Origin of the sequence: Moraxella cuniculi DSM 21768 (genome assembly GCF_900156515.1) — a bacterium.
GTDB lineage: Bacteria > Pseudomonadota > Gammaproteobacteria > Pseudomonadales > Moraxellaceae > Moraxella > Moraxella cuniculi.
On sequence record NZ_FTNU01000016.1, the window covers coordinates 1 to 57023 of the forward strand.

Annotated in this window: 56 protein-coding genes, 2 tRNA genes and 2 pseudogenes; 31 read left to right on the forward strand and 29 right to left on the reverse strand. The window is 43.1% G+C overall.

Annotated features, from left to right (window positions below):
• From BW928_RS11960 to rpsO, 11 genes are all read left to right on the forward strand, one after another.
• Window positions 1-189, forward strand: a 189-nt coding sequence (locus BW928_RS11960; protein WP_227516580.1) for a hypothetical protein, incomplete at its 5' end; no start/stop codon positions are given.
• A 401-nt stretch (window positions 190-590) separates the two neighbouring features.
• Entirely contained in the window at window positions 591-1433 is an 843-nt protein-coding gene (locus BW928_RS08665; protein WP_158078416.1) for a D-alanyl-D-alanine carboxypeptidase family protein, read from the forward strand.
• A 177-nt stretch (window positions 1434-1610) separates the two neighbouring features.
• Window positions 1611-1687: transfer RNA gene (locus BW928_RS08670), tRNA-Met, on the forward strand.
• A gap of 160 nt (window positions 1688-1847) precedes the next feature.
• On the forward strand, window positions 1848-2345 hold the full coding sequence (gene rimP, locus BW928_RS08675; RefSeq protein WP_076555836.1) for a ribosome maturation factor RimP: 498 nt from the start codon (window positions 1848-1850) through the stop codon (window positions 2343-2345).
• A 128-nt stretch (window positions 2346-2473) separates the two neighbouring features.
• A complete protein-coding gene (nusA, locus tag BW928_RS08680; protein ID WP_076555837.1) occupies window positions 2474-3955 on the forward strand; it encodes a transcription termination factor NusA in 1482 nt (493 codons plus the stop codon).
• A gap of 159 nt (window positions 3956-4114) precedes the next feature.
• Window positions 4115-6844 carry a translation initiation factor IF-2 gene (infB, locus tag BW928_RS08685; protein ID WP_076555838.1) on the forward strand — a complete coding sequence of 910 codons (2730 nt, stop codon included), beginning with the start codon at window positions 4115-4117 and terminating at the stop codon, window positions 6842-6844.
• Window positions 6845-6987: 143 nt separating this feature from the next.
• Window positions 6988-7383, forward strand: coding sequence for a ribosome-binding factor A (locus BW928_RS08690; RefSeq protein ID WP_076555839.1), 396 nt, complete (start codon window positions 6988-6990; stop codon window positions 7381-7383).
• Window positions 7383-8309: a tRNA pseudouridine(55) synthase TruB gene (truB, locus tag BW928_RS08695; protein WP_076555840.1), complete on the forward strand. Its 927-nt coding sequence runs from the start codon at window positions 7383-7385 to the stop codon at window positions 8307-8309. Before BW928_RS08690 ends, truB begins: the two co-directional genes overlap by 1 nt.
• Before the next feature lie 130 nt (window positions 8310-8439).
• Window positions 8440-9039 carry an opacity family porin gene (locus BW928_RS08700; protein ID WP_076555841.1) on the forward strand — a complete coding sequence of 200 codons (600 nt, stop codon included), beginning with the start codon at window positions 8440-8442 and terminating at the stop codon, window positions 9037-9039.
• A 190-nt stretch (window positions 9040-9229) separates the two neighbouring features.
• On the forward strand, window positions 9230-9916 hold the full coding sequence (locus BW928_RS08705) for an opacity family porin (protein WP_076555842.1): 687 nt from the start codon (window positions 9230-9232) through the stop codon (window positions 9914-9916).
• Window positions 9917-10167: 251 nt separating this feature from the next.
• Window positions 10168-10434 (forward strand): 30S ribosomal protein S15, encoded by a 267-nt coding sequence (gene rpsO / locus BW928_RS08710; protein WP_076555843.1) that lies wholly within the window; start codon window positions 10168-10170, stop codon window positions 10432-10434.
• A gap of 21 nt (window positions 10435-10455) precedes the next feature.
• Here rpsO and BW928_RS11680 read toward each other — a convergent pair whose 3' ends face one another.
• A complete protein-coding gene (locus BW928_RS11680; RefSeq protein ID WP_158078415.1) occupies window positions 10456-10632 on the reverse strand; it encodes a hypothetical protein in 177 nt (58 codons plus the stop codon).
• Here BW928_RS11680 and pnp point away from each other — a divergent pair.
• Window positions 10628-12724, forward strand: a complete 2097-nt coding sequence (gene pnp, locus BW928_RS08715; RefSeq protein WP_197719009.1) for a polyribonucleotide nucleotidyltransferase — start codon at window positions 10628-10630, stop codon at window positions 12722-12724. The genes BW928_RS11680 and pnp overlap by 5 nt on opposite strands.
• A 138-nt stretch (window positions 12725-12862) precedes the next feature.
• Here the strand turns inward: pnp and rlmH are convergent, their stop codons facing one another.
• Window positions 12863-13345, reverse strand: coding sequence for a 23S rRNA (pseudouridine(1915)-N(3))-methyltransferase RlmH (rlmH, locus tag BW928_RS08720; RefSeq protein WP_076555845.1), 483 nt, complete (start codon window positions 13343-13345; stop codon window positions 12863-12865).
• A 126-nt stretch (window positions 13346-13471) separates the two neighbouring features.
• Between rlmH and BW928_RS08725 the strand changes: the two genes are divergently transcribed.
• From BW928_RS08725 to BW928_RS08755, 6 genes are all read left to right on the forward strand, one after another.
• Complete coding sequence (locus BW928_RS08725; RefSeq protein WP_076555846.1) at window positions 13472-13933, forward strand: RDD family protein; 462 nt, start codon at window positions 13472-13474, stop codon at window positions 13931-13933.
• A 5-nt stretch (window positions 13934-13938) separates the two neighbouring features.
• Window positions 13939-14310: a YraN family protein gene (locus tag BW928_RS08730; protein WP_076555847.1), complete on the forward strand. Its 372-nt coding sequence runs from the start codon at window positions 13939-13941 to the stop codon at window positions 14308-14310.
• Window positions 14311-14397: 87 nt separating this feature from the next.
• Window positions 14398-15093 carry a BON domain-containing protein gene (locus BW928_RS08735; RefSeq protein ID WP_227516581.1) on the forward strand — a complete coding sequence of 232 codons (696 nt, stop codon included), beginning with the start codon at window positions 14398-14400 and terminating at the stop codon, window positions 15091-15093.
• Window positions 15094-15175: 82 nt separating this feature from the next.
• A complete protein-coding gene (locus tag BW928_RS08740) occupies window positions 15176-15418 on the forward strand; it encodes a BolA family protein (protein ID WP_076555848.1) in 243 nt (80 codons plus the stop codon).
• Between the two features lie 15 nt (window positions 15419-15433).
• Entirely contained in the window at window positions 15434-16696 is a 1263-nt protein-coding gene (murA, locus tag BW928_RS08745; RefSeq protein ID WP_076555849.1) for a UDP-N-acetylglucosamine 1-carboxyvinyltransferase, read from the forward strand.
• A gap of 402 nt (window positions 16697-17098) precedes the next feature.
• On the forward strand, window positions 17099-18628 hold the full coding sequence (locus BW928_RS08755; RefSeq protein ID WP_446030799.1) for a fumarate hydratase: 1530 nt from the start codon (window positions 17099-17101) through the stop codon (window positions 18626-18628).
• Between the two features lie 302 nt (window positions 18629-18930).
• On the opposite strand, the gene BW928_RS08760 is transcribed toward BW928_RS08755, so the two are convergent.
• The 3 genes from BW928_RS08760 to trxA all read right to left on the reverse strand — a co-directional run bounded on the left by BW928_RS08760 (window position 18931) and on the right by trxA (window position 21478).
• Window positions 18931-19302 carry a hypothetical protein gene (locus BW928_RS08760; protein WP_076555852.1) on the reverse strand — a complete coding sequence of 124 codons (372 nt, stop codon included), beginning with the start codon at window positions 19300-19302 and terminating at the stop codon, window positions 18931-18933.
• A 382-nt stretch (window positions 19303-19684) separates the two neighbouring features.
• Window positions 19685-20953 carry a transcription termination factor Rho gene (gene rho, locus BW928_RS08765; protein WP_076555853.1) on the reverse strand — a complete coding sequence of 423 codons (1269 nt, stop codon included), beginning with the start codon at window positions 20951-20953 and terminating at the stop codon, window positions 19685-19687.
• 204 nt (window positions 20954-21157) lie between these two features.
• The gene (gene trxA / locus BW928_RS08770) at window positions 21158-21478 is read right to left on the reverse strand and encodes a thioredoxin (protein ID WP_076555854.1); all 321 of its coding nucleotides are present in this window, start codon (window positions 21476-21478) and stop codon (window positions 21158-21160) included.
• A 212-nt stretch (window positions 21479-21690) separates the two neighbouring features.
• On the opposite strand from trxA, the gene BW928_RS08775 reads away from it, so the two are divergent.
• Window positions 21691-22419: an RluA family pseudouridine synthase gene (locus tag BW928_RS08775; protein WP_076555855.1), complete on the forward strand. Its 729-nt coding sequence runs from the start codon at window positions 21691-21693 to the stop codon at window positions 22417-22419.
• A 45-nt stretch (window positions 22420-22464) separates the two neighbouring features.
• Here the strand turns inward: BW928_RS08775 and BW928_RS08780 are convergent, their stop codons facing one another.
• The 5 genes from BW928_RS08780 to BW928_RS08800 all read right to left on the reverse strand — a co-directional run bounded on the left by BW928_RS08780 (window position 22465) and on the right by BW928_RS08800 (window position 26278).
• Window positions 22465-22791 carry a protein tyrosine phosphatase family protein gene (locus tag BW928_RS08780; protein ID WP_076555889.1) on the reverse strand — a complete coding sequence of 109 codons (327 nt, stop codon included), beginning with the start codon at window positions 22789-22791 and terminating at the stop codon, window positions 22465-22467.
• Window positions 22792-22914: 123 nt separating this feature from the next.
• Entirely contained in the window at window positions 22915-24615 is a 1701-nt protein-coding gene (locus BW928_RS08785; protein ID WP_076555856.1) for a SulP family inorganic anion transporter, read from the reverse strand.
• 3 nt (window positions 24616-24618) lie between these two features.
• Window positions 24619-25020, reverse strand: a complete 402-nt coding sequence (locus BW928_RS08790) for a hypothetical protein (protein WP_076555857.1) — start codon at window positions 25018-25020, stop codon at window positions 24619-24621.
• A 101-nt stretch (window positions 25021-25121) separates the two neighbouring features.
• A complete protein-coding gene (locus BW928_RS08795) occupies window positions 25122-25454 on the reverse strand; it encodes a BolA family protein (RefSeq protein WP_076555858.1) in 333 nt (110 codons plus the stop codon).
• Window positions 25455-25462: 8 nt separating this feature from the next.
• Window positions 25463-26278, reverse strand: a complete 816-nt coding sequence (locus BW928_RS08800) for a M48 family metallopeptidase (RefSeq protein WP_076555859.1) — start codon at window positions 26276-26278, stop codon at window positions 25463-25465.
• A 327-nt stretch (window positions 26279-26605) separates the two neighbouring features.
• Here BW928_RS08800 and pstS point away from each other — a divergent pair, with 327 nt between their 5' ends.
• The 8 genes from pstS to BW928_RS08840 all read left to right on the forward strand — a co-directional run bounded on the left by pstS (window position 26606) and on the right by BW928_RS08840 (window position 34070).
• The gene (pstS, locus tag BW928_RS08805; RefSeq protein ID WP_076555890.1) at window positions 26606-27748 is read left to right on the forward strand and encodes a phosphate ABC transporter substrate-binding protein PstS; all 1143 of its coding nucleotides are present in this window, start codon (window positions 26606-26608) and stop codon (window positions 27746-27748) included.
• A 67-nt stretch (window positions 27749-27815) separates the two neighbouring features.
• Window positions 27816-28778 (forward strand): phosphate ABC transporter permease subunit PstC, encoded by a 963-nt coding sequence (gene pstC, locus BW928_RS08810; protein ID WP_076555860.1) that lies wholly within the window; start codon window positions 27816-27818, stop codon window positions 28776-28778.
• 21 nt (window positions 28779-28799) lie between these two features.
• On the forward strand, window positions 28800-29672 hold the full coding sequence (gene pstA / locus BW928_RS08815; RefSeq protein WP_076555861.1) for a phosphate ABC transporter permease PstA: 873 nt from the start codon (window positions 28800-28802) through the stop codon (window positions 29670-29672).
• Between the two features lie 60 nt (window positions 29673-29732).
• Window positions 29733-30527 carry a phosphate ABC transporter ATP-binding protein PstB gene (gene pstB, locus BW928_RS08820; protein WP_078309850.1) on the forward strand — a complete coding sequence of 265 codons (795 nt, stop codon included), beginning with the start codon at window positions 29733-29735 and terminating at the stop codon, window positions 30525-30527.
• Between the two features lie 112 nt (window positions 30528-30639).
• Complete coding sequence (gene phoB / locus BW928_RS08825; protein ID WP_076555863.1) at window positions 30640-31332, forward strand: phosphate regulon transcriptional regulator PhoB; 693 nt, start codon at window positions 30640-30642, stop codon at window positions 31330-31332.
• Window positions 31332-32387, forward strand: a complete 1056-nt coding sequence (gene phoR, locus BW928_RS08830) for a phosphate regulon sensor histidine kinase PhoR (protein WP_227516582.1) — start codon at window positions 31332-31334, stop codon at window positions 32385-32387. Before phoB ends, phoR begins: the two co-directional genes overlap by 1 nt.
• Before the next feature lie 8 nt (window positions 32388-32395).
• The gene (locus BW928_RS08835) at window positions 32396-33895 is read left to right on the forward strand and encodes a Ppx/GppA phosphatase family protein (protein WP_076555865.1); all 1500 of its coding nucleotides are present in this window, start codon (window positions 32396-32398) and stop codon (window positions 33893-33895) included.
• 99 nt (window positions 33896-33994) lie between these two features.
• Window positions 33995-34070: transfer RNA gene (locus BW928_RS08840), tRNA-Gly, on the forward strand.
• Between the two features lie 411 nt (window positions 34071-34481).
• Here the strand turns inward: BW928_RS08840 and BW928_RS08845 are convergent.
• Window positions 34482-34703, reverse strand: coding sequence for a helix-turn-helix domain-containing protein (locus BW928_RS08845; protein ID WP_076555866.1), 222 nt, complete (start codon window positions 34701-34703; stop codon window positions 34482-34484).
• A gap of 141 nt (window positions 34704-34844) precedes the next feature.
• On the opposite strand from BW928_RS08845, the gene BW928_RS08850 reads away from it, so the two are divergent.
• The 4 genes from BW928_RS08850 to BW928_RS08865 all read left to right on the forward strand — a co-directional run bounded on the left by BW928_RS08850 (window position 34845) and on the right by BW928_RS08865 (window position 36934).
• On the forward strand, window positions 34845-35057 hold the full coding sequence (locus BW928_RS08850) for a hypothetical protein (protein ID WP_076555867.1): 213 nt from the start codon (window positions 34845-34847) through the stop codon (window positions 35055-35057).
• Window positions 35058-35070: 13 nt separating this feature from the next.
• Entirely contained in the window at window positions 35071-36309 is a 1239-nt protein-coding gene (locus BW928_RS08855) for a site-specific integrase (RefSeq protein ID WP_076555868.1), read from the forward strand.
• On the forward strand, window positions 36303-36629 hold the full coding sequence (locus BW928_RS08860; RefSeq protein ID WP_076555869.1) for a hypothetical protein: 327 nt from the start codon (window positions 36303-36305) through the stop codon (window positions 36627-36629). The genes BW928_RS08855 and BW928_RS08860 overlap by 7 nt, the downstream gene beginning before the upstream one ends.
• A 68-nt stretch (window positions 36630-36697) precedes the next feature.
• Window positions 36698-36934, forward strand: coding sequence for a hypothetical protein (locus BW928_RS08865; RefSeq protein ID WP_076555870.1), 237 nt, complete (start codon window positions 36698-36700; stop codon window positions 36932-36934).
• Window positions 36935-37129: 195 nt separating this feature from the next.
• Here the strand turns inward: BW928_RS08865 and BW928_RS08870 are convergent, their stop codons facing one another.
• The 18 genes and pseudogenes from BW928_RS08870 to BW928_RS08950 all read right to left on the reverse strand — a co-directional run.
• Window positions 37130-38782 carry a UvrD-helicase domain-containing protein gene (locus BW928_RS08870; RefSeq protein ID WP_076555871.1) on the reverse strand — a complete coding sequence of 551 codons (1653 nt, stop codon included), beginning with the start codon at window positions 38780-38782 and terminating at the stop codon, window positions 37130-37132.
• Window positions 38779-40707, reverse strand: a complete 1929-nt coding sequence (locus BW928_RS08875; RefSeq protein ID WP_076555872.1) for an ATP-dependent nuclease — start codon at window positions 40705-40707, stop codon at window positions 38779-38781. Before BW928_RS08875 ends, BW928_RS08870 begins: the two co-directional genes overlap by 4 nt.
• Window positions 40708-40970: 263 nt before the next feature.
• Window positions 40971-43613, reverse strand: coding sequence for a type VI secretion system ATPase TssH (gene tssH / locus BW928_RS08880; RefSeq protein ID WP_076555873.1), 2643 nt, complete (start codon window positions 43611-43613; stop codon window positions 40971-40973).
• Window positions 43614-43641: 28 nt separating this feature from the next.
• On the reverse strand, window positions 43642-44679 hold the full coding sequence (tssG, locus tag BW928_RS08885; RefSeq protein WP_076555874.1) for a type VI secretion system baseplate subunit TssG: 1038 nt from the start codon (window positions 44677-44679) through the stop codon (window positions 43642-43644).
• Window positions 44676-46631, reverse strand: coding sequence for a type VI secretion system baseplate subunit TssF (locus tag BW928_RS08890; RefSeq protein ID WP_076555875.1), 1956 nt, complete (start codon window positions 46629-46631; stop codon window positions 44676-44678). The genes tssG and BW928_RS08890 overlap by 4 nt, the downstream gene beginning before the upstream one ends.
• The gene (gene tssE / locus BW928_RS08895; protein WP_076555876.1) at window positions 46628-47125 is read right to left on the reverse strand and encodes a type VI secretion system baseplate subunit TssE; all 498 of its coding nucleotides are present in this window, start codon (window positions 47123-47125) and stop codon (window positions 46628-46630) included. Before tssE ends, BW928_RS08890 begins: the two co-directional genes overlap by 4 nt.
• A 79-nt stretch (window positions 47126-47204) precedes the next feature.
• Window positions 47205-47687: an Hcp family type VI secretion system effector gene (locus tag BW928_RS08900; protein ID WP_076555877.1), complete on the reverse strand. Its 483-nt coding sequence runs from the start codon at window positions 47685-47687 to the stop codon at window positions 47205-47207.
• A 26-nt stretch (window positions 47688-47713) separates the two neighbouring features.
• Window positions 47714-49210 carry a type VI secretion system contractile sheath large subunit gene (tssC, locus tag BW928_RS08905; protein WP_076555878.1) on the reverse strand — a complete coding sequence of 499 codons (1497 nt, stop codon included), beginning with the start codon at window positions 49208-49210 and terminating at the stop codon, window positions 47714-47716.
• A gap of 33 nt (window positions 49211-49243) precedes the next feature.
• Window positions 49244-49789, reverse strand: a complete 546-nt coding sequence (tssB, locus tag BW928_RS08910) for a type VI secretion system contractile sheath small subunit (protein WP_076555879.1) — start codon at window positions 49787-49789, stop codon at window positions 49244-49246.
• 203 nt (window positions 49790-49992) lie between these two features.
• Window positions 49993-50316: a hypothetical protein gene (locus tag BW928_RS08915; RefSeq protein WP_076555880.1), complete on the reverse strand. Its 324-nt coding sequence runs from the start codon at window positions 50314-50316 to the stop codon at window positions 49993-49995.
• A 326-nt stretch (window positions 50317-50642) separates the two neighbouring features.
• A pseudogene (locus BW928_RS12280) lies at window positions 50643-50819 on the reverse strand (RHS repeat-associated core domain-containing protein); the annotation flags it as partial.
• Between the two features lie 84 nt (window positions 50820-50903).
• Window positions 50904-51917, reverse strand: a pseudogene (locus BW928_RS12285) (RHS domain-containing protein); the annotation flags it as partial.
• A 400-nt stretch (window positions 51918-52317) separates the two neighbouring features.
• Window positions 52318-53289, reverse strand: a complete 972-nt coding sequence (locus BW928_RS08925) for a hypothetical protein (RefSeq protein WP_076555882.1) — start codon at window positions 53287-53289, stop codon at window positions 52318-52320.
• A gap of 158 nt (window positions 53290-53447) precedes the next feature.
• Window positions 53448-53945 carry a hypothetical protein gene (locus tag BW928_RS08930; RefSeq protein WP_076555883.1) on the reverse strand — a complete coding sequence of 166 codons (498 nt, stop codon included), beginning with the start codon at window positions 53943-53945 and terminating at the stop codon, window positions 53448-53450.
• A 6-nt stretch (window positions 53946-53951) separates the two neighbouring features.
• Entirely contained in the window at window positions 53952-54908 is a 957-nt protein-coding gene (locus tag BW928_RS08935) for a hypothetical protein (protein ID WP_076555884.1), read from the reverse strand.
• Between the two features lie 5 nt (window positions 54909-54913).
• The gene (locus BW928_RS08940) at window positions 54914-55267 is read right to left on the reverse strand and encodes a DUF4150 domain-containing protein (RefSeq protein WP_076555885.1); all 354 of its coding nucleotides are present in this window, start codon (window positions 55265-55267) and stop codon (window positions 54914-54916) included.
• Entirely contained in the window at window positions 55257-56516 is a 1260-nt protein-coding gene (locus BW928_RS08945; RefSeq protein ID WP_076555886.1) for a DUF2169 family type VI secretion system accessory protein, read from the reverse strand. The genes BW928_RS08940 and BW928_RS08945 overlap by 11 nt, the downstream gene beginning before the upstream one ends.
• A 1-nt stretch (window position 56517) precedes the next feature.
• A partial coding sequence (locus BW928_RS08950; protein ID WP_076555887.1) for a bacteriophage T4 gp5 trimerization domain-containing protein occupies window positions 56518-57023 on the reverse strand: 506 nt, incomplete at its 5' end.

Below are 57023 nucleotides of genomic sequence, written 5' to 3' on the forward strand. Positions count from 1 at the left end.
CAACCAGTCCAAACAGCTGGATTCATCTGGGCTACAAGCACCCAAGCGGCACTCAAAGAGGACAGGTTTTTAGGATTGGCTGATGATACCCCCCCCAGTCTTGACGGCTGGGGGATTTGTGGGTATTATACATTTGTCCGAAGTATGGAGGATAAAGGCGTATTCTGGTGCGGAATTTTAACAGTATAAATAACAGTATTTTATTATTTATTTTGCTAATTAATAAAAATAAGACCATAAGAAACAATGGTTTAAAAAATAATGTCAAGTCCCTCCGATCGCACCAAATCTTATCTTTATTTATACTGCCCAAACCTTGATTATCATCAAGGTTTTTTGTTTGATGGGCTGCATTGGTCAAATTTGCCCAATCAATCATCTGTCTTTAACTGCTTTTTACATCAAGCATCCAAACAGATTGCCATTTTAAATGATTCAAATCCTGCCAAGATGACACGGCAAATCTGGGAATTGCCACTGACACATCTTGCCAAAAACCAATCCGTTTTGCATACATTTTTATGGCATTTGGTTATAATAGTCGCCAAGTTTGATGGTTTTACGACAAAAACGATAGCATGAGTGGGCATATGGACAATATTGATAGTTTTTTAAGGGCGGTTAGGCGAGCTGATGGGTCTGATGGGTTGTTGTCTGGCTTGGCGGCTGATTATTTTGGGGTATTGCCCATCAGCCCTGCAGGTGTGGCTGATTTTGACAATCTGCTGCATTGCCGTCAGATAACCGAACAAATATTTCCTGCATCTCTTACCAAAATCATGACGGCATTGGTTGCGTTGGAATATCTTAAGTTGGATCATCAGGTGATGATTATTGATGATGATTTGGTGATTGGTTCTGGCTATAATTTAAAAACAGGCGATATTATCAGTGTAGAAAATCTAATCATTAACATGATGTTGCCCTCAAGCAATATCGCTGCCAAGGCAGTTGCTCGGGCAGTTACTGAAGTGTCGGGTTTGGGTTTTGTTTCGCTGATGAATGATAAGGCGAGGCAGCTTGGCATGACGGCAACCGTCTTTAAAAATCCCACAGGGCTGTCGGATAGGCAACAGCTATCCACGGTGTTGGATTTGATGCGTTTGGGTGTCGCTGCCGTAAAGCATCGGGATTTGGCACGGCTTTGGGGTTTGTCGGTTGCAACGCTGACGATTACAGGTGCAAATGCACGCAGCATTCGTGTGGCGTCCTCTTTTGCAGCAATCAAAGATATGCCGTGGTGCTTGGGTGGCAAATCGGGCAGTTTTTCACACTGGGGCTATCATTTGCTGTGCCATGTCCGCCTAAAGTCTGGCTATACAGGCATTGCAGTTGTGCTAAAATCTCCAAGCAGCGAGCAAAGAGATTTGGATATGATTGGCATTGTGAATAACCTAAGCCAGCAGTATCATTATCCATGTGTTGATGGCTGATGGCTGATGGATTATGGATTATCAAAAAAGCCAACCAAGGCTGTGATGAGTGGTGTTGTTTTGTTATTTTGATAAATATAGTTTTTATTTTAAATATATTTTTGCAATAAAATAATTAAAATAAAATTTTTGCTTGACATGGGGTGATTTTGCTGTATAATAGGCATTCTAAATTGATGCGGGGTGGAGCAGTCTGGTAGCTCGTCGGGCTCATAACCCGAAGGTCGTTGGTTCAAATCCAGCCCCCGCTACCACTTTTTAAAATCCTAAGTTCAGATTGTTATCATTGGATTTGGGTAGCTTGCTTAGCCAAGCTGTCGGCTGGTATTATTATTGCCCACCAACGATTGTTTTGTGGGTTTTTTTGTATTTATTATCCGTGTTCGGCTAAATTTTAGGAAATATCATTCAACCATGAAACCATCAAGCAAAATTGCTGAATTGACCGAATTGATAGCACCTGCTGTGGCTGCGTGTGGTGTGGACTTGTGGGGCATTGAGTTTATGCCACAAGGACGCAAATCGTTATTGCGTATCTATATTGAGACCCTGCCAGAGCAGCGAGCGGCTGGTGAGCATGTCACCATCGAGGATTGCTCGGCGGTGAATCATCAGGTGTCAGGCGTGCTCGATGTACACGACCCCATCGCAGGCGAGTATGTGCTGGAGGTGTCAAGCCCTGGTTTTGATAGACCGTTGTTCACGCGTGAGCAGGTGGCAGAATATGTCGGCGAGGTGGTGAATTTACGCTTGATTCATGCGATTGGCACAGCAGAGAACAAACGCCGCAAGGTTGTTGGGCGACTGATGTCGGTTACTGATAGCAGTATGCAAATCCTCACCGAGGATAAGTTGGAATTTGATATCGCCTTTGATAGTGTGGATAAGGCACATTTGGTTTATCAAGACTAACTTTTATTTATTTTAAGCAGATTTTCAAAATTAGTAATCTTCCCAAACTGGGATTTTTATTAACTATTTGATTAAATTAACTATTTTATCATTATATTAACCATTAACCCAACCCAAGGAATCCACAGATGAGTCGTGAAATTTTGACCGTGGTTGAGACCGTCAGTAATGAAAAAGGGCTAAACCCTGAAGATATTTTTCAAGCAATCGAACAGGCGTTGGTTGTATCTACCAAGAAAAAAGTCTACACCGAGCAGCCAGAGGTTGCCATTCGTGTGCATATTGACCGCAAAACTGGCGACTATGACACTTTCCGCTACTGGACGGTGGTGGCTGATGAAGACCATGAAATGCCAGCTTGCCAGCTTGCCATCAGCGACTTGGACGAAAACGAGTGGAAAATCGGCGACATTAAAGAAGAACAAATTGAGTCAATTGAGTTTGGGCGAATTGCAGCAACCCAAGCTAAGCAAGTAATTATCCAAAAAATCCGTGAGGCGGAACGAGCGTTAATTGCCGATGCTTTTGAGTCTCGCTTGGGTGAGCTTGTTACTGGCGAGGTCAAAAAACAAAGCCGTGATGCTTATATCATTGACTTGGGCGAAGGTGGCGAAGGGTATTTGGCAAAAGACAATACTTTGCCAAGAGAGACTTTGCGTCCAAAAAGCCGCGTTTCGGCGATTTTGCAACAAGTCAATCGTGATGGCAGAAGCCCACAATTGGTATTGTCTCGCACCAGCAACGAAATGCTTGTTGCTTTGATGAACAAAGAAGTGCCAGAGATTAGCGAACAGATTATCGAGATTCGTGATGTGGCTCGCCTGCCGGGGCTTCGTGCCAAAATTTCGGTCAAAACCAACGACCACCGCATTGACCCTGTGGGGGCGTGTATCGGTATGCGTGGTACGCGTATCCAAGCGGTGCAGCAAGAGCTTGACGGTGAGCGTATCGATGTAATCGTCTGGAATGAAGACCCAGCCCAGTATATCATCAGTGCCTTGGAGCCTGCTGATGTCAGTGGTTTGGTGCTTGACGAAGACACCAAAACTGCCGAGGTGATTTTTGTAACCAACGAACAGCTGGCACGAGCGATTGGCTCGCAAGGTCAAAATGTTCGCTTGGCATCAGAGCTGACAGGCTACAAGCTCAACATGATTTTGGAATCGGAATACAATGAGCGTCAGGCTTCTGAAAATCAAGCAGTGATTGAGATGTTCTATGAGCGTCTAGAGGTTGATCGTGATTTGGCAGAAGTATTGGCAGAGGTTGGCTTTAGCGATATTGAAACCGTTGCCTATGCACCTATTGAAGAGTTTTATGAAATCGAAGGTCTTGATGATGAGACCATCACCGCTATCCAAGAGCGTGCCAAAGAGGTAATTATCAGCGATGAGATTGCCAAGCAACAAAACATCAAAGAGCCAAGTGCTGAGCTTTTGGCACTTGATGAAATGACCCCAGCGATCGCCTATAAATTGGCAGAGCGAGACATTATTAGCCTTGATGATTTGGCAGAGCAGGCGGTATTTGATATTGATGATATCGAAGGCTTGGACAGCGAATTGGCTGGTAGGCTGATCATGGCAGCACGCCAATCGTGGTTTGATTAATCATGATGGCGGTAATAATGGACGCACAGCAATGAGCGTGCAGTCAAGAGCATAACCTGCCAGACCTAGTGTTTGGCAGACAAGATACGATGGGCGTTGTCAAAAGACAAATTAAGATGATGCCAATGCCCATCACTAAGCAAAAACTAGGTGATATGAATGGCAAAAACAGTTAAAGAGCTTGCTCAAATTTCAAACACAACAACCGAAACCATCTTAAAGCAGCTTGCCGATGCTGGGTTGCCAGCACGCAGCGAAAATGACCATGTTAGTGATGCCGAGCAACAAAAACTGGTGGCATTTTTAAAACAAAGTCATGGCGAAAAGCCAAAATCTCGCATTAGCCTGAAGTCAAAAACCACTTCAACAGCACAGGTAACAGGTGCTTCTGGCAAGGCAAAAACCATCAATGTGGTACGCACCAAAAAAGTCGTTTATGAAAAACCAGACCCTGCTAAGATTGAGGCAGAGATTGCCGCTCAAGCCAAAGCAGCTGAAGAAGCGCGCCTAAAAGCAGCGGCAGAAAAACAAGCTGCTGAACGCAGCAAAAAAGAAGCCGCCGAGCGACAAGCGGCAACTTTGGCAGCAATGCGTGCCAGTGCCGAACCAAGCAAAGCTAGCGATACCAGCAGTGCTGTTGTTGTCAAAAAAACCAAAAAAGACGATGAGCAAAAAGCTGCACCAAAAGCCGATAAGAAAAAAGCAGCAAAACCAGCCAAACAAGAATCTGCCGAAGACAAAAAAGCCCGTGAAGCTCGTGAGGCTGAAGAAGAACGCCTGCGTCAGATGGAGGCTGAAACACGCCGCAAAGCTGCCATCGATGCCCAAAACCGCACGCTTGAACAAATGAAAGAGATGGCATCACGCTACAGCGATAGCGATGATGGTACACAGGCAACCATCGTACGCACCAAAGATGACGCACCGCTGGCTGATGGCTTGGTGGGAGCGGCTTTGGAGGAGTCGTTCGAAAAAGAACGCCGTGAAATCAAGCGAGGCAGTGCAGGCACAACAGGCAAAGGCGGCAAAAAAGGCCGCAAAGGTCAGCAAGAAGAGCGAGAAATCAAAACCCGCTCAAAAGGACTAAAATCATCACAGGCAAATAAGCATAAGTTTGAAATGCCTGTTGAAAAAATCGTGCATAATGTCGAAGTTGGTGAGAGCATTGTGCTGTCTGACTTGGCTCAAAAAATGGCGGTCAAAGTCCGTGAAGTCATCAAGGCATTGATGAAAATGGGCGAGCTGGTGCGAGAGTCTGATACCATTGACCAGATGACTGCTGCTTTGGTGATTGAGGAATTTGGTCATAATTTCATCGCTGTTAGTGATACGCAGCTAGAAGATGATTTGCAGGTGGCAGTAGACGAAAAATCAGGCAATATTCAGACCCGTCCGCCAGTTGTTACCATCATGGGTCATGTTGATCATGGCAAGACTTCTCTGCTTGACAAGATTCGTGCCACCAAAGTCGCCTCAGGTGAGGCAGGCGGCATTACCCAGCATATCGGTGCTTATCATGTAACCACAGATCGTGGCGTGATTACTTTCCTTGACACACCGGGGCATGCTGCATTTACAGCAATGCGTTCTCGTGGTGCACAAGCGACCGATATTGTTGTACTGGTTGTCGCTGCGGACGATGGCATGATGCCACAGACCGAAGAGGCGATTGACCACGCTCGTGCAGCTGGCACACCGCTGATTGTTGCCATCAATAAGATGGATAAAGACACCGCCGATCCTGATCGTGTGATTAATGAATTATCGGTCAAAGAAGTGATTCCAGAAGAATGGGGTGGCGATACGCCGATGGTCAAGGTTTCTGCCAAATCAGGCATGGGCATTGATGAATTGCTTGAGGTAATTAGCATTCAGGCGGAGCTGATGGAGCTAGAAGCACCTGTTGATGGTGCAGCACAGGGCGTGGTGATTGAGTCTCGCTTGGACAAAGGTCGTGGAGCGGTTGCCAGCTTACTTGTCAAAAAAGGCACACTAAACCAAGGCGATTTGGTCTTGGCGGGCGAATATTATGGTAAGGTGCGTGCCATGACCGATGAGAATGGTCAGCGTATCAAAACCGCAGGCCCTTCGATTCCTGTAGAGATTTTGGGCTTGCCAGAAGCACCAGCGGCAGGCAGCGAATTTTTGGTGGTATCAGATGAGAAAAAAGCACGAGAAGTGGCGGATTTCCGTGCTGCTCGTGAGCGTGATCGCATCTTGGAACGCCAAAATAAAATGCGACTGGATACCTTGTTTGACAGCATGAACAGTACCGAAGTTGCCACCTTAAACATTATCCTAAAAACCGATGTGCGTGGTTCGCTGGAGGCATTATTGGGGGCACTTGATGAGCTGTCTACCGATGAGGTGAAAGTGCGTGTCATCAGCTCTGGCGTTGGTGCCATCACTGAGTCTGATGTTATCTTGGCAGAATCAAGCGAGGCGGTATTGCTTGGTTTTAATGTGCGTGCCGACAATGCAGGCAAGAAAAAAGCTGACGCAGCAGGATTGGATATTCGCTACTACAGCGTGATTTATGGACTGATTGATGATGTCAAGGCGGCAATGAGTGGTATGCTGGCACCTGAGCATCGTGAGCAGATTCTGGGCATTGCCGAAGTGCGAGAGGTCTTCCGCTCAAGCAAATTCGGTGCGGCGGCAGGCTGCATGGTGCAAGAGGGTACCATTCATCGCAACAAGCCAATCCGTGTATTGCGTGATGACAAGGTTATCTTCACAGGTCAGCTACAATCGTTACGCCGTTATAAAGATGATGTCAATGAAGTCAAGGCAGGCATCGAGTGCGGCTTGGCGGTGAAGGGCTATGAAGTTGCTGTTGGTGATAAGATTGAAGTGTTTGAAATTCACGAAATCAAGCGAGAGCTATAACCAACAAAAACCCTGTCAAGCTGGCGGGGTTTTGCTTTGTGGCGATGATACATCAACGCTCATGTGTCATTGCCACTTGGTAGTGCTGGCATTAGGCACAGTGGTCAATTTTTAAAATATTAATAAAGCATGAAAGGATATTTATGAATCAACGATTACAACGCTTGGCTGATCAGATCCAACGCAGTTTGGCAATTTTAATCCGTGATGAGATTAATGACCCCAGATTGACTGGATTTGTTACCATTTCGGCGGTGAAAGTCAGCCCAGATTTGGGCTATGCTGATATTTATGTAACCATTCTTGAGCCGAGCCAAGACGGTGGCATGAACATTGAGGCACATCGTGAGAGCCTAAAAGTGCTAAACAACGCCGCAGGGTTTTTGCGTACCGAGCTTAGTCGCACGATGAAAACTCGTACAACGCCACGCTTGCGTTTTCATTATGACGAAGTAACCGCACAGGGCAACCACATGATGAATTTGGTCAATCAAGCCATGCAAAAAACCCAAGCAACGGCAGACGATGGCGACAACTGATGCAAAAAACGGTTATTTCAGGTGTTTTGTTATTGGACAAACCTGCCGATATCAGCTCGCACACGGCTCTTTTTCGAGCAAAGCATTTGTTCAAATCAGACAGCCAAGATTCAAAAAAAGCAGGGCATACAGGCACGCTAGACCCGATGGCAACGGGGCTTTTGCCCTTATGCTTCGGTGAGGCGACCAAATTTGCCCAATATGGGCTTGATGCCAACAAGGGTTATACAGCCACGATTCGGTTGGGCGAGCAGACAGACACTGGCGATATGCAGGGTGTTGTGATTGCAACCGCCGCCGTGCCAGCGATAGATCAGACGATGCTTGATGAGCTTAGCTTGGCGATGATAGGCGAGCAGTGGCAGATACCGCCGATGTATTCGGCACTAAAAAAAGACGGCAAAAAACTCTACGAATATGCACGCGAGGGCATACAGCTACAGCGAGAACCACGCCGTATCGTTATTCATCAGTTGCAATTGCGGCGTATTGATGAGCGGACGCTGGCATTGTCTGTATTGTGCTCAAAAGGCAGTTATGTGCGTGTTTTGGCAGAGGATATCGCTGGTCGCTTGGGGACGCTTGGGCATCTGATTGGTCTGCGGCGGACGCAGACGGGCGGTTTTATGCTGGCAGAGGCGGTGGATTTTGCAGCATTGGAGGCGATGGATATGCCCAAGCGGTTACTTCAGCTGCTGCCTGTTGATGTGCTTGTGGCACATTTGCCGATATTGACGGTTGATGCTGATGAATCGCAGCGACTTAAGATTGGACAGCGGCTCAATGTTGCCAAGCGTGCTGCTGCCTTGTTCACCGAGCAAGCAGAGCCATCGTGTATGGTGCGACTGTATGCTGACGGTGCTTTTGTCGGCTTGGGGGAGCTTGCCATCACAGGCAGACTACAGCCCAAAAAAATGCTGGCATAGCTTTTTATGTTTGTAAAATTTTGTAACATATTGAGCAAATTTTATAAATATACTTGACAGTACAAGGTACTGGCGATAAAATTAGCTCGCCTATTATGGCAATGTTTTCTCCTAGGTTTAAGGATTTATTATGAAAAAGATCGCTCTAGCTGCTGTATTGGCAGGTGTTTCAAGCATGGCTTCAGCCAACCTACTAAACACTGACAACCTATATGTACAAGGTAATGTTGGTTATTCTAAACTACAAGCTAAAGAAGCTGGTGCAAAGTTCAAAGACAGCAACCCATCTTTCACCATCGCTGTAGGTAAAGATACTGGCAATGTGCGTTATGTTGGTGATTATACCTATTTTGGTAAACTTGAAAATAACGAACAGCTTAACGCAGGCTTCTTTAAGGCAGAGCTATCAGCACAATCGGTTGGTTTTTCAGCCATTTATGACTTCCAGCCAGTATCTGGCTTTACTCCGTATGTTGGCGGTCGTCTAGGTTTGAACTACCTAAGATTGAAAAATGAAGCTCGTGCGAACAATGGTACAGTAGCGGCTTCTCTTGACAGCAAAAAAGCTCAAGCTGGTGCAGGTGTACTAGCTGGCGTACAATACAGCATCAACCCACAATTGGCTGTAGATGCTGGCGTTGAGTACAACTACCTTGGTAAAGTTGGTTCAAACGATCAGGTAAAATTAGACCAATACGGTGCTAAGCTAGGTCTTCGCTATAACTTCTAATGCCTGACTGCTACAGTCGCATTATCAAATCCATCGGTGTTTTATCGGTGGATTTTTTTTGATGGCAGATTTTCTTGTAAAATTTTGTAACATTTATGCCAAATCCCATAAAATTCCTTGACAGTTTAAGTGGGGGGGGTAGAATTTCAGTGTTGGTTTATTTTGGCTTATTTTATTTTGGAGTATTGCGATGAAAAAGATGATTTTAGCTACCGTATTGGCAGGTGTATCAAGCGTAGCTTTTGCAAATGTGTTAGGCGATGGTCTGTATGTACAAGGTAATGTTGGCTATGCCAAATTACAGACCAAAGAGGGCAATCAGAAGCTAAAAGATAACAGCACAAGTTTTGGCGTGGCTTTTGGTAAAGACACTGGCAATGTGCGTTATGCAGTAGATTATACCAATTTTGGTACGCTTGAGCAAAAACAAACGGTGGTGTTTGACGCTGATATGCGAAATTTAGTTGCTGACATTACAAGGCAGGTTACAGGGCGGTCTGTCTTCATTTCATCAGCCAAAGCTAATGTCGTTACCAAGGTTAAAGCCCAGTCGCTTGGTATGTCAGCGATTTATGACTTTGCTAATAATTCGGCATTTACGCCGTATGCAGGTCTGAGAGTGGGTGTGAATCAGTTAAAAGCAGATGTGGCTGTTACGACTGATATGGTGATCAATGGCGTTGCCTCCAGCAACACACAAAAAGCAAACAAAGCCAAAAGCACCAAAGTTGGTGCAGGCGTGGTAGCTGGTGTACAGTATGCCATCAATCCACAGCTGGCAGTAGATGCTGGCGTTGAGTATAACTATTTGGGTAAATTTGATAAAATTAAAGCAGATCAATACGGTGCAAAAGTTGGCTTGCGTTATAATTTTTAATCACGCCAATTAAAAGCGATGTATCTAGCCCATGGGTGTTTTGCCGATGGGCTTTTTTGTTGTAATCTTAACAAATGCCCCAATGCCTGCCGATTGTCAATCCCAATTGGCATGGCAGTATCTTTATAAAAAAAGCTGACAAATTGACAAAAATTTGTTATAATCATCAATCAGTGCCAATTGGCTTAGGCAGGCTTTCGCAATGCAATGCTTGCCCGAATGATATCGCATTGCCCAAATAGGAAACTGTTATGCTAACGAACAAAGATCGTGAAGAAATCATCGCCAAATACAAGCGTGGCGAGAATGACACTGGTAGCCCAGAGGTGCAAGTTGCTCTTTTGACTGCTCGCATCAATGACTTACAAGACCACTTCAAAGCACACAAAGCTGACCATCACAGCCGCCGTGGTCTAATCCGCATGGTAAACCAACGCCGCAAATTGCTTGACTACCTAAAAGGTAAAGATCTAAATCGCTATACCGATTTGATCGCTTCATTGGGTCTTCGCCGTTAATTGGCAGTGTGGTGGCGTGTGTTACCACAGACGAAAACGGCGTGCTTTGGCGTGCCGTTTTTCTTTGAAATTTTTCTTAACAATCACATTCATCACCAAGCTGTGGCAAAAATTTAGAACTCTAAGGCATGAGATGTGCTGACAGATGTGATGCCTTAGGGCTTTAGATTTGGTCTGGCTTGCATAGATAGGAATCATTATGTTTAATACCATTCGTCAAGAATTTCAATATGGCAATCAACAAGTTGTGCTAGAAACTGGTCGCATCGCTCGCCAAGCCAATAGCGTGCTGGTGCATATGGGTGGCGTGTCGGTACTGGTTGCTGTGGTGGTACGCCCAGAGGCAGTTGCTGGACAGAATTTCTTCCCACTGACGGTTAATTATCAAGAAAAAATGTACGCTTCGGGCAAAATCCCCGGTGGTTATGGCAAGCGTGAAGGGCGTGCCAGTGAGTTTGAGACGCTGACCAGCCGCTTAATTGACCGTCCAATTCGTCCACTATTCCCAGAAGGCTATTATAACGAAATTCAAGTAACCGCAACGGTTATCTCATCGGACAAGACCCAAGACGCTGATATTGCTGCCATGATTGGTGCGTCAGCTGCTCTTGCCATCTCACCAGCACCATTTAATGGACCAATCGGTGCCGCTCGTGTGGGCTTTATCAATGGCGAATATGTGCTAAACCCAAATCTTGCCGAGATGAAGCAGAGTGATTTGGATTTGGTGGTGGCTGGTACAAAGGCAGCTGTGCTGATGGTGGAATCAGAAGCCAAAGAACTGTCAGAGGATCAGATGCTTGGTGCGGTATTGTACGGACACGCCCAGCAACAAGTGGTGATTGATAATATCAATGCCTTTGCCGCAGCGGTTGGCAACGCCAAACAAGAGTTTGTCGCTCCTGTGATTAATGAGGCGTTAAACACGGCACTAAAAACCGCATTCACCGAAAAAGTGAGCGAGGCGTATACCATTACTGTCAAGCAAGATCGCTATGCTCGTTTAGATGAGCTACAAAATGAAGCGATTGAGACCTTGGCTGGTGATGCTGACAGTGAGGATTATGCAGACAAGGTTGCAGAAATCAAGAGTTTGTTTGAGGAGCTAAAATACCGCACCGTGCGTGATAATATCCTATCAGGCAAACCACGCATTGATGGCCGTGATCTTGAGACAGTGCGTGCGTTGGATATTCAGGTTGGTGTATTGCCTTATACGCATGGTTCGGCATTGTTCACTCGTGGCGAGACCCAAGCCTTGGTAGTAACAACACTTGGCACCACTCGCGATGTGAATTTGGTCGATACGCTGGCTGGCACCAAGCAAGATCATTTCATGCTGCATTATAATTTCCCACATTATTCAGTGGGTGAGACAGGTCGTGAAGGGGCTCCAAAACGCCGTGAAATCGGTCATGGACGCTTGGCTCGCCGTGGCGTACAAGCAATGTTGCCATCTGTCGATCGCTTCCCATATACCATTCGTGTGGTGTCCGAAATCACCGAATCAAACGGCTCATCATCAATGGCATCGGTCTGCGGTGCGTCATTGTCATTGATGGACGCAGGCGTACCACTAAAAGCCCCTGTAGCAGGTATCGCAATGGGCTTGGTCAAAGAAGGCGACCGCTTTGCTGTTTTGTCAGATATTTTGGGCGATGAAGATCATTTGGGCGATATGGACTTTAAGGTGGCAGGTACTACCGAAGGTATTACCGCTTTGCAAATGGACATTAAAATCGAAGGCATCACTGCCGACATTATGGAACAGGCACTAAAACAAGCTTATGCAGGTCGTATCCATATCCTATCGGCGATGAATGAGGTTATCTCATCAAGCCGCACCGAGATTAATGCTCATGCACCAAACTATGCCACAATGAGCATTAATCCTGAAAAAATCCGTGATGTCATCGGCAAGGGTGGGGCAACCATTCGCCAGCTGACCGAAGACACAGGGGCGACCATTGATATTGAGGACAATGGCACAATCCGTATCTTTGGTATGGACAAAGCATCAACGCGTGCTGCCATGGCACAGATTGAGGCGATTACTGCCGAAGTGGAAGTTGGTGCGGTATACGAAGGTGTGGTTGCTCGCATCGTGGAGTTTGGGGCGTTTGTTACCATTTTACCAGGTACGGACGGTTTGGTGCATATCAGCCAAATCTCTGATGAGCGCGTCGAAAATGTCAGCGATTACCTAAAAGAAGGTCAAACGGTCAAGGTGCAAGTGCAAGACATTGACAATCGTGGTCGCATTAAGCTAACCATGAAAGGTATTGAATAACCAAAAATTGAGCTGATAGCAAGCCAAAACCCTGTCTGACGATGGGGTTTTGTTAATTATATCAACACAAACTGTGGCACGCATGGCTGATGGATTGGTGCCAAAAGATTTTTGCTTGGTGTGAGGTTTGGTTGTATTTTAACCACCTCGATGATAAGGGTGGTTATTAATAATACTCATCGCACGGTACAGCTGCTCAATGAGTATGACACGAACCAATGGATGCGGCAGCGTCAAGTCCGACAGCGACCACTGAAAATCCGCCGCCTGCAACAGCGAGTTTGCCACGCCATCAGCTCCGCCGATAACCAGTGCGATATCACTGCCGTCTTGCATGGCGATGGACAGCTTGTCTGACAAGGTTTCGGTTGAGAGCATTTTGCCCTTGACTTCAAGCAGCCACAGTTGCTCTTTTGGGTGTTTGGCGGCAAGTATGGTTGCAGCTTCGGTTTGTTTGTATTTTTCGATATCGGCAGTCGATGGATTTTTGCTGCGTTTGGCAGGGGGCAGTTCCACCATCTCAACGCTCATCATGGGCAAAATGCGTTTTAGGTACTCTTGAAATCCTGTCTGTACCCAGCTTGGCATCTTATGACCGATGCTTAAAATTCTTAATTTCATAAAAAATTCCACAAAATAACGATATTTTACCGAAAATTCACAAAAAATCCCAGCAAAATCGCCCGAGATGATGGCGAAAATGCCAAAACTTTGCTATGCTACAGCGTACAAGATTTGGAGGTGATTATGGTACAACAACACGACCCTCGCTATGACGACAGCGAATATCAATACGCAGGATTTTGGGTGCGGCTTGTTGCCCAATTGGTGGATAGCTTGATATTTGTTTTGCTGACTTTGCCGCTTATGTATTATCAGTGGCAGCAGATAGCAAATATGCCGATTGAGGAGATACCTGTTTATAGCCCTATGGATATTGTGATAAACCTTGTGTTTGCGGTGGCGGTGATTATCTTTTGGGTGAAAAAAGGGGCGACACCGGGCAAAATGCTGTTTGGTTTACAAATTCGTGATGCCAAAACAGGGGCGTTTATCAGTGTGCCAAGGGCGTTACTTCGCTATTTTATTGGCTATACGGTGTCGGCACTGGTGCTGGGTTTGGGCTTTATTTGGGCAGGATTTGATGCCAAAAAGCAAGGCTGGCATGATAAAATTGCTGGCACTGTGGTTGTTAAACGCATTCGCTAAACAAAATGGCGAAAACTGCCAAAATGCGACAGGGGGCGTTTTATGAAATGCAGGCACAACTCATTTTATGTCAGGCAGGGCTACAGATTGTTGCTACAAATTTTATCGCTACAGGCATTGGTGAGATTGACATCATTGCCACACCCAGCCAACAATCGCTGCTGATATTTGTTGAGGTCAGAAGTCGCAAAAAATCACAGTTTGGTACAGCGGCTGATAGTATTAGCCCGACAAAACAGGGGCGAATTTATCGCACTGCCGAGTATTTTTTGCAGCAGCACCCTGAATATGCTGAGTATGAGTGCCGTTTTGATGTGCTGTTGTTTGATGTGATGGCAGATGGCGTGGTGCATGAATGGCTGGTGGCGGCATTTTAGCTTGGACAGGCTTGGGCATGGCATGATAATGTGGCAACACAGTCAAATAACGACAAAATAGCAAATTTATTAAAGAGAGTTTGTATTATGAATAAAGTATTGATTGCAATGATGGCATCAATGATGGCATTGACCGCTTGCACCACAAATGGGGGTAGTGTTGGGGCGGATGCGATGGGGCGTAGTATCCCAGAGCGTCTAAGCGACACCAGCATTGAGCTGACGGCACGCCGCAATTTGGCAACCATTGACGGCATTAATCAAAATAATGCACGCATTGCCATCGATGGCTATTTGCGAGAGGTGCTTTTGACAGGTGAAGTGCCAAGCGAGCAAATCAAAGCAGAAATCGGACGCACCATTGAATCAATGCGTGGCGTGGCAAAAGTGTTCAATTACCTTACCGTTACTGATATTCCCAAAAGCCAAAGCCACACAGTGCATGAGAACTATCTGCGTTCTAAGATTAATGCACGGCTGCTTGCCAATCGCGATGTCAAATCCTCACAATACAAAATCATCGTCCGTGATAGCACCGCCTATATCATGGGCTATCTTACCTCAGCTCAGCAAGATGAGATTTTGGCAGCTGTGCAGGCCACCTCTGGCATGGCAAAGGCGGTAACTTTGACCACTTTGGTTGAGATGGCTCCTGCGGTTGAGGATTTGCCAGCGGTTGATGGTGCAACTGGCAGTTACACGCTCCAAGAGATTTATACGCCCGATGCGACAAATACCGCACCGAGCAATACACCGCCTGTGTTTGGCACGCCAAGTGAATAATTTTGTTATCAATTGACAAAAATTACGCAAGCTGGGCAGTAGTTTGTTATAATAGTTGATTTGCAAACAGATGAGAAGTTTTATGAATGCACAAGAGTTGATTGACCTGTTGCGTCCACATTTTCCAAAGGCTCATATTGATGCAGTCAATCAGGGCAATAAGTTTGAGCTGCTGATTGTTGATGAAGCATTTGATAATAAGCGACTGGTAGCACGCCAGCAGATGATTTTTGCATTGGTCAATGAGCATATCCAAAGCGGTGCCATGCACGCCTTGACAATCCATGCTCTGACTCCTGATGAATATGCCAGCAAACAGGCTTGATAATACGAGAATTTTATGGACAAATTTAAAATCATAGGCAGCAGTCGCATCGCAGGCGAGGTGAGTATCTCTGGCTCAAAAAATGCCGCATTGCCCTTGCTTGCTGCCATGCTGTTACCCAATGATGAAACTGTACTGCACAATGTGCCAACACTAAAAGACACACAAACGCTCATCGAGCTAATCGCAGGCACAGGCGTTAAGATTGATAAGCAGGGCAATACAGTAACCGCCAATGCACGCACGGTGAATAATTATTACGCACCTTATGAATTGGTGCGAACCATGAGAGCGTCAATTTTGGTACTGGGGCCACTTTTGGCACGATTTGGCGAGGCAGAAGTGTCATTGCCGGGTGGATGTTCTATCGGTTCACGACCTGTTGATCAGCACCTAAAGGCATTCGAGGCGATGGGTGCTACCATCACTGTCGAAAATGGCTATGTCAAAGCCAAAGCACCAGCAGGCGGTCGGTTGATAGGGTGTGATTTTAGCTTTGATATGGTAACTGTTGGCGGTACAGAGAATGTCATCATGGCGGCGGCTCTGGCAAAAGGCACAACACGCCTAGAAAACTGTGCCACTGAGCCTGAAGTGGTTGATTTGGCAAATATGCTGGTGGCGATGGGAGCAAAAATCAGCGGTATTGGCAGCACCACGATGGTGATCGAGGGCGTGGATAGTTTGCATGGTTGTGAATACAGTGTCATTGCTGATCGTATTGAGACAGGGTCTTATTTGGCTGGGGCTTTGATGAGCTGTGGCGATGTGCTGACCAAGAATACTTCGGCAGAATTTTTGCACCCTGTACTAAAAAAATTCGAGGCGATGGGTGCGACCATCACCACGGGCGAGGACTGGATTCGTGCTGTTATGCACACCAGACCGAAGGCGGTGGATATTCGCACACAGGTGCATCCTGGTTTTCCGACCGATATGCAGGCACAGCTGATGGCGGTGTGTTGCTTGGCGGACGGCACCAGCACAATCATTGAGAATATTTTTGAAAATCGTTTTATGCATGTGCCAGAGTTGCAACGCATGGGGGCAAAGGTGCGTGTTGATGGGCATACTGCCATCGTTGAAGGGGTGGAGAAGTTCATGCCAGCACCTGTGATGGCGACCGATTTGCGTGCTTCGATGTCTTTGGTGATGGCGGCTGCCTGTGCCGAAGGCGAGAGTATCATTGACCGCATTTATCACATTGATCGTGGTTATGATGATGTTGAAAATAAATTGCGAGCCTTGGGTGTCAATATCGAACGCATCAGTGGCTAGAGTGCTATTTGATGCCAAGCAAGCATTGTATCGGTGCTTGCTTTTTTATTTGCCAATCCCTCTTTTTTAAGGCAGCGTGGGTGAAATCTTTTATCAGTCGGCTTTTGCCACAATCAGGAGAAATGTCAAAGTTTGTTTTGATGGGTGTTAATGCCTTTACAAAGTGTGGCTCATTAACTTGATTGTTGGCAGAATTGGCTGATTGTGATGATGATTTGCCAATCATGGATAAAATGACGATAAAGGTAACAAGATAACCGCACCAAGTGTTATCAATTTTTGTCAAAAAATGCTAAAATGGTACAGATTATCACCGCTAATGTGGGTGATGACAACCAACAATGCCTTGCATTAAATTTAGCCGTTTGTGTGCTGATTGCACCAAATTAGCCAGAAGGATTTATCATGACTGTGATTAAGCAAGAAGACTTTATCCAAAGCATTGCTGATGCTTTTCAGTACATCAGTTATTACCACCCAACCGATTATATTACCGCACTTAGTGCCGCACTTGAGCGTGAAGAAAACCCTGCCGCTCGTGATGCGATGACGCAGATTCTGGTAAATAGTCGTATGTGTGCTGAGGGCAAACGCCCCATCTGCCAAGACACAGGGATTGCAACTGTATTTTTGAAAGTGGGCATGAATGTGCAATGGGACAGCACAATGAGCGTGGCAGAGATGGTCAATGAGGGCGTTCGCCGTGCTTATAACCACCCTGACAACAAACTGCGTGCCTCAGTGCTGGCCGACCCTGCTGGCAAACGCACCAACACCAAGGATAATACACCTGCGGTCATTCATATGGAAATTGTCGCTGGTGATACTGTTGATGTAACTTGTGCGGCCAAAGGCGGCGGCAGTGAAAACAAATCAAAACTTGCGATGCTAAACCCTTCGGACAGTATTGTTGATTGGGTGCTAAAAACCGTGCCAACCATGGGTGCTGGTTGGTGTCCGCCGGGGATTTTGGGCATTGGCATTGGCGGTACGCCAGAAAAGGCAGCATTGCTTGCCAAAGAATCGCTGATGAGCCATATTGACATTCATGAATTAAAGGCAAAAGCCGACAGCGGTGCTGAATTGACCACAACCGAGAGCTTGCGTCTGGAGCTGTATGAGAAGGTCAATGCACTGGGTATCGGTGCACAGGGCTTGGGCGGTTTAACCACAGTGCTTGATGTGAAGATTTTGGATTATCCAACGCACGCTGCCAGTAAGCCTGTTGCCATGATTCCAAACTGTGCTGCCACTCGCCACATTCATTTTGAGCTAGATGGTACAGGGCCTGCCGCCTTGACACCGCCAAGTCTTGATGCTTATCCAGACATTACTTACAGCCCAGACAATGGCAAGCGAGTGAATGTTGATACGCTGACCAAAGAAGAAGTGGCAAGCTGGAAGACGGGCGATGTATTGCTATTGTCTGGCAAAATCTACACAGGTCGCGATGCAGCACACAAACGCATGACAGATATGCTAAGTAAGGGTGAAACCCTGCCTGTGGATTTCACCAACAAGCTGATTTATTATGTCGGGCCTGTTGATCCTGTGCGTGATGAAGTTGTCGGTCCAGCAGGCCCAACGACTGCAACGCGTATGGACAAATTCACACGACAAATGCTTGAACAGACAGGGCTTTTGGGCATGATTGGTAAATCAGAGCGAGGCGAGGCAGCGTGTCAAGCGATTGCTGATAACAAGGCGGTGTATTTAATGGCAGTTGGTGGCTCGGCCTATTTGGTATCAAAAGCCATCAAAAATGCCAAAGTCGTCGCATTTGCCGAACTTGGCATGGAAGCGATTTATGAATTTGAGGTCAAGGATATGCCAGTTACTGTGGCTGTAGACAGTCAGGGCAGCTCTGTCCATGCCACGGCACCGAAGATTTGGCAGGTAAAAATTGGCAAAATCCCTGTTGTAGATGCTTAAGCCACTGCCCAACCACCACAGTTATTGTGGTGGTTTTTTGTACCAATCATCACCAAAACCAAACAGTCTGGGTTGTTTATTGGCAATCTTGCTGTGCGTGGTTGTTTGGACTGATTACTAAATTGTGCTTGCCGTGATGGCGATTAAGAGGGTTTAGCGGAGCTGGCTAATTTGTTAGTCTTTGATGAGTATGATTGCTACCAGAAGTGATGGCGTTGCTGTCTTTGCTATAATCAGACAATAAAAAAGAGAGCCTAAAAGACCCTCTTTTGCTATAAGATTTTAACAGCGTGGCTGTAAAATTACTTCTTAGCTTCTTCAGTTGCAGTAGTAGCAGCTTCTTGTGCAGTTTCTGCAGCAGCTTGAGCTTGGTCAGCAGCAGCTTGAGCTTCAGCAGTTTGAGCAGCGTTTGCATCACCAGCTACAGCGTCAGTTGCAGCTTTAGCAGCGTCGCCAGCAGCAGCAGTTGCGTCAGCAGCAGCTTCAGCAGCTTTGTCAGCAGCGTCAGCAGCAGCTTCACCAGTGGTAGCAGCAGCAGTTGCAGCAGCGTCTTTAGCTTCTACAGCAGCTTCAGTAGCAGTAGAGGCAGCGTCTTGAGCTTTTTCAGCTGGCTTTGAGCAAGCAGTTAGAGCCAAAGCAGCGATTAGTGCAGATGCGATTAGTTTAGTTTGCATGGTAAAACTCCAATTAGGTGGATATGAAATAAAAACAACCCATGAGCAAGCTCAATCTCATTGATACATGAGAAAACCCTCGTCCATAGGTCGATACAAAATTCGTATCATGATACAACAATTTATTACAGATGCAAAGTTAAATTTATTAATAAATGCTTAATTTTGTAACAAAATATAACAATTAATCTGCTTGCCACTTTAGCCAAGCGACAATAAATTGTATCAAGGTTTAGTGTTGGGCGTATCTTAGCACAAAAAAATAAAGATGACAACGAAATGACAAGTCTTTTTTTGTAAATTTGTGATAAAAATTTGTAGCACAGGTAATTAACGGTACAGCATAACAAAACCAGCCATTAAGAATAATGGCTGGCGGTTATTAGCTCTGAGCTTTTTTGATCATTTGTTCAAAGAATTCGTCATTGGTTTTGGAATCTTTGAGTCTTTCGAGCAAAAACTCGGTTGCTTGCGAATCTTCCATCGGTTGCATGAGCTTGCGTAAAATCCAAACGCGGCGTAGCGTTTCTTCGTCAAGCAATCTCTCTTCACGGCGTGTGCTGGATTTTTTGATATTAATCGCTGGGAAAATGCGACGCTCGGCAAGGTCTCGCTCGAGGGTAATCTCTTGGTTGCCCGTGCCTTTAAATTCCTCAAAAATTACGCTGTCCATCTTAGAGCCAGTGTCAATGAGTGCCGTTGAGATGATGGTCAGACTGCCGCCTTCTTCAACATTGCGAGCGGCACCAAAAAAGCGTTTTGGGCGTTCTAGGGCATTGGCATCAACACCGCCAGTCAAAACTTTGCCGCTTGAAGGAATGACCGTATTGTATGCACGAGCCAGACGGGTGATGGAATCTAATAAGATAACCACATCTTGTTTATGCTCAACAAGGCGTTTGGCTTTTTCGATGACCATCTCGGCAACCTGAATGTGTCGCTGTGGCGGCTCGTCAAAAGTTGAGGCAACCACTTCACCACGCACGGTGCGTTGCATTTCGGTAACTTCTTCTGGGCGTTCATCAATCAGCAGTACGATAAGGTAGCATTCTGGGTGATTTTTGGTGATGGCTTGGGCGATGGTTTGTAATAGCACCGTCTTGCCTGCCTTTGGAGGGGCGACTATGATGGAGCGTTGGCCTCTGCCGATGGGGGCAATCAGGTCAATCATACGCCCTGTCAAATCTTCGGTTGTGCCATTGCCAGTCTCCAGCACCAGCTGCTTGGTAGGAAATAGTGGTGTTAAGTTCTCAAAGATGAGCTTATGACGACTGCGATCTGGGGTGTCAAAATTAATTTCGCTGACTTTTAGTAGGGCAAAATAGCGTTCCTGATCCTTAGGGGGGCGGATTTGTCCTGCGATGGAATCCCCTGTTTGTAGATTAAAGCGGCGAATTTGGCTGGGGCTGACATAAATATCATCAGGTCCTGCCAGATACGATCCTTCAGAGGAACGCAAAAAGCCAAAGCCATCAGGCAAAATCTCAAGCACGCCATCACCATAAATTGCCTCGCCGTTACGGGCGTGGGTTTTTAAGATGGCAAAAATAATGTCTTGTTTGCGACTTCTTGCCATGTTGTCAAGCCCCATAGACTCGGCAATCTGTAGCAATTCGCCAACGGATTTTCGTTTTAATTCAGTCAGATTCATGGATAGGTAAATAATGAATAAAGCCCAATTTGGGCAAATTGATGGAAATGATTGGGTAGAAATAAAGAAATGCAATCAGCAGAATGTGATTGCAGGTGCATAGATATTAAGCCAAATTGATGATTTTGTCAAGTGCTGTGTGGCAAATTTATGACACTTTTGCGTGATAAAAAAAGCCAGCACGATGCTGGCTTGAGGGTAGGTTTATAGATGCTTGTCAAGCAAGGCGGCAAATTCTGATTTTGGGCGACCGCCAACCACTGCCTCGACACGCTCACCATCTTTAAATACAAATAAAGTTGGAATGCTGCGAATGCCAAAGCGAGCAGCAGACTCTGGGTTGTCATCAACATTGACTTTGACGATTTTGGCACGACCAGCATAGTCTGCTGCCAGCTCCTCTAGGGTGGGAGCGATTGCCTTACAAGGGCCACACCATGGTGCCCAAAAATCAACCAAGACCACTTGGTCGGAGCCTAGCACATCAGCATCAAAGCTGGCATCGGTTGCGTTAATAATAGACATAATTTCACCTTTGTTAAGTTTGTATAATTGCCTAAATGGGGCGACTGGCAAAAAATTCAAGAGCGAATCATCTGTCAGGTGCGGTTTGTGGCAGATTGCGTGTTATAATAACAGCTTTTCTGCCCAAAGGCTTGTGCTGGCATGATTGAATTTATCAAATTCACCGATTGGGCAAATCAAAGATGACTATTGTTATTTGACCGAGAGCTGCCATGACCCTGTCCGAAGCTGATATTATCAACATGAATCAACACGAAGCGGCACAAAGTGAGGCGTTTTTTGTTGATTTTGCCAAATCAATCACCGTCTACGAAGATGAGGATATTTGGGTGCTGGATAAGCCAGCAGGGCTGCTTAGCGTTGATGGGCGACTGTTAAAGGTGAGTTTGCAATCACGACTGCTGCGAGTCAATCCCAAGTTGCGATTGATTCATCGGCTGGATATGGATACCTCAGGGCTGATTATTTTTGCCAAATCAGCACAGGCACAGACGCACATTGCCAAGCAATTTATTGACCGCATTCCCCAAAAAGAATATCAAGCGGTGGTGATGGGCAGCATCATTCAACAAGACAAACAAGGCACAATTGACATTCCTGTCCGCTATGAGCCTAGCACCAAGCCTAGACATATCGTTGATGAAGGGTGGCACAAGCGAGCTTTGACGCATTATCAAGTGCTGCATCATGAGCTGCGGTGCGATGATATGGGCAAGGCACACGCCGTTACCCGTGTGGCGTTGTGGCCGATTACGGGGCGTAGCCATCAGTTGCGTGTGCATATGTTACACTTGGGTCATGTGATGATTGGCGATCCGATTTATGCCGAGGGCGTGGCGTTGGGCTTGGACAGTAGGTTGAATTTGCACGCACATAAGCTGCGATTACGCCACCCAACGCATGAGGTATGGATGCAGTGGAGCAGTCCTGTGCCGTTTTAGCTTGGCAAGCAGGCGTGAATTTGGCTCTTAAGTGCTGATTAATAGTTAAATTAGTCCAGAGATGCACGCACACTGATACAGTCGCTTGGCACGAGAGCCAGTGCCACAAAATACCATGACAGGCTTGGGCGTGTCGCTTAATAATTTGGCAAAACTTTGTACCTCAATCAGGTGAATTGATTCACCATCAATGGGTAGGTTGTGATAGACGAGTCCTGCTTGTTTGGCACTGGCTGCCAAGTCGCAGTTTTTTGGCTGACCGTCAATTTCATCATCAAAACGCAGATTGATGAGGCTTTTAAAGCCAAGATTGGCAAGGCTTGTGCATTGATTTGGGTGGATTTGCTTGTACAAAGTAATCTGGCTTGGCATGGTAGATTCCGCATAAATGGGTGGATTAAGATGGGTTTGTACACAATTATCGCTTGCGTGTTTGGCAAACAGCTCTATCTTACCCCAAGCCAAAGCCTGTTGCAATGGCGATTTGGCATAAGGTTATGACTTGGGACGCAGGGTTTGCACCGCTTGGTTGGTGCTTAAAAAAACTTGCCCTGATAGGTTGGCAAAAACTTGGCTGGATTTTAAAATGTCCATGACAGGGCCTTTGACTTCGGCAAAATGCAGCCGCTGGTTGTTGGCTTGGCAGTGTTGATTCAAGTCATGCAGCATCTCTTGGGCGGCCAAATCCACATGATTGACTGCCGTCATGATAAGCACAATATCGCAAATGGCAGAATCATCGCTAAGTTTTAATAAATTGGCACGCACTGATTGGGCATTGCCAAAATACAAACTCTCATCAATGCGTAATAGCAACAACCCCTCAAAAGTGGTTGCTTGATAGCGTTCAATATTGCGAAAATGCTCACTGTTACCCACACGACCCAACACCGCAATATGCACCTGATGCGTGCGATAAATCATCGCAGCAAAACTGGCAAGTAGTCCTGCCACCAAGCCGCTATTTAAGCCAAAGACAATCGCAGTGGCAAAGGTGATAACAAAGCAGACAGCATCAGCCTTGTCATGTTGCCATGCTTGGGCGAGAGTTTTGGTATCAATCATGGCAATGGCAGAGATAATGATGACCGATGCCAATACCACATAGGGCAAGCCTGTCAAATATGCCCCAAAAAATAGCAAAATCAACAACACGCCCAATGCACAGATGACCGATGCCAATGGGGAGTTTGCCCCAACAAGCAAGTTGAGGCTGGTGCGAGAAATGCCCCCTGCTACTGCAAAACCACCAAAAATGCCGCTGGCGATATTGGCAAGACCCAGCCCGCCAAGCTCTTTGTTGGCACTGTAGGTCTCGCCTCGCAATCTGGCTTGTTGTGCTGAGATGGTGCTTGATGAGACGAAGGCAATCAAGGCAATCAGCAGTGCTGATGGCAGTAATGTCAATAAAGTAGTGGGCGACAAACTGGGCAGACTGGCAGTGGGCAGGTGCGTGGGCAGTGGCTGCAAGACATTGACTTCATAAGCAGGTAAGTTGTAGCGATGGCTTGCCCAAATTGACGCCACAACAAGAACGATGACAAAAAAACGATTGCCAAAACTACGCCATTGGCGAGGCAACCACGCCCATACCCATCGCTCACCATAACGACTGATGAGCAATAGCCCCAGTGTCAATAGACCAATCATTGCGGTGAGTGCGTGTATCGGCTTACTTGAGTGATAAATGCTGACGGCAAGGTTAATCAGGCTGTCGGCGTTGAGCGGTATGCCTAGTAGGTGCTTGATTTGTCCAAGTATAATCAGCACTGCTGCACCGCTGATAAATCCTGCTGCCACGCCACGACTCACAAACTGCATAATCCAGCCCAAGCGAATCAAGCCACCCACCAACAAAATCGCACCAACCATGAGTGCCAAAGTAATGGCAAGAGAGATGTATTGCAAACTGCCTGTGGCATAGTCAGACAGTGCTGATGCGGTCATGATGGCAGTGATGGCAACAGGACCGATTGAGGAGACGCTGCTTGCCCCAATCCATGAGTATATCAGCACAGGCACAATGGCAGCATACAGACCCATGATGGGCGGCAGACCTGCCAAGGCTGCATAGCCAAGACTTTGGGGAATGACAAGCACCGCCATCATCAATCCTGCTTGGATGTCTGGTAGGGCGGTGCGTGGTTGCTGGATAAATTGCAAAATCCAGTTGGGCAGTAGATTTTGCAAACGCATGGGTTATTCTCCGTAAATTTTTACGCCTTCTGCGAAGCTGCAGTTCTTTTGGCGTGCAGCCACAATCATCGCATCGTGTTCGCCATAAAGTTTGGCAAGGGCGTTATTTTTGGCAGCACGCTGACCGCTGCCTGTTCCCATGCCTAGGCTGATGGTTGGGTAGATGCCATGGCGACCACCTGCAAGACCGATACCAATCCCTGTTGATGACAGGCTAAGTTGCTGTTTTTTGGTTTTTTCTACCAAAGCACCAATGCGTGCCGTCTCTGATTGTAATTGTTCGCAGTTATAGTTTTGATAGGTGGTTGGATTGACATACTGTGGGGCGATGTTGCCTGTGGTGGCACAGCCTGTCAGAACGCCACTGGCGATGAGAGCGGCAAGGAGAATTTTGCTAAATTTCATGATAATTCCTAGTTAAAAAGTGCTGGCATGGCAATGATAACCGCAAGCAACTTGGGAGATGTATGGTGATTTTTCTGATGATTTTATGGTCTGCCTGCCTGTCATGCCTGATTGCCATTGTTACGCCGTGAGGCACAGAGCGGGCTGTCGGGCGATGCGGCAATGCTTGCCCACTCATCTGGCGTATAGGCAAAAATCGCCAACGCATGAATGGTGCCACCTTTATTCATCAAAAACTCATCAGCCAGTGCGTAGATTTTTTGGTGTCTGGCAGCAAGGCGTATGCCATCAAAGGCTTGGCTGACGATGGTGAGCTTAAAATGGCTTTGCTTGCCATCATAATACCCTGCGTGTTGATGGCTTTCATTTTCCAAAGCAAGATGTACAGGTTGCAAGGATTGCAAAGCTGCCAATAAGGCGGTGGCTGTATCCATAATTCCTCTTAGCGTGTTGTGCCTTGGAACAAAGGCATGACCGTTGGTATCAATGATTGCAACTGGCTAATGCGAGTAGTACTGCTGGGGTGCGTGCTAAGAAATTGTGGCACACTTCCCCCTGTTGCTTGCATTTTTTTCCAGAGGCTGACAGAGGCGTTTGGGTCGTAGCCTGCTCGAGCCATCAGCTCAAGCCCGATTTTGTCGGCTTCGGATTCTTGGGAGCGTGAGTGTGGCAAGTCCAGACCCAATTGGCTAATGACCCCTGCCAGCTGTGCTTGACCGCTAGACAGACCCAAGGCACCAGTTGCCAGTTGTAGCACCCCTTGGGTGGCAAAGCTGCGGCTGGCTTTTTCGCGAGAATGCTCACGCAGTGCATGGGCAATCTCATGACCCATGATGGCGGCAATTTCGGCATCGGTTAGGCGAAGTTTTTCGATAATGCCAGTATAAAAGACGATTTTGCCACCTGGCATAACATAGGCGTTGATTGAGTCGCTGGTGATGGTATGAACTTTCCAGTCCCAGTTTTTGGCATCAGGGCGGAGTACTTCGGTTTGTGTAATTAGCTTGTCGGCAATCTTGCGTAAACGCTTGACTTGCTCGTAGTTGTTGTCAAGTTTTCCTGCACGGCGAGCCTGATTGATGGTTTCGGCGTAGGCTTGATTGGACAGCTGGAGAATTTCTTGGCTTGAGACAAGCAGCAATTGTTTGCGATCGGCACCGACCACACCTGCACTGGTGGTGCTGGTGCAACCAACGATGGGCATGATGGCAGCGGCAGATACTGCCAAAGTAAGTAGACTGTGTTTGAGTGTTTTCATTATCTGTCCTTAAAATTAAAAAGCCAAACCTCTAACGGTGGCTAAGATTATAAACCAAATTCACCTCATTATCCTAGTGCTGACAACAAAAATTCACAAAATTTTGTCAATCAAGTTACTTTGGGTCAGGTGGTGCATGGCAAAATCATAAGTAGGGTGGCTTGGAGGCTGTCATCAAGTTGTCATGCAATGTTCATCAAGCTGTCATTTGCCAGTCATGCCATTGTCATTTATGCCACTTACAATGGCAAGCAATGCACCAAGGGCAAAAATCGTTGGCATTTGGTGCGTATCATAATCCAAATTATCCAACCAAACGGAGCAATCATGAAATTTTCTTTGTCGTGTATTAGCCTTGCACTTTTTGCCGCCATGACGCTGACTGCTTGTGGACAACAAAACAGCCAGCAAGCCGAGTCTGGCGACAAATCAACAACGCAGCCTGCAAACCAGCCAGCACAGTCAGCCAGCACCGAAGGCGAGGCCGTAACGCTAAGTATCACAGGGGCAGGTGCTTCTTTTCCACAGCCGATTTATGCCAAATGGTCGGCGGATTTTCGTGCTGCGACAGGTGGGCAGGTGAATTACCAGTCCATTGGCTCATCAGGCGGTATCAAGCAAATCATCGCCAAAACCGTTGATTTTGGTGCTTCAGATGCACCGCTTAGCATTGAGGAATTAAACGCCGAGGGCTTGGTGCAATTTCCAACCGTGATAGGCGGTGTGGTGCCTGTGGTGAATATTGATGGTGTGGCAGCAGGGGCGTTAAAACTGGACGGGGCGATATTGGCTGATATTTATTTGGGCAAAATCACCAAATGGAATGATGCCGCCATCACTGCCTTAAATCCAGAGATTGCCTTGCCTGACGCTACCATCACGACCGTGTTTCGTTCGGACGGTTCAGGGACGACATTTAATTTTACCGATTATTTGGCAAAAGTTTCTGGACAATGGCAAACTTCGGTCGGTGTGGATAAGGCTGTCAAATGGCCAACAGCAGCGACAGGGGCGGCAGGCAAGGGCAATGAAGGCGTGGCAAGCTATGTGGGGCGTATCAAAAACTCCATCGGCTATGTTGAGTATGCTTATGCCAAACAAAACAACATGGCTCATGTCGCCTTAAAAAATGCCGCTGGCAAGTTCGTGCAGCCATCAGCAGAGAGTTTTGCGGCAGCAGGGAATATTGATTGGTCAAAATCGGCAGGGTTTAATCAAATCTTGACCAATTCGGCAACGGCTGATGCGTGGCCTATCGCTGCGGCAACTTTTGTTTTGGTGCATAAATCACCACAAAATCCCGAGCAGGTGGCAGGCGTGCTGAAGTTTTTTGAATGGGCGTATGACAATGGCGACAAGGCGGCACTGGAGCTGGATTATGTGCCATTTAGTGATGAGGCGGTGGCGTTGTTTAAACAAAGCTGGCAACAGATTACCGATAAAGATGGCAAGCCTGTGTTGCAGAAATAATATTATTTATCAATTAAGATTATATAAACAATAAACTGTCTGACATATTATTAAGGAAATGGTTGCTATGGATTTTGGGCAACAAGCATTAATAAAAAAAATCCGCCGCCAAAAGCAGCTTGATGTGGCTTTTGTGGCTTTGACCAAGCTGTCAGCAATGCTGGTACTTTTGGTGCTGGGCGGTATTTTGTTGTCGCTGATTGTCGGGGCTATGCCAAGCATTCGTCAGTTTGGTATTTGGTTTTATACAAGCAGCAACTGGGATCCTGTGGCAGGTGAATTTGGGGCATTGGCACCGATTTATGGCACGCTGATTACTTCGGCGATCGCGGTGCTGATTGCACTGCCTGTTAGCTTTGGCATCGCGGTATTTTTGGTTGAGCTTTGTCCAGATTTTTTAAAAAAACCACTGGGCATTGCCATTGAGTTATTGGCTGGCATTCCTTCGATTATTTATGGTATGTGGGGGTTGTTTGTTTTTGCTCCTTGGTTTGGTGAAATGGTGCAGCCGTGGTTGATTGATAACTTGGCAAAACTGCCAATCATCGGGCAGATGTTTGTCGGTGCACCGATTGGCATTGGGCTGTTTACCGCTGGGCTTGTGCTTGCCATCATGATTATTCCGTTTATGGCGGCAACCATGCGTGATGTATTTTTGGTTGTGCCTGATATGCTCAAAGAGTCAGCTTATGGCATGGGGGCGACCACTTGGGAGGTGATTGTCAAAGTGGTGCTGCCTTATACCAAAGCAGGCGTGGTGGGCGGTTTGATTTTGGGGCTTGGCAGAGCATTGGGTGAGACGATGGCGGTTACTTTTTTGATTGGCAATACTTTTACGATAAATGCCAGCGTCTTTGCCTCTGGCGTGTCCATCACTTCGGCACTTGCCAATGAGTTTGCCGAGGCAAGCAGTCAGCTGCATTTGTCATCGCTGTTGCACTTGGGTTTGGTGCTGTTTGTGATAAGCCTGATTGTTTTGTCCGCCTCGAAACTTATGCTGATGCGGATTGATAGACAGCTGGGCAAGTGATTTATAGCAAAAGGAGGGATTATGAATAACCAAATGCCAGCGTTTGTTGAACGCATTCATTTGCCAAAATACCATCGCCGCCGTGCCATCAGTCGCATTGCCATGGCTTTTGCGATAGCTGCGATGGTCTTTGGGTTGTTTTGGCTTGCGTGGATTTTATTGACTTTGTTGTCGCACGGCATACAGGGGCTGATGAGTATGCCTGTATTTAGCATGGATACGCCACCTCCGATGGCAGTGGGCGGTGTCAAAAATGCCATTGTCGGCTCGCTGATGATTTGTTTTGCGGCGTTATTTGTCGGTACGCCGCTTGGGATTTTGACAGGGGTGTATTTGGCAGAATTTGACCAAGGTGGACTGCTTGGTCGCAGCACACGCTTTATTAACGATATTTTGTTATCCGCACCTTCTATTGTTATCGGCTTATTTGTCTTTACGCTGATGGTACAGGGCAGGGGATTTTCGGGGTGGGCAGGGGTTGTGGCACTTGCCATCATCGTCATACCTGTGGTGGTCGCCAGTACCGAAAATATGCTAAAACTTGTGCCAAACAGCTTGCGTGAAGCGGCTTATGCACTGGGTACGCCAAGATATAAGATGGCGTGGCATATTACCTTAAAATCCGCCAAAGCAGGTGTGATAACAGGCGTTCTGCTTGCTTTTGCACGCATTGCAGGCGAGACGGCACCGCTGTTGTTTACGGCGTTAAATAATCAATATTTTAGCACGGATATGTCGCAGGCGATGGCAAACTTGCCAAATACCATCTACCAATTCGCCATGAGTCCCTATGACAACTGGCACGCGTTGGCTTGGGCGGCGGCGTTGTTGATTACCGCTGCGGTGTTACTGATTAATATCATCGCACGCACCTTGTCTGCCAAATCATCATAAAATACAACTGGAGAGCTTATGCAAACTGTATCAAACACACTGCCCATCAATATTCAGCTGATGGACAATCATCACAGCCAAAGTGCTGCCAATCAAGCCAGCATCGCCAAATTAACCGTGCGTGATTTGCATTTTTATTATGGCGATTATCATGCTTTGAACAACATTAATCTGACTGTCGCAAACAAAAAAGTTACCGCCTTTATCGGGCCGTCAGGTTGTGGCAAATCAACCCTGCTTCGTTGCCTAAATCGTATGTATGACCTGTATTCGGGCATGCGTGCCACAGGCAAAATTATGCTGGATAATCAAAATATCTTGGCTGATGATATTGATGTCAATCTGCTAAGAGCAAGGGTGGGCATGGTGTTCCAAAAGCCCACGCCTTTTGCCATGTCAATTTATGACAATGTGGCATTTGGGGTGCGATTATACGAAAATTTATCCAAAGACGCTCTTGATGAACGCGTTACATGGGCATTACAAAAAGCGGCACTGTGGACGGAAGTGAAGGATAAATTAAAAAAGTCAGGGCTGTCATTATCGGGCGGTCAGCAGCAGCGTCTGTGCATTGCTCGCAGTATCGCCACACGCCCTGAAGTGTTGCTGCTTGATGAGCCGACTTCGGCACTTGATCCGATATCAACCGCCGCCATCGAAGAGCTGATTGCTGATTTAAAAAACGATTACACCATCGCCATCGTTACCCATAATATGCAGCAGGCGGCACGCTGTTCGGACTTTACCGCTTATATGTATCTGGGCGAGCTGGTTGAGATGGGGACGACTCGGCAAATTTTTGAACAGCCAAAAAACGCCGCCACTGCTGATTATATCGCAGGTCGTCATGGCTGATAAATTTGTGCTACAATGCTGATATTCATGCTGATATTTGGGTTCGTGATTTTTAGGCAAATAAAGCAAAATAACTACAGTGGCAAACAACCATCAACTTAAGGGGTGGACAATGTGTGCAAAAATTTTGGTCGTTGAAGATGAGCCAGCCATCAATGAGCTGATCGCAAGCACGCTGGAGCTGGCGGATTTTCAGGTGGTGCAGGCGTTTGATATCCAAGGGGCGTATTTGGCAGTTGTTGAGCAGATGCCTGATTTGATTTTGCTTGATTGGATGATGCCGCATGGCGAGTCTGGCATTGACTTTGTGCGACGGCTAAAAAAAACGCCCAATACCGATGAGATTCCCATCATCATGCTCACCGCCAAAGGCGAGGAGGATAATAAGGTCTATGGGCTAGATGCTGGCGTTGATGATTATATCACCAAGCCATTTAGTACGCGTGAGCTGGTCAGTCGTATCAATGCGGTGTTAAGACGGTTGGGCGGTGGCGACAAAAAGGGCGTGTTGCAGGTGGCAAATTTGACAATCAATACTGTCAGTCAGCGAGTCATGGCAGGCGATGATGAGATTGTGATGAGCAGCACCGAGTATCGGCTGTTGTGCTTTTTTGTTGGCCATGCCGAGCGGGCATATACACGCACACAGATATTGGACGCTGTCTGGGGGAGTAATGTGTACATTGACGAGCGGACGGTTGATGTGCATATCAGACGGCTGCGTAAACTTTTGATGCCATTTGGGGCGGATAGGCTGATACAGACAGTGCGTGGTACGGGCTATCGTTTTTCGGATAAATGCTGATGAATCAGGCGATTGATGAATGCAAGTTGCTTCACCAGCTGGCTGATGGCGTGGTTGTGGTCGCCTATGAGGCTGGCAGTGTTCGGGTGGTTTTTAGCAATACCGCTGCCAAGACTTTGCTTGGTATGTCCAATCCCAGTTCTGATGACACCAGCAATCTTGTGCAGCTATTTGATGATGAGATTGGTCAATATTTGCTTGATAGGTTGACACATGGCGATAAAGATGGGGCGGCTGATGCGTGTTTTTATCAAAAAAACGCTCACACCGATGGCGTGCTACAGCTTAGTATCACAGCCGTGCCAAACCGCCCACAGCTGTTGGTCGTCATCAAGGATTACACGCGTACTTGGCAACTTGAGCAGATGCGTACGGATTTTGTGGGTAATGTTTCGCATGAGCTGCGTACGCCTTTGACGGTGATTTTGGGCTATCTTGAAAATTTTGGCATGATGGATGATTTAAGCCCTGCTTTGGCTCGTGGCACGAAGCTTATGCACGAGCAGGCGATACGCATGAATGCACTGATTAATGATTTGCTGATGTTATCACGATTAGAAAGCGATGAAACCAAGCCAATGGTGGCGGTGAATATGCCACGACTATTGATGCAAATTTTTGATGAAGCACAAGCAACCAACAAGGCTGGGCATTTGATTGATTTGCATTTGGACACGGACAAAAATATCTTGGGCATCGAGAGCTATCTGTACAGTGCCATCATTAATCTGGTGGTGAATGCCATCAAATACACGCCAGCAGGTGGCGAGATTGACATTAGTTACGAAGAGATTGCTGATGGCGTACAGTTAAGCGTTACTGACAACGGCATCGGCATCGCTGATGAGCATTTAAAACGGCTGACGGAGAGGTTTTATCGTGTTGATAGTGGTCGCAGTCGTGCCACAGGCGGCACAGGGCTTGGGCTGGCGATTGTTAAGCATATATTAGCAAAGCATCATGCCAAACTTCACATTAGCTCACAACAAGGACGAGGCTCAACCTTTCGCATGATTTTCCCAACAACGCAACTGGCAGATGGCTTGATGGAGTGAGGCGATTTATGTTGTCAAAAGATACCGAGAAGTTGGCGGCTGTTGATATTGGCTCAAACAGTATCCATCTGACCATTGCCAAGCGGCAGGGCGATAAATTGCGGCGTGTGGCATCCATGAGCGAAAAAGTACAACTGGCAGCAGGGCTAGATGAGCATGATTATCTGTCTGAGCTGATTCAGCAGCGAGGGCTTGACTGCCTACAGCGTTTTGCAGGCAGGTTAGCCGATGTCAATGCCTCTTGTGTGCGAGTGGTGGCGACCAATGCACTTCGGCAGGCGGTGAATAGTCAGGCATTTATTGAGCGTGCCAATGAAATTTTGCCCGTGCCGATAGAGGTGGTGTCAGGTCGTGAGGAGGCTCGCCTGATTTATTTGGGCGTGGCACATACTTGCCCAAGTCCAAGGCAGCGATTGGTGGTGGATATTGGCGGTGGCTCAACCGAGCTGATCGTCGGTCAGGCACAGATGCCGCTTTTGACAGAGAGTGCCCAAGTGGGCGTGGTGGGTTTTAGCCAGCGGTTTTTTGGCGATGGCTATATTGACAGTCATCGTTTTGAAAGGGCGATTTATGCCGCCCAAAAAGAAATCATCACGCACGCCAATCGCTACAAAAAAGTTGGCTTTGCCGAAGTCATCGGCTCATCAGGGGCAATCAAGAGCATCGCACGAGCGGTGGCTGATTTTGGCCTGGGCGATACCATCACGCTTGCAGCTGTTGAGCAATTAAAGGCATCGCTATTATCCTGCGGTCATGTTGATATGATTGATATTGCTGGGGTTCGTGCGTATCGCAAGGCGATTTTTCCTGCTGGGGTGGCGATATTGCTCGCTGTCATGAAAGTGTTTGGCATACGCAAAATGCACTATTGCGATGGTGCATTGTCCGAGGGAGTGATGTACGATATGCTCTCACGCATGGACTATGATGATGTGCGTGATGACAGCGTGCGACAATTATCCGAACGGTTTGGTGTGGACAAAAAACAAGCAAAACGAGTCGCCAAGATTGCCGAGTCATTATTTGAGCAGGTGCGAGAGGCACTTGGGCTGACATCATCAGACAAGCAATTATTAAGATGGGCATCAATACTGCACGAGGTGGGGCTGGCGATTGGCCATAGCAGTTATCAAAAGCACAGCAGTTATTTGCTAAAATATGCTGACATGGCGGGTTTTTCACGCACCACCCAAGAAAAGCTATCGCTGCTTGTGCGTTATCATCGCCGTGCTATCCGTGCCGATGATGGCGAACGCATTATCAAAACTGGTGGCAAAGGCTTGTTATATCTGGCGGTATTGCTGCGAATGTCGGTACTGGTGCATCATGGCAGAAGCGATATTGCCAAGCAGCAATTGCGGCTTTATATCATCGACCAAGAAGCGAAATCTTGGCGTATTGATGTACGCATTGACCGTGCTGAGCATCAAGCCTGTGTGTTGGATTTGCAAGACGACGCCGATTGGCTTGCCAAGTGGGGGATTGCCCTTGGGGTGATGGCAAATTAACCAAAGTTGCCAAATTTTTATAAAAAACCAAAAAATTTTCAAAAAAATGCTTGACGGCAATTTTATTTACTGTATAATACGCAACCATAAAGCAAATATGCGGGAATAGCTCAGTTGGTAGAGCACAACCTTGCCAAGGTTGGGGTCGCGAGTTCGAATCTCGTTTCCCGCTCCAAATTTTAAAAAGCTCAAATCAGATGATTTGGGCTTTTTTGTTGTTTGAAATCAAGGGCTTGATGTTTTATCATTCTGATATCAGCCTCAAACACTAACCTTTTTTAAGGCACACAGAATTTTTTGTGTGCCTTATTTGTGCCTAAATTGTGCCTTGGCTGATTTTTTGCTTATCCAATAAAATGCCAAAGTGACCACAACCAAATATTTGCCCTTGATTGCTACTTTAAAATAAAAAGTGAGGAGATAAGGCTTTGGTGCAACCCATTCCTCTTTATAACAATCCTTTGAAGTCATAAATAGGGGTAGTATGATAGGAGTCGCACCGCCTTATTGACTGACCGCCAAGAGCATGTCAAAAACTCTTGTTGGTTCTTTGCTCAAAATTATGGATAAGCCAGGGTGTCGCATTTTATTTGGTATCCTGCTCATCGTTGGGTACATATACAAAAATATCGCCAACCTGTATATTTAAAGCCTCGCATATTTTGTCAATTGTTTCAAAATCTATGCGAGTGGTTTGATCATTGTAAATCTTGTGCATGGTTGATTTGCTGATATTGGTCATGCGAATCAAGTCGGCAACTTTTAGTCTGCGTTCAGCCAAAAGTATGGGTAAATTGCTTTTTATCATAAAAATCCAAAAAAATTTTCAAAAAGTACTTGCATTGAACTACAAAATACATTATTATACTTCTATCAAATTAAAAAATACTTTAAAAGAAGTACTTTTTATTTTGATATGTTAATATTATAATTGTATAAGAGGTCTATTATGACACAAACTTACCTAACCACGCAAGAGCTTGCTGCTCGCATTAAGTACGATGTTCGCACCATTCGCAACCAATTAAAAGACAGTGTTTTGCTTGAAGGCGTACATTATATTCGCCCCTTTGGTGGACGCAAGATTTTGTACATCTGGGAGCAGATTGAAAAAGATATGAGAAGCACCTTTGATGGTGTTGGTATGATGGCATTGCAATAAGAAGGAGTATTTTATGGCGAGCATTCGCACCCGAAAGGGCAGTCAATTGCTGTTTGTTGACTTTGTCTATAGAAATCAGCGATGTCGAGAAACGACAAATTTGACCGATACTCCTGCCAATCGTAAAAAATTAGCAAAGGTCATAGAAAAGATGGAAGCGGAAATCCTGCTTGGCACTTTTGATTACAGAACTTACTTCCCTAAAAGCGATAAAGTGGCTTATTTTGATGAGATTCGGGCAAGGCAGGAGCATCTATATCAAAGTCATGTGCAAGGCACACCTTTATTTGCCGACTTTGTAACATTATGGCTTCATGAAAAGCAGATTGAATGGCGAGCAAGCTACCAACAAAAAATTGGTATTATTCTTGACAAATATTTAATACCTGCTTTTGGTAAAGAATGTCTATCTTTGATAAAAAGACAAGACGTGCTGGCATTTCGTGCTTCTCTCGCCAAAGTGACCCACAAAACAGCCAAGCACACCCTGTCAGCTACCAGAATTAACTCAATTATGGCAACTTTGTATATGATACTAAAAGAAGCGTCAAAACGCTACCATTTTGATGATCCAACAGTGGATATTAAGCAGTTAAAAGCGGATAAGCCTGAGATTGTCCCATTTAGTTTAGATGAAGTTTGGCAGTTTCTTAATGGGGTAAGAGCTGATTATAAGAACTACTATTTGGTTCGTTTCTTTACAGGCATGCGGACAAGCGAGATTGATGGCTTAACATGGGACTGCGTAGACTTTGACAGACGAGAAATACACATTCGTCAAGCAATCGTTAATGGCGTATTAGGTAAGCCCAAAACAGCAGAGTCTAATAGGCAAATTGATATGTCGCCTTTTGTGTATGACGCCCTGCAAGCTCAGTATCTTATCTATCAGGCAAACAAAAAGCAAGGTAAGTCTACTAAGCACAGTCATGGCTTTGATTATGTATTTTGCTTACAAAATGGCGAACCACTAGATTATCGTAATGTCAATCGCAGAGTCTGGCACCCAACCCTAAGAAGACTTGGGCTAAAACCAAGAAATGCTTATCAAACACGCCACACCGCTGCCACGCTGTGGCTGTCAGCAGGGGAGGCACCCGAATGGATTGCCAAGCAAATGGGGCATGTCAATACCATGATGCTCTTTAAGGTGTATAGTCGTTATGTACCCAATGCCACAAGACAAGACGGCAGTGCGTTTCATGCGTTATTGATACAAAGCAAACAAGAGCAGGAGGGGTCATCATGTTAATTTATCCATTACGTCATCAATCAAGCTCTGCCGATACATGGGAGATGCTTTTGCAGGACATACAAGACAAAGAGCAAATCGCTCATCTTACCAATAAAGTTAGCAAAGCACTGATTATTGATTTACCTATCCAACAAGGCTTTGGCATGAGTTTGTTTTTAAATACGTCGTCCAACCTAAACAATCATGAGGCTCTGCATGCATGGGTTAAGCAAACAATCACACATCTTGCAGACAGACAGCTTTATGATGAAGACAGTCTTTATCTTTTGATAAAGTCGGCTTTGTTAAAGGAGCTTCCAAATAATGAGGCGTTTTAAAAACAGTAAAGCAAGCGATAAGTATTGAATGATAAGTATTGAGCAATGAACAATCAGGAGATAAACATATGAGCGAACAACCAACAATTGACAATCAAAAACAAACAAGCAAATCTCCCATCTATCTTGTCCTAACCGATAAAAAGAGATTCATAGACATCGGTAGGGCGTGTTGGATGGTGGATATGATTGAAGAATATCCATGCTGTGAATGTAGGTTAATCAGCCATAAAGAATATCAGCTATTTACCACCATACAGAATAAAGATAAGCAGTTAAAGCTTTATCACAGTCTATTTGACTGACCCAAAAAAACAAGAACGGCAGGGTTGTTCTTGTTTTTTTGGGTTATTATGTGGCACTTGCACAAGCTTTTTAGGGGTGAAAAATCAGTATTCATGTTTGGCATTAAATGTGGTGCGTTGTATATCTTCTCTCTATACGTCTTTAAAGGTGTATATATTACTTAGCTAACAACCAAGTTTATTCGCTTAAAACAATCATCTTAGATAATTCCAATACTCTTGATGTTTATTTCTATTTATTTGCCATTGCTTGGTAATTTCTTCAGGTCTTTCTCTTTGCTGGGAATAAGTTACTAAAAGTCGCTCTTTTGCACGGGAAATACCAACAAAAAATGCACACCTTTCTTCATCAGCGTTACCCCAAAAAGTTTCTTTTTCTATTGCTAGCATAATCACTGAATGAAATTCTAATCCTTTACTTTTGTGTATTGTCAAAATTCTAACTGATTGATCATCAGAAAAGTATCTTAAAGCTTTTACCAAATCTTGTTCTTTTTCCAGTAATTTATTAATATGTTTTTGAGTTTCTTCAATAATTTCTCTTAATCTTGATTCAGATTCATAATCTAAAGACAATGCAACGATAACCTCATGGCTTATCTTTTCTAGGAACTCTTCAACTCTTCCCCACCAATCCGAATATTTATTTCTCTCTTGTATCGCTTGTTTAACTTTTCTTTGTTGTTCACTAAAAAAATCTTGGAAGTAAAGACGCTGGCTAAACTCTAATTCTTCATCATCAACAAACGGCATAAGTTGTTCTTCCAAACGAATCCAAGCATTAGATTCTTTTTTTCCATATAAACAGAGTAGATAATCAACCATTAACCGAGCGATTGGTTCAGTAGAAATATCTTGTAGTTGTTGCTCATTTCGATAAGGAATTTGCCTACTATCCAATTCCTGCATAATAAGCTGCCCATACAAATCAGCTTGTTTTGAAATCAAGATTGCAATTTCGGATAATGGTACTTTCTCTTCATTTGACCATTGCTGAATAAAATCAGCGACCCGTATTGCTTCATCTAAACTATTCTGATATTCACGAAGGATAATTTCTCCTTCATCGCCAAGCAATTGTTCATCAGGCATAACAGAATTTGAATCCATCCTTTGAATAATTTTATTTTGCAGTCTAAGCAGAATAGGTTTAGATCTAAAATTACGGTACATATTCAATGGTACCGCTGAAAAATCTTGAGCAAATGTTTGGAAAATACCGTCCAATGCTCCAGCCCAAGCCATAATCTTCTGTTTAGTGTCCCCGACAGCAGTCAAACGAACACGAGTGCCTTGAAATGCCAATTTAATTAATTCATATTGAAGATTTGTGCAATCTTGAAATTCATCTAAAAATACATCCGAATAGGTTTGACGAATAGCATTGCGAGCAATTTCCGAATTTTCCAAAATCTCAATAGCCAAAGGAACCAAATCATTAAAAGTAATTTGCTCTCCTGTGATTCGTTGTTCTCCGATGGTATATCCCGACTTCAAAGCATTATTACCAGTTAAAACACATCTGAATCGATCAATAATGCGTTTAGCAAAAGCATGGAAAGTATAACTATCAAAACGTGAAGATAATTCATTTCCACATCTTCGCTTAACACGCTCTTTTAGATTTGTGCTGGCATCAACCTTAAATGAAATAGCTAGGATTCTTTTAGGATAACGACATGTTCCTGTGCGAAATAAGAAATCAGCACGCTGTGCCAGCATTTCTGTTTTTCCAGCACCAGGTCCAGCCGTCAATGCAAGGCATTTTTCTTGCTCTAAAACGGCTTTCAGTGCATTGGGTTCTAAAGTCAAACCATCAGCAGGTTGCCATTGTTTTACTGAAATCATTCAGGTATCTCCTGTAATTTTTCTTTTACTTTATCAGCAAGACGAGATAATTCTGCGGGCATATTTTGCAATAATTCTTCATCAGTTAAATTTGCAAGGGCTTGAAGGTGATTTGCTGGTTTACTGCCTAATATAAATAATTTATGATAGGTAGCAAATAGCTTCTGTTCGTATTCGCTGTATTGTTCAGGTTTATGGTGGCTTTTACCTAGAACAGACACAATTAATTTCTCATCAGGCAATTCTTCAGTATCCTCTAATTTAAATTTAGATTGATAGGCTTTTAGCATTGAAAAATCCAAATCCATTGGATAAGAAAAAAACACACCTAAATCTTCTAATCCCTTAAAAATATCTTTGCTCTGATTATTTTGATCTGTATATGTATGATTTATTCCAATTTCAGATTCATTCCATTTGGGAATAGTATCTTCCTGTAAAAATGTCCCATAAGAATGCTGTGATAGTTGGTCATTCACGTATTTAATCCTACCCCAACCACCACCAAATCTACCGACATCTAAATCCAATAAAGTAACATAAGGAATTTCTAATTGAGACAGTAATCGCCAAAAATGATTAACATATCGCCCACCTAACGGAGCTATCGTAATCGCTGATTCATCGACTGGGAGACCTTTGGCACTAAAAATTCTTGGTAGCACAATCTCCTCACTATCCCCCTCACCCAATACCACCATTCGAGAGAAATAGATTTCAGGAAATGCTTGCACCGCTTCCCGCACAAATTTATGGGCTTCATCTGATTTTGTAGGTAGCCGAATGCATTTTATTGACGATGTTCTATTTAAACTTAAACGTAAATAACGAATCTGTTCAGGTAAAACTCTGCGTAACATGGTTGGCGCATGTGTTGCAATCAAGGCTTGTGCATCTTGCTTTTCAGTTGCCATTTTTAAAGCATTAACGATACGTCCTAAATAATGTGGCGATAAGCTGTTTTCAGGTTCTTCCAACGCAATAATTGTAAAAATGGGAGGGCGTAATTTAGCAATGTCAAAATTATCATCGCCATTACTCAAAACAGAATGGCTAATTGATTGTGAAGCTAAGACTAATGATAAATAAAGCATAGATTTTTGCCCGTCACTCAATCGTGAAAAATCTACTATATTTTCATCATGACCAGGCGTAAAAGAAACTGACATATGTTGTAAAATATTCTCTATTTCGGAATGTGCAAAAGAGATTTTCGGTTCTTTAAAATAACTTCCTTTGTGTAAACTCTCCCAGCTTTGCTTTAATCTTTCACTGAAGTTTCTAACGGAAGGATTGCCTTCAAGTGTATTATTAATTTGTTCTGTTAATTCATTAACACTATCCCTTTCTTTTTCCCAATTAACTGCTCTTAATAAACGATCTAAAAGAGCATTGGCACTATATGCAATATGATCAGATGGCTCTCTTTGGGCTGGTAAGTAGTGAACTTGAATTTGATTTCTATCAGCTCTAGGAACTAACTTTGTTACTTCCTTTCCTTGTAAATCAGTATCTAATACATATTCAAATTTTTCTTCTATTTCCCCTACACAATCCATAGTTGCAGTAAGGCGAAATCTAACAGTAGGAAAACCATTGGGTAAATTTAATCGCATATGGGTAAAAAATGGTGCTACTGTTGAGTTATTTGAATCATCCGAAGTCTCAGGGAAAGTAAAATCAGCCTCAATCACTAATTTTCTTTGCTCAGGAATTTCTTTTTCGTCATGTGGTATATGAAAATCAGAATGTTTGATGCGACGTAATGCTGGATCGAATGCAAATAAGCGACACAAGGCTTGCAAAACAGCTGTTTTGCCCGAGCCATTTGGTCCAATTAAGTAAGTGATTTCATCTAGTTGCAATTCTGTTATTTCATTACCAAAACTTTGAAAATTAAAAAGTCTTACAGTTTGTAATTTCATTTTTCTTTGCCTTGTTTACGCTTTGTTTTATCTTTTGATAAATACATATAATTGGCAGTGGTCCAAAAGGTGTGCTGAGCTAGATTTTCTGTTCGCTACAAGCTTGTCTCTAGGTTGAAAACCGTATGATAGTTTGACTGACTGGCCGTGAATAGTTTTCTTTGTGACACACCTTTTGAGCCAGAATCTGTATGATTTATCAAGATACTTAGGGAAAACGGTCACAAAATCTGATATTTTGTGACCGTTTATTGTGTGCTCAACTAGTTATCAACCCCATAATCAATCCTAAACTCAAAATCTTCACCAATAGCATCAACATTGATACTGGCAATCTGTCGCCCTTCAATGATATGTGTGAGTATTGATTGGCTAAGTTTTGGCAGCAGACTGTTGGTTAGGATGCTATCAATCATTCGACCGCCTGAGTGAGTATCATTGCAACGATTGATAACTAAATCCATCATTTGCTCGGTATAAGTCAGTTTGATTTTATGATTATCATAAACGCGATTCGTGATTTTATTGAGATGCAATCCAAGAATCTTTTTGAGTGTTTCTTTGGATAAAGAGTGATAAGGTACAATTTGTATCCTTCCTAAAAGTGCCGCAGGAAATACATCTAGTAGTGGTTCTTTTAAAGCGGTCTTGATGTTTTCGGCATCAGCACGAATACCATCTTTATCCATATCCATGATAAGCTCGGTACCAATATTGCTGGTCAGTAAGATGATGGTGTTCTTAAAGTCAATATACCGACCTTCGCCATCTTCCATCCAGCCTTTATCAAATACTTGAAAAAAAATTTCATGAATGTCGGGATGTGCTTTTTCTATTTCATCTAGTAGCACAACGCTATAGGGCTTGCGACGTACAGCTTCTGTTAGCACACCCCCCTCGCCATAACCCACATAGCCTGGAGGTGCACCTTTTAGAGTGGAGACGGAATGAGCTTCTTGATATTCACTCATATTGATGGTGATGACATTGTGTTCACCTCCATATAACACATCTGCTAACGCCAGTGCTGTTTCGGTTTTGCCAACACCTGATGGGCCAACAAGCATGAATACACCAATGGGTTTATTGGGGTCATCAAGCCCTGCTCGAGATGTTTGTATTCTTTTTACAATTTCTTCAATACCTTGTTCTTGGTCAATGATTCTTTGGTTTAAAATCTCGGACAAGTCCAGAATAGATTGAAGTTCATTTTTGACCATTTTCCCCACTGGAATACCCGTCCAATCTGAGACGACTTTTGCCACGGTACTAGCATCCACCAATGGAAACACTAAAGGGTTGTCGCCCTGATGATTGGCAAGCTCTTGCATAAGCACTTGTTGTTTGGATGATAATTCTTTATCAAGCAACTCACTTGTCTCTTGTTCACTCGCTTTTTTATTGTCAAAAATTTGTTTTCTTAGGTCTATCAACTGTGCAACCAACTCTTTTTCTGTTTGCCATTGTTGGTTAATGTCATCCAACTTTTTTTGATAATTTGTGCTTAGCTGTTCAATTTCTTCAAGTCTTTGAGTGACATCATAGCTTAATGTATTTTCTCTGAGCAAGGTGGATTTTTCTAAAGCTAAATTTTCCAATTTTCGCTCTAGGAATTCTAGTTGACTTGGTTTGGCGTGCTGACTTAAGGCAACACGAGCACAGGCTGTGTCAATAAGACTAACTGCTTTGTCAGGTAATTGTCTTTGTGGAATATAACGTTGTGATAATTTAACGCTTGCTCGCACCGCATCGTCAAGCACGATAATACCATGATGAGATTCTAAAGTATCCATTAATGAGCGTAACATTTCTACTGCTTTATCTTCATTGGGCTCATCAACTTGTATTACTTGGAAACGACGAGTTAGTGCAGGATCTTTTTCAAAATATTTTTTATACTCGCTCCATGTAGTAGCCCCAATCGTTTTTAAAGTACCCCGAGCCAAGGCAGGTTTTAATAGATTTGCCGCATCGCCTGTGCCTGCCGAACCACCAGCACCAATCAAGGTGTGTATTTCATCAATAAACAACACAATTGGATTTAGGCTTGCCTCTACTTCATCAATCACACTTCTAAGACGAGCTTCAAACTCACCTGTCATGCTTGCTCCTGCTTTTAGCAAGCCGATATCAAGCACATAAAGTGAAACATCGCTAAGCACATCAGGTACATCACCACTAGCAAGTTTTAAGGCCAGGGCCTCAACCACGGCTGTTTTGCCAACACCTGCTTCGCCAATTAAAATGGGGTTATTTTGACGTCTTCTCATTAAGATGTCAATCATATGTCTGATTTCATCATCTCTGCCGATGATGTTGTCAATTTTACCTTCTTTGGCCTTTTGAGTGAGGTTGATACCATATTTGGCAAGCGGGCTGTCTGTTTCTGATTTAGGTAAGTTATCCGATGTTGGCTTGGTTTGTGTTTTTTCTGATGAATTTTTTGTGATTGTGTCAAAATCATCTTCCAAAACACCCGTTTTAATTTTGGAGAACTCATAAGAAATATTTAAAAGAATGTTGGATAGTTGCTTGTTCATCAAGGCGATGTAAAGTAGCACATAGCTTCTAATTTGAGTGTCATTATATTTTAATGAAGCATATGTCCAGGCCCCTTCAACGATTGTCTCAATATGCACAGAAAAATCAATGACGTTGCTAGCACCATGCGGTAATTTTTCTATGGCACTTAAGACATCTTGTCTTAACACCTCCAAGTTGATGTCAAAATGCTTAATAATGTGGGCGATGTCGTTTTCTTCATTTTGCAATAAAACATGAATCCAATGCACAAGTTCTACATAGCTGTTTTCTCTAAACTTGCTATAAGTGTAGGCATTTTCTAAAGATTTATAACATACCTCATTAAGTTTTGAAAATAAAACACTTCTACTGATTTGGGACATTGGATATCACTCCTGTTTTGGTCACCAATTACAAAGAAAAATCTTGTGTGGGTATTATATTGTCAGCATGATGCGTAGGGCGACCTAGCCATGCTGTTTGGCCTATTTGATTGGTAGCGTTTAGATGTATGCTTGGCACTTCTTGTTTTAATAAAATTAGTTGGTAATCCCAATCAAAATCACTAAATGCCAAAAAATCCATCCATGCTTTAAGTCTTTTGGAATACAAACCATTTCTTAAAAAATGTTTATAAGTATCAAGATTAACTGGACCTATGATAAGACGAAATTTATTTTGTTTATCATAAATTTTGTCGCCAAGAAGTAAACCTTCGCCCAAACGAAATTGAGTTCTTCCAATAGCAGTTTGAGATTCTTTATCAACTTGATGCCAAATTCCAATATTTTGTGAGACATGGATAGGCACATTAAAATAAGCACTTAACAACTGGGCGATGTTTTTTGCAGATTTTGTTTCATTAAGATAAAATCCTGCAAAATATAGTTTGTCTTTAATGTCAATATCGTGTTGATTTTTGTACATTGACTGGGTATTTAAGCCGATAAAGCTAGCAATAAACTTGTCAAATTGATGTATGCGATGGCTATCCAAGGCATTAAAATTTTGAGCCATATCCCAGCTTTTATAAAACAAGTATAAGCTACGACTTTGCAAAAAATTAACAAATTCAAACCATGATTTATCCCCATGTAAATGAACTCTTTCAAAAATATACTCAATCAAATGTCTTGGTAGAGGGCTATTAATACTAAGCAGTCCTAAGCCATTGATACTTAGATAAGTTCTATTGTCCTTGATATGAATTTTATCAACAGCATTTTGATCAAATTTTAATGAGATATTTTGAATAATGCGTAGCTTTTGCGTATCCCGACCGTGAGCACCACCCTCGGATAAAGTATCAAACAATCCAAAGGATTGCATTTTTCTTATGATATCAAAAACATCATAAGAGAAATAACCTGATGACAGTGATTGTATGTAGTCAGCCGATGTTTGATTGTTAATATACCATTGATGAAAACTCTCTTCTGTATTGTTCATAAAATAAATCTCCCTCCTAAATGGTGCGACCAGCGAATGATCTCTTTACTGTGTACCATTTCAAGGCTAAATTCCAAAAATGAATTAATGGAGATAATGCTAGCTAAATAATATCTCAGCACAGAACCAAAGAGAAAAGGGTGAACGCCGCCCATTAGGCCTTCGTCAATAATTAGTTTAATTTTTAAACCTCTTACAATACCGCTATGCAAACCGTCACGAATCAATTTCTTGGTGGGCTGAATGCGAACATTGGTGATGGCATCAATGTTTTGTCTTAACAAATCATTTTTATCATGAGGAAACGAAGAGAGTATTTCTTTTAAATATTGTGTCCCTTCATTGTCTACTAAGTTTAATAAAGAAGCATAATTTAATCTCATTAAATTGAGTAGTGACCATAAGGAGTTTTGGTCGTCAATTGCTTCTTTTGGTCTGGTTAATTTCTTGATGAGCTTAATTGATTTAACTGGCAAAGACTCTTCAATCAAAAAGTCGGATGCGGTGCCTAAAGGCATCAAAATGGGTAAATCTCTATTGGTGCACCATACATCCAAGGCAATTTGGTGTAAATTGCCGCTTGGTTCTTCACTAAGAACGTTGGATAAGCTGACAAAAGTTTCATGACCAAGATAAGAGGTGCGATAAACCTTATCATCATGAGCTAAACGACGGTCTCGAGTAACAGAAAAATAAGCATTTTTACTAAAAGTTGAATTATGCTTATTATTATAGTATTGATAAAAAGGGCGGTAAGTCATAATTTTTTGGTTGTGTTTATCATAGGCTGTTACTTCGTCAATAGCATAGATTTCGTAGTTTAAAGGTTGAACTTTGTCCACAACCACATGGTGTTCTTTTTGATTGGCGTCTACAGAAAATCTTACACCTTTTTTCTTAAAGACATTAACAATCGGTGTAGCACTAATTGAAAAAGTACTAGCGACCAATGAGTGAATCAACTCCTTATTGGTTTCGCTAAATACAAAAGATAAGCAAAAATGACGTTTTTGATAATCAATAATTCGCTTATTGACCCCATTTTCTGTAATTGTTTTTTGTGTTTGAGATGCGTTTTTCTCAATAAATCCTTGTGTTTCAGCATACTGGATGGCCTCTCTGATGCCTTTTTGACCAACGAATAAAAATTTCTCAGGTAATTGTATGTAATCTTGTATGACTCGCAAGGCCGCGATGTTCTTATTAGTATTGATGGTCAATGACTCATTATCAGAGAAGCCTAAATGCTCAGGCTTCTCGTGAATGGTGTAAGACCATGGTTGTGATTTATCAGGGTTGTGACATATGACTTTACTACAACAATTCATTAACAAGTAAAGTAATTGAGAAGAACTAACCACGTCATGTCCTAAAAATATTTTGATTTGCTCAGGGATTAAATCAGAGCACAAATAAGGAGCGGCAATCGAAAGATCGAGTTTTAAAATTGAATAAGTGGTTTGCGTAGTAATATGTGTTAATGAAGGTGAGTTAGTTGCTGCAATATAATTTACAGATTCGAGTTTTAATGGAGATAGTTCCAATTCTTGTGTTGCACAAAAGGTGCAATTAACCTTTTGGTCGTTGGCATTGAACGGTAGGGATTGTAATACATCACCTCTTCGTATTTTATTAATTGCATTCAAGGCGTGATTTTGTGTGCTATCAAATTCAACAATGGCACAAGCGGGTTTTGGATTGAGTAATTGGGGATGAATTACTTCTAAAATATTAGAGACAAATCTTGGGTAACTAGCATCAATTTTTAAATTGGTTCTAGCATTTAAAAATGCAATCCCCTCCAACAGTCTTTCAATATAAGGGTCGGGCACATCAATGGAATTCATGCCTAGTCTTGACGCAATTTTAGGGTACTGTGTTGCAAAATAAACCCCTTCATCCCGTAAGTAGCTAAGCTCTCTATTGTAGTATTGTAAAAATTTTTCATTCATGATTGGGACTCCAATAATTCAAATGTACCTAGCTCAACATCCATACTGGTTTTTAAAAAAAGTTCTTCGGTATAGGGGGTGAGTTTTAAAATTCCTTGAATCTGTACAGCCAATAAACGATGAATATTCATTTCATTAAGTAAGATTTTTACTTTAATAGAGTTGGAGTCTAATCTAGGCTCAAAATTTTTAAGGCAATCAGCAATGGACTGCTCAAGCAAAGTCCAATCAATATCGGATAAATTACTCCCAGAAAAGGCGGGAATACCGAAATTTAATGTGGATAAAGATACTTGTCCATCGGCCAGATTATAATCAAGGTGGCTTTGGAAATTTGTGGTGTTTAATAAAAAAAGTATGTCTCTTAGAACAGAGTCTTTATACAGTTGAGTATTAAATTTATTTGTAGATAAAACATCCGATCGTTTTTTAGGTTCAAAATCTGTTAATCTATCAAGTAGTGAAGGCAATAAAAAGTCTTGTTTCTTTGACATAGAAGATGCACCTTAATTGATAGAAATAAAAACCTAATTTTAAAAAATTAGGTTTTTATTGAAAATAAATTGCAGATTATTATGCAGTTTTATTTTCTTTGATGTTGAAAGCCATTTGAACTTCGGCACCTTTTGTGCCTTTGTCGCTTTGTTCCCAGTATTGGTTTCTGACTTTTGCAGCCTGGAAAGAGTATTCAATAATTAGAGCCTCATTTTCGTTGGCACCAATAAATTTAACACCAGTAATCAAGACATCCTCTAGTGTGGTTCTTGAGTATTCAATCTGAGTACCACCAGCTTTACATACTGAAATCTCAACTTTTGCCAAATGTTGACCTGTGGCACAGTTTTTTAAGATGGTTGGAGCTGCTTTGTCGATTGCTGTGGTTACTTTTAAGTCATTAAAATTAACCTTTCCAGTACCGCCACCGCCACCAGTGTGCATGGAGCCTGGCTGTTCTGCTCCCCAACTAAAACTTTTTACATCGGTCCAGTTTTTGTGATTGGCGTCTCTAGATTCGCCGTTCACACCCTCAATTCGCATAAACATATCTAAGGCCATGACAAACTCCTATTGTATTGGCAAGGTTACACTTTTTTTGCTGAAGGTAGTTTTGACACAAGTCGCAAGGATACTGTCAAACCTTCAAGTTGATAATGGGGTTTTAAGAAGAATTTAGAGGTGTAATAACCAGGGTTGTCTTCCACTTCTTCTACAACCACCTCAGCAGAAGCCAGGGGCTTTCTAGCTTTTGTTTCTTGTGTTGAGTTGATAGGGTCGCCATCAACATAGTTCATAATCCAATCATTCAACCATGTCTCCATTTGTTCCCTATCCTTGAAAGAACCTACTTTATCGCGCACGATGCATTTAAGGTAGTGAGCAAATCTAGAGCAGGCAAACAGGTAGGGTAGTCTTGCTGATAATTTAGCATTGGCAGAAGCATCAGCATCATAGTACTCAGCGGGTTTGTGTAAAGATTGAGCACCAATAAATGCAGCCATATTAGAGTTCTTGCGGTGAACAAGAGGCATGAATCCTAGATTGGCAAGTTCGGCTTCACGTCGGTCACTAATGGCAATCTCTGTTGGGCATTTGGCATCCACGCCACCATCATCAGTTGGGAAGGTGTGATAGGGGAGGTTTTCAACCAAACCACCTGACTCTACGCCACGAATTGCGGTGCACCAACCATATTGTTTAAAAGAACGGTTAATATTAACAGCCATTGCATAGGCGGCATTACTCCATGTATACTTATTGTGGTTTGCACCAGCTGTGTCTTCTTCAAAATCAAACTCATCAACAGGATTTGTTTTTGCACCGTAAGGCAGTCTTGATAAAAAGCGTGGCATGACTAATCCAACATAACGAGAATCATCCGACTCTCGCAAACTTCTCCAAGAATCATATTCTGTGTTTTGGAATATCTTTGTTAGGTCTCTAGGGTTGGTAAGTTCTTGCCAGCTTTCCATTTGCATAAGTTCAGGTGAAGCACCTGCAATAAAAGGACAGTGTGATGCGGCAGCAATTTTTTGCACTCCTTGTAAGATCTCAATATCAGGAGCACTATGGTCGAAATAATAATCGCCAACCAAGCAACCGAAGGGCTCACCCCCAAATTGTCCATACTCTTCTTCGTAGATGCGTTTGAATAAAGGGCTTTGATCCCAGGCAACGCCCTTATATTTTTTGATGTTACGCGAAACCTCTTTTTTGCTAATCGGCATAAATTTAATTTTTAGCAAGTGGTCTGTTTCTGTGTTGGTCACTAAATGGTGTAATCCACGCCAAGAACCCTCAAGTGTTTGGAAGTCTTTATGATGGATAATGGTGTTGATTTGCTCCGACAACTTACGATCTATCTCAGCAATCATTGCTTCAATTGTTTGATAAGCGTCATTTGAAACAATCAAAGAATTCTTAAGAGCCTGTTCAGCTAATGTGGACACAGCTTGATTGACAGCAGATTTTGCTTCCTCTGTCTTGGGTCTAAATTCTTTTTGCAGTAATGATTCAAATTCGCTTGTTATGGCAACTTGTGTTGCTGTTTGATTCTCTTGAAGTAATGATTCTGACTTCATAATTGCTGGACCTTACATTACATTGTGTTTAAATTATTCTGTTTTTGTGTCATTACCATCACGGTCGTTGGTTTTTGCACCGGCAGCGAGAGATTTTAATAACTCACTGTCACCAAGAGCTTTGGCAATTAATTCCTCGGCACCAGCCTTGCCATCCATGTAGGAAAGCAGGTTTGAAAGCTGTTTTCTAGCTTCTAAAAGCTCTTTTAAGGGTTCAACCTGTTGGGCAATATTGGCGGGTGAGAAATCTTCCATTTTTTCAAACTCAAGCTCAACATTCAACTGACCATCATTTGTTAGGGTGTTTTCAACATGATAGGCAACGCGAGGTTTGATTGCTTTTAATCTGTCATCAAAATTGTCTACATTAATTTCTAAAAACTCTCTTTCGTTTAAATCGGCAACAGGTACATTGGATTTGCCTGCTAAATCAGACATGACACCCATGACAAAAGGAAGTTCAACCTTTGTTTCTGAGCCATACATCTCAACATCATACTCAATCTGAACTCTAGGAGCTCGATTTTGAGCGATGAACTTTTGACCTTTATGGCCTTTATATGAACTATTATGAGACATGATAAACCACCAGAATACAAAATTTTCACTAAATATTAGCGGTATTAAGAACGTTTGTCAATTATTTTTACGCTTGTTTTTATACAAATTGAATTGGTCAGCCTCATCCTAAACTTGACTCATAATAGTTGATATTTTTATGACTATAAATCAATAAACCACCATGATACCTCTTGCCCTTGGCTGATTTTTAATGATGGTATCTACGAGCTACGATCTGCAATAAATGATTGTATATTATCAACAAATATTTCCAAACTCTTCTTCCAAGTGATTTGGTTATTTTTTATAAAATATAAAGATATATTTTTATTTTCCATCAGTTCACAGCCATAACTATCCTCTATGGGGAGAACGCCATCATCACTTAATCCATAAAACATTATTGTAAATGTAAGAAGTGGATTATATATATGGCTTATAACCCAGTATTTTGAGACATCATGTTCATTACCATCTATCTCATTATCAATTTTAAAATTTTTCTTATAAAGCTCATTTCTAATATCACTAATGTGTTTATGCATCATGGGTTCCAAATTAAAATTTAGCAATTTATTGATAATTTTTTAGGTAGGGTTATGCCAATATTTTGCAAATATTTAGAGTTTACACCCTCCTGCATATGTGTATATATTCTAGTTTTTGATAAATTTGAAGAAGTAAATACAAACAAATCTTCTCCAACTTTGGTAATGTGAGCCAATTTGGTCATTTTATTATGTCTAAATTTGACTTTAATCTGACTACAATGTAGATGTTTTTCTGCAACTATCCTGTATTGGGTTGGATTAAGTCCATTACCATGCCTTCTTGCATGATCACCAAAAAGACCAAAAGAAATTTTCTTTTTCAATCCTAACGGATCCACCCACCCAATCGGATTCGGAGCATAAGCAAAGACATTATTACCGCCTAATAATCCTATTGGATCACGGCTAATAAACATCCCCACATCACTATCATAATAGCGAAATCTATTGTAATGCAATCCTGTTTCAATGTCTAGGCTTTGACCTTGAAAACGGATAGGCTGTAATTCGTGTTCTAGTATAGCACAATTATTTAAAGACTTCTCTTTATAATAACTTTGATAAGACCCACCCCAAGCATAATCATACCCAAGCCAAACAACTTTCCCATTTTCATCCGTCAATTCCTGCGGTGTTCCCAAATGGTTGTTATGGTAGTGATAGATTTTGAAGGTCTCTTGGGTTTTATCGCTTTCTATTGTGTTTCTAGCTTGAACAATCCTTGAAACAGGCTCAAAACTGTCTTGGTCATAGATGGTGGTAAAGATGTGCTTGTCTGTGTATTCTTGCAGTTGCCTGTTGCCTTCCCACAGCATTAAGGTGGTTTGATGCTGTGTCTTTTGGGTTTTGGACAAATGCAGTAAAGTGGTTGGATAACGAACTAACTGACCGTTTTGATTGAGTTTGTTTAATCTTTCAACCTTTGAGTTTTTGGCGATGCGTCGTCCAAAGGCATCGTAGTGGTATTGGGTGGTGGTTTTGGTGATGGTTAAGCCTGTGTCTTCAAGGGTGAGTGTTTTGGCTAGTTCATTATTGCTGTTGTAGCTAAATTCAATAGACTTACGATAACCAACCAATCCATTTTGGGATTGAGCGATTTGATTGCCTTGTTTGTCTATGGGTGTCTCTGTCTTGGTCTTGATATTGCCATGACTGTCATAGGTGTAGCTTATCTGTTTGTTTTGGCTGATGAGGCTTGTGGGTCTTTTGGTTTTGGGATGGATGCCAGTTAATGTGTGTCTTTGTTCTTGCTTATTCTGTGTGTTTTGTTGTGCTTGTGCGTTTGCATTGGGCAAAGGCACTCTGTTTGATGCAGGGTCAAACCCAAAGACTTCGGTATGTCCTGTGTGTGCTTGGTGGTCAGTGAGTTTATGCTCTGTCAAACGCCCCACTTTGTCATAGATGTATTGATGGGTGCGGTTAAACCTTTGTGCTTGGTTTGGGTGAGCTTGACCCATTGGAACATTTCTTGTTTGTTGTCCAAGCCTTGTACTGGTATTTAACTGTGTCAGCTGTCCTTTTTTATCATAGCGATAAAAGGCTTGTTTGATGATGTGGTTTGGGCTACTGGTGTGAGATTGGGTCAGTCTTCCCATCACATCATAGTCAAAGGCGGTGTGGTGGGTTTGACTGTGTTGTCTTAACACTTCTTGGTGTAGGCTGTCTTTTTGGCTGTGGCGAAGTTCGTGAATGTTGCCTTGATTGTCTGTTAGGCTTTGGTTATACAGATGTCCTGAGCCATAGTATAGGTTGTTTAGGGTGGTGCCATCAGGTAGGGTGGTACTGATGCGATTGCCCAGCTCGTCATAGCTGTGAGTTAGGGTTTGGCTGATGATGTGTTCGGTGGTTTGCTTGTGATGTCTGGTTAGGGTCTCACAGATGAGATTGCCTGCTTTGTCGTAGTCTAAGATGGTGGTGGCTTTGTGGCAGATGAAATAATCAATCTGACAGACTACATTTGTCTGTCAGCTCTCTCGCTTTATTGTAGTAAACGAATTAATCAAAAATTGGGCTAGATATTTGTACTCTTAATATTTCATTCTTAAAGGTGCTAAACAAAACATGCATACTAAAATCATCAAAATCCCACACAGCATAGCCATCATTGACGTCAACATCTATTTCTCTGGGTTCTTGATTGATTTTATTTAATAAAACTTTTGGACTGTCATCAAAGCGAATATCAAAAGGGAGCAATCCCTGCCAACCCACCGAATCCATTTCACGATTGGCATAAAAGCTAATGCCTTGCAATAATGGCTCGCCTGTTTGGTTGGCGATGTGTAGTTTTAGACCATAGCTTTCGGTCAAGTCTATTTCATCATCTTCATTAGCTTCTGTGAGTGCATCATCATCCAAATGCCCCTGCCATAGATTGATAAAATCAGGATTGGTAATGGGTTGATATAGATGTTTGGCAAGTGTGATAAAATCTGGCGGTGCGATGTCTTTTGGGGTGGGTAATGGCGGGTTCTTAAGATGAAATACAATACGCTCTACCAATTGTGTCTCTTCATTGTAATTCATGGTGAGTAGATAATCATCAAATTCCCAAACATCGCTTAGGGCGGATTGTCTGCGAAAGCCTATGGATGTTTGCATTTTGGCTAATACTGCGGTTCTGTCATCTTGCCAAGTGATTTTATTGGGCAACTCGCCAACATAAGGGGCGACATCATCAAAACCACAATAAAAATACACCTGTGCCAGTATCGCCCCTTCTGAATACCACGCATAATAAGGCTTGCCTTCGTGATAGGCTCTGTCGACAAACCCAATCTCCACCCCTTTTCTTCGTACCAATACCCAATCATAGACATCTCGCTCATCTTCATCGTCAAAATCAGGCTTGCCATAAGTTGCTAGGGTGTTTTCTAGCAACTCTATGACGGTGCGGTCTTCGCTATCACGACCCAAATGGTCTAATAGCAAAGGATAGAGTGAGATGGGATTGGTTGGGGTGGTCATTGTTGTTTTTCCTTTTTAGTTGTCATTAAAAGTTTGAGATGATGTATTGGCTTATGAGTATTATGTCTTTTTGGTTTTTTTGAAAATGCCAATCACTTCTGGGTCGTGTTCAGAGCGACCTAAAATATTAACAAGTTTTTGAAAGATTTCGGTGTGGTTCATATTTTTATATCCAGTTTTTTTAAATCAAAATCAAAAATTAGCCTGTATGCAATTTCATTAACAAGCCCCCATTCATCAAAACTCAAAAGAATAACGATATTATCCTTAAGCCAAAAAAATTTTCTCAAAAATTTTCTCTCATCAAAATAATCTCCTAAAATTTCTTTTGCCCTATCTAATGAAATCCCAAAAGAAACTCCAAAAGGAAAAATGATGGGTTCTGTGGCTGTTGTTCTTTGAATATGTGAAATGCCAGAAAAAACCAATTCTTTTTCATTTAGTTTATCCCTATTTTCAAGCATAGGTAAGGCTTCTTGAAGTTTTACACCTAAATGCAATTTAGGGTCATTTAACTCTATTAAATACCCATCTTCCGAGCGTTTTGGTCTTTTTAGGGGAAATTTTACCCCTAATTGTGTAAACATTTCTATCACTTCTGGATCATTTTCAGAGCGACCAAGTAGAGATACAAGTGAATCAAAAATACTGTTCATACAAAGTTACCTTTTCTGCTTGCTGAAAGTTTCTAAAATATTTTCCAACATTCTATCATAATCTGCGTTAGTTTTCTTAAGTATTTTGTTGGTTTCTGTCCTGTATTTTTTAGCACAGCCTTTGTCGTATTTACCAATCTTATCTCTCATTGCTTTGATGTCTCGCTGAGCTGCTCCTGCTAAATCATTGGCATCTTTTTGGATTAGGTTCTTATTTTTATTACCGTAAGTCGGACTTGCATCTTTGTGGGCTTGCTTGGGGATGGCGATTGTCCAACCTGCATCATCAATAGCTTTAGCTTCTTCTTTAGTTAACTCATCACCCTTTAATTCCGCTGCACGCTTTTTAAGTGCCGCTTTAGACGGTATATGGTCTCTGTCATATTTATTATCACCTGTTGATTTTTTTAAATCTTTGTAAGTACCAGATTGACCGCATTTTAACTTGGGTTTGGGCTTAACCGTACTATCTTTCTGCGTCTTCTTTTGGGGTTTCTTGTTATTACTAGTCTTTGCAGGTTTTGGTTTTTTGTTATTTAACTTTTGTTTATTTAGCTCTTCTTTAGCTTCATTTAAGACCTTTTGAAGCTTGTTAGCAATGGTTTTGTTGGGGATTTTTTTGATGACTGTTGCTTGTAGGCGATTGATAACCCCCAAGTATTTATCAATGTCTTTGATGACCTTCGCCCCCTTGCCAGCATCACCAATAATAGGAATGGCACTAAATAAGTCAAACAAGGCTCCCGCAAAATCCCCACGGATAGCAGAGATTGCAGCATTAACTAAATCAGCACCAATGCCCAAGCCTGGTAAGAAACCCAATAAACCAATCAATGCTTGTAAGTCATCCAGTTCCTGCTTGGTTAAAGCTGGATTGGCTTTTTTGGCAGATTTATTGGTGGGTTTGGTTTGCCCAACCGCTTTACCGGTTGTATTACCTTTCTTTCTAGGTGCTATCCCCATATATCTCACCCATTCATCCGGAATTTATCGTTGTGTCGGATGACATATTTGCCATTTGCTTTGACAGTTTTGCTGTGAGTCTTGGGGTAGCATTTACCACCCACCGTACCACTTTTGATACCTTTACCAACCCCTGCTTGGTCACCTAGGGTTTTGATTGCATAGCTTTTGTCATAAACAACCACCGAATGACCATTGGCTTTGACGCTTTTGATAACTTTGGCACTGTCGGTTAATTTAGCAATCACAGGATAGGGTACAGGTATCATGCTGCTGCCTATGGGTGTCTTACAGACATCGGGCAGGTTAGAGATAATAAGCCAACCTTGTTGTTTTCTTGCGACAACTTCACGACTCATCGGACTCTCCTTGAAATTTAATCAGAGGCGATTCTGGATCAACCTCAAAACGCAACTGAATTTCACTTGATTCAAAGGATTTAAGCATAGCAGTTCGCCATACTATTTTCAAAGACATTTTGTTATTGTCAAAGACAATGGTGTCTACCTGCATTGGTATTGGCACTCTGATGCCAAGCATTGAAATCAATACAAACGCTCTATGGCGAGGTAGTATAATGGCTTCAAGACCTGCATTAGGGCTTAGGTTGTTTATTAGTAGATAATGGGGGATCTGTAGATCTGGGAAGTCAATTTGTTGGTCTTCTGGGGCACCATTATAGTAATTGAAATCAAAGTCTTCAGGGTAGAATGGGTGGATATTGTTGAGCCAATGCTCATCATAAGTGCCTGCTTTGGCGATTCTTGGAGACCAAGAGCGATGAACAAAACCAAAGCCGGTTGCTGCATTAGGATAGGCAAGCTGTGCCATTTCTTTGGCGGTCATAGAGCCAGATTGTTTTGTGATTGATGGCTCAATAAGTGATGCACCCCGAGATAAGATTTGAGGCATAGCTATGCGATTTGGTATAGGCTGTTCATATTGTTTTAGTTTGTCAAAATAATCAAAACAAAGCCAGCCTATGCCAATCGGGTTCTTGTAGCAGACTTCATTGTAGACGGTATCACCCTGATGGGTAATTAAATTTTGTCCACCAAGAGCATATTCGTATCTTAATGATATTTTGGATAGGGTTTTGGGTTGGGTTGGCTTATAAAAATAAGTAAAATTATTTAAGCTGATACTGCCGACATCTTTATTTAAGGTCCAATCACATTCGCCAAAGATGCTAATACCTTTGTGTGCTAGTTTTTTCAATTGATTATTGTCATCTAAACGATACAAAGAAAATGAGGCATCAAAATGGAGTGTAGGAGACTTGTGATAAGCGTAGCCTTGTATAATGATATCACACTTGGGTTTGTATGGAGATAAATCGCTCTCATTTAATACGCTTGTCAACAAAGTCTCGCCATAGAACTCATCGGTTAAGGTTAAGGGTATGGGCTCTACATCATTCACAGCACAACCATAGAATTGCTCAATAATGTGGTTGTCTTTACTTAATATGTGGGTTTCAATATTTTTGTCTATTTTATGCAGAAAATATTCAGCACAACAAACAACAACATCATACTCCTGCTGCTTGACATCATAGCCAGCATAACACAAAGCATCAAATGGTGTATGATTAATAAACTTTGCCATATCAATTTAAGTCAATCTCCTTACCATTAATCTGAACAGGACCTGAGGCGTCAAATAAGAATTCGGTGCCAATAATCGTAACCTTGCCTGAACTGTCCATTCTAAGGGTGCTTTTCCCTGTTTTTAATTCAATGATTTTACCTGCTTTCAAAATAATTTGCTTACCTGCACTGGCATCTATGGTTTGTCCTACAGTTGTTTTTTGCACAACAGCGACATTAACAATCTGGGAAATGCCGACATTTAGAGCATACACTGCACCAATATTTTGAACATGCCCCAAACCAATGCTTTGCATAGAAGCCAGTTTGATGGTTTCGTTTTGCATGCCGTTAATAGTGATATTTTGGTTTTTCTTAACTGACAGATTGCGATTTTTGTTTACATCAAGCCTCTGATCACCCCGTACCTCAATCTTCTCATCCCCCTCCACCGTCTCCGTGCGATTGCCACCAATGCTGATGGTTTCATCCAAGTCCACTCGCTCTTTGCGGTTTTGATGGATGG

What these genes read in the sequence shown, in the direction of transcription:
- BW928_RS11680 (WP_158078415.1), bottom strand. Translation starts at nt 10,632, where the DNA reads ATGATTCCTATCTATGCAAGCCAGACCAAATCTAAAGCCCTAAGGCAT.
- tssE (WP_076555876.1), bottom strand. Translation starts at nt 47,125, where the DNA reads ATGTCAAAGAAACAAGACTTTTTATTGCCTTCACTACTTGATAGATTA.
- BW928_RS08790 (WP_076555857.1), bottom strand. Translation starts at nt 25,020, where the DNA reads ATGAAATTTAGCAAAATTCTCCTTGCCGCTCTCATCGCCAGTGGCGTT.
- pstS (WP_076555890.1), top strand. Translation starts at nt 26,606, where the DNA reads ATGAAATTTTCTTTGTCGTGTATTAGCCTTGCACTTTTTGCCGCCATG.
- BW928_RS08835 (WP_076555865.1), top strand. Translation starts at nt 32,396, where the DNA reads ATGTTGTCAAAAGATACCGAGAAGTTGGCGGCTGTTGATATTGGCTCA.
- BW928_RS08760 (WP_076555852.1), bottom strand. Translation starts at nt 19,302, where the DNA reads ATGCAAACTAAACTAATCGCATCTGCACTAATCGCTGCTTTGGCTCTA.
- BW928_RS08890 (WP_076555875.1), bottom strand. Translation starts at nt 46,631, where the DNA reads ATGAATGAAAAATTTTTACAATACTACAATAGAGAGCTTAGCTACTTA.
- murA (WP_076555849.1), top strand. Translation starts at nt 15,434, where the DNA reads ATGGACAAATTTAAAATCATAGGCAGCAGTCGCATCGCAGGCGAGGTG.
- BW928_RS08925 (WP_076555882.1), bottom strand. Translation starts at nt 53,289, where the DNA reads ATGACCACCCCAACCAATCCCATCTCACTCTATCCTTTGCTATTAGAC.
- BW928_RS08665 (WP_158078416.1), top strand. Translation starts at nt 591, where the DNA reads ATGGACAATATTGATAGTTTTTTAAGGGCGGTTAGGCGAGCTGATGGG.
- tssC (WP_076555878.1), bottom strand. Translation starts at nt 49,210, where the DNA reads ATGAAGTCAGAATCATTACTTCAAGAGAATCAAACAGCAACACAAGTT.
- BW928_RS08915 (WP_076555880.1), bottom strand. Translation starts at nt 50,316, where the DNA reads ATGCATAAACACATTAGTGATATTAGAAATGAGCTTTATAAGAAAAAT.
- BW928_RS08735 (WP_227516581.1), top strand. Translation starts at nt 14,398, where the DNA reads ATGAATAAAGTATTGATTGCAATGATGGCATCAATGATGGCATTGACC.
- BW928_RS08850 (WP_076555867.1), top strand. Translation starts at nt 34,845, where the DNA reads ATGACACAAACTTACCTAACCACGCAAGAGCTTGCTGCTCGCATTAAG.
- BW928_RS08945 (WP_076555886.1), bottom strand. Translation starts at nt 56,516, where the DNA reads ATGGCAAAGTTTATTAATCATACACCATTTGATGCTTTGTGTTATGCT.
- BW928_RS08800 (WP_076555859.1), bottom strand. Translation starts at nt 26,278, where the DNA reads ATGAAAACACTCAAACACAGTCTACTTACTTTGGCAGTATCTGCCGCT.
- BW928_RS08875 (WP_076555872.1), bottom strand. Translation starts at nt 40,707, where the DNA reads ATGAAATTACAAACTGTAAGACTTTTTAATTTTCAAAGTTTTGGTAAT.
- BW928_RS08795 (WP_076555858.1), bottom strand. Translation starts at nt 25,454, where the DNA reads ATGGATACAGCCACCGCCTTATTGGCAGCTTTGCAATCCTTGCAACCT.
- rpsO (WP_076555843.1), top strand. Translation starts at nt 10,168, where the DNA reads ATGCTAACGAACAAAGATCGTGAAGAAATCATCGCCAAATACAAGCGT.
- nusA (WP_076555837.1), top strand. Translation starts at nt 2,474, where the DNA reads ATGAGTCGTGAAATTTTGACCGTGGTTGAGACCGTCAGTAATGAAAAA.
- BW928_RS08690 (WP_076555839.1), top strand. Translation starts at nt 6,988, where the DNA reads ATGAATCAACGATTACAACGCTTGGCTGATCAGATCCAACGCAGTTTG.
- phoR (WP_227516582.1), top strand. Translation starts at nt 31,332, where the DNA reads ATGAATCAGGCGATTGATGAATGCAAGTTGCTTCACCAGCTGGCTGAT.
- BW928_RS08725 (WP_076555846.1), top strand. Translation starts at nt 13,472, where the DNA reads ATGGTACAACAACACGACCCTCGCTATGACGACAGCGAATATCAATAC.
- BW928_RS08870 (WP_076555871.1), bottom strand. Translation starts at nt 38,782, where the DNA reads ATGATTTCAGTAAAACAATGGCAACCTGCTGATGGTTTGACTTTAGAA.
- BW928_RS08845 (WP_076555866.1), bottom strand. Translation starts at nt 34,703, where the DNA reads ATGATAAAAAGCAATTTACCCATACTTTTGGCTGAACGCAGACTAAAA.
- BW928_RS08785 (WP_076555856.1), bottom strand. Translation starts at nt 24,615, where the DNA reads ATGCGTTTGCAAAATCTACTGCCCAACTGGATTTTGCAATTTATCCAG.
- BW928_RS08780 (WP_076555889.1), bottom strand. Translation starts at nt 22,791, where the DNA reads ATGCCAAGCCAGATTACTTTGTACAAGCAAATCCACCCAAATCAATGC.
- truB (WP_076555840.1), top strand. Translation starts at nt 7,383, where the DNA reads ATGCAAAAAACGGTTATTTCAGGTGTTTTGTTATTGGACAAACCTGCC.
- BW928_RS08935 (WP_076555884.1), bottom strand. Translation starts at nt 54,908, where the DNA reads ATGGGGATAGCACCTAGAAAGAAAGGTAATACAACCGGTAAAGCGGTT.
- BW928_RS08705 (WP_076555842.1), top strand. Translation starts at nt 9,230, where the DNA reads ATGAAAAAGATGATTTTAGCTACCGTATTGGCAGGTGTATCAAGCGTA.
- tssG (WP_076555874.1), bottom strand. Translation starts at nt 44,679, where the DNA reads ATGAACAATACAGAAGAGAGTTTTCATCAATGGTATATTAACAATCAA.
- BW928_RS08740 (WP_076555848.1), top strand. Translation starts at nt 15,176, where the DNA reads ATGAATGCACAAGAGTTGATTGACCTGTTGCGTCCACATTTTCCAAAG.
- BW928_RS08860 (WP_076555869.1), top strand. Translation starts at nt 36,303, where the DNA reads ATGTTAATTTATCCATTACGTCATCAATCAAGCTCTGCCGATACATGG.
- BW928_RS08775 (WP_076555855.1), top strand. Translation starts at nt 21,691, where the DNA reads ATGACCCTGTCCGAAGCTGATATTATCAACATGAATCAACACGAAGCG.
- pstB (WP_078309850.1), top strand. Translation starts at nt 29,733, where the DNA reads ATGGACAATCATCACAGCCAAAGTGCTGCCAATCAAGCCAGCATCGCC.
- infB (WP_076555838.1), top strand. Translation starts at nt 4,115, where the DNA reads ATGGCAAAAACAGTTAAAGAGCTTGCTCAAATTTCAAACACAACAACC.
- tssB (WP_076555879.1), bottom strand. Translation starts at nt 49,789, where the DNA reads ATGTCTCATAATAGTTCATATAAAGGCCATAAAGGTCAAAAGTTCATC.
- pstA (WP_076555861.1), top strand. Translation starts at nt 28,800, where the DNA reads ATGAATAACCAAATGCCAGCGTTTGTTGAACGCATTCATTTGCCAAAA.
- trxA (WP_076555854.1), bottom strand. Translation starts at nt 21,478, where the DNA reads ATGTCTATTATTAACGCAACCGATGCCAGCTTTGATGCTGATGTGCTA.
- rimP (WP_076555836.1), top strand. Translation starts at nt 1,848, where the DNA reads ATGAAACCATCAAGCAAAATTGCTGAATTGACCGAATTGATAGCACCT.
- BW928_RS08730 (WP_076555847.1), top strand. Translation starts at nt 13,939, where the DNA reads ATGGCGAAAACTGCCAAAATGCGACAGGGGGCGTTTTATGAAATGCAG.
- BW928_RS08855 (WP_076555868.1), top strand. Translation starts at nt 35,071, where the DNA reads ATGGCGAGCATTCGCACCCGAAAGGGCAGTCAATTGCTGTTTGTTGAC.
- BW928_RS08700 (WP_076555841.1), top strand. Translation starts at nt 8,440, where the DNA reads ATGAAAAAGATCGCTCTAGCTGCTGTATTGGCAGGTGTTTCAAGCATG.
- BW928_RS08865 (WP_076555870.1), top strand. Translation starts at nt 36,698, where the DNA reads ATGAGCGAACAACCAACAATTGACAATCAAAAACAAACAAGCAAATCT.
- rho (WP_076555853.1), bottom strand. Translation starts at nt 20,953, where the DNA reads ATGAATCTGACTGAATTAAAACGAAAATCCGTTGGCGAATTGCTACAG.
- rlmH (WP_076555845.1), bottom strand. Translation starts at nt 13,345, where the DNA reads ATGAAATTAAGAATTTTAAGCATCGGTCATAAGATGCCAAGCTGGGTA.
- BW928_RS08940 (WP_076555885.1), bottom strand. Translation starts at nt 55,267, where the DNA reads ATGAGTCGTGAAGTTGTCGCAAGAAAACAACAAGGTTGGCTTATTATC.
- BW928_RS08930 (WP_076555883.1), bottom strand. Translation starts at nt 53,945, where the DNA reads ATGAACAGTATTTTTGATTCACTTGTATCTCTACTTGGTCGCTCTGAA.
- BW928_RS08900 (WP_076555877.1), bottom strand. Translation starts at nt 47,687, where the DNA reads ATGGCCTTAGATATGTTTATGCGAATTGAGGGTGTGAACGGCGAATCT.
- tssH (WP_076555873.1), bottom strand. Translation starts at nt 43,613, where the DNA reads ATGTCCCAAATCAGTAGAAGTGTTTTATTTTCAAAACTTAATGAGGTA.
- phoB (WP_076555863.1), top strand. Translation starts at nt 30,640, where the DNA reads ATGTGTGCAAAAATTTTGGTCGTTGAAGATGAGCCAGCCATCAATGAG.
- pstC (WP_076555860.1), top strand. Translation starts at nt 27,816, where the DNA reads ATGGATTTTGGGCAACAAGCATTAATAAAAAAAATCCGCCGCCAAAAG.